This window comes from Methylobacter sp. (assembly GCF_023227905.1).
GTDB lineage: Bacteria > Pseudomonadota > Gammaproteobacteria > Methylococcales > Methylomonadaceae > Methylobacter_A.
Genome location: NZ_JALOCF010000002.1, coordinates 115,343 through 170,786 on the forward strand (window position 1 = coordinate 115,343; position 55,444 = coordinate 170,786).

The 55,444-nt window shown below is 47.7% G+C and carries 53 protein-coding genes and 1 tRNA gene (1 of these 54 only partly in view); 21 read left to right on the forward strand and 33 right to left on the reverse strand.

Annotation, left to right across the window (positions count from 1 at the left end; translation table 11 throughout):
• The 13 genes from M0R47_RS01260 to M0R47_RS01315 all read left to right on the forward strand — a co-directional run.
• On the forward strand, positions 1–226 hold the final stretch of the coding sequence (locus M0R47_RS01260) for a hypothetical protein (protein WP_292549200.1). The gene continues 536 nt to the left of window position 1, outside the view; the window shows 226 of its 762 coding nt (coding positions 537–762); the start codon falls outside the window, past its left edge; its stop codon occupies positions 224–226.
• Between the two features lie 333 nt (positions 227–559).
• A complete protein-coding gene (locus tag M0R47_RS01265; protein ID WP_292549202.1) occupies positions 560–2,452 on the forward strand; it encodes an ATP-dependent helicase in 1,893 nt (630 codons plus the stop codon).
• Between the two features lie 225 nt (positions 2,453–2,677).
• Positions 2,678–3,511: a hypothetical protein gene (locus tag M0R47_RS01270; RefSeq protein WP_292549204.1), complete on the forward strand. Its 834-nt coding sequence runs from the start codon at positions 2,678–2,680 to the stop codon at positions 3,509–3,511.
• A 462-nt stretch (positions 3,512–3,973) separates the two neighbouring features.
• Entirely contained in the window at positions 3,974–4,249 is a 276-nt protein-coding gene (locus M0R47_RS01275) for a hypothetical protein (RefSeq protein WP_292549206.1), read from the forward strand.
• Between the two features lie 120 nt (positions 4,250–4,369).
• The gene (locus tag M0R47_RS01280) at positions 4,370–4,690 is read left to right on the forward strand and encodes a type I restriction endonuclease subunit M (RefSeq protein WP_292549208.1); all 321 of its coding nucleotides are present in this window, start codon (positions 4,370–4,372) and stop codon (positions 4,688–4,690) included.
• A gap of 125 nt (positions 4,691–4,815) precedes the next feature.
• Complete coding sequence (locus M0R47_RS01285) at positions 4,816–5,148, forward strand: hypothetical protein (protein ID WP_292549209.1); 333 nt, start codon at positions 4,816–4,818, stop codon at positions 5,146–5,148.
• 143 nt (positions 5,149–5,291) lie between these two features.
• Positions 5,292–5,786 (forward strand): DNA repair protein RadC, encoded by a 495-nt coding sequence (gene radC / locus M0R47_RS01290; RefSeq protein ID WP_292549211.1) that lies wholly within the window; start codon positions 5,292–5,294, stop codon positions 5,784–5,786.
• A gap of 199 nt (positions 5,787–5,985) precedes the next feature.
• Positions 5,986–6,858: a site-specific integrase gene (locus tag M0R47_RS01295; RefSeq protein WP_292549213.1), complete on the forward strand. Its 873-nt coding sequence runs from the start codon at positions 5,986–5,988 to the stop codon at positions 6,856–6,858.
• A 125-nt stretch (positions 6,859–6,983) separates the two neighbouring features.
• Positions 6,984–7,400 carry a hypothetical protein gene (locus M0R47_RS01300; protein WP_292549216.1) on the forward strand — a complete coding sequence of 139 codons (417 nt, stop codon included), beginning with the start codon at positions 6,984–6,986 and terminating at the stop codon, positions 7,398–7,400.
• A gap of 262 nt (positions 7,401–7,662) precedes the next feature.
• Complete coding sequence (locus tag M0R47_RS01305; protein WP_292549218.1) at positions 7,663–8,040, forward strand: hypothetical protein; 378 nt, start codon at positions 7,663–7,665, stop codon at positions 8,038–8,040.
• Entirely contained in the window at positions 8,040–8,951 is a 912-nt protein-coding gene (locus tag M0R47_RS01310; RefSeq protein WP_292549322.1) for a tyrosine-type recombinase/integrase, read from the forward strand. Before M0R47_RS01305 ends, M0R47_RS01310 begins: the two co-directional genes overlap by 1 nt.
• A 295-nt stretch (positions 8,952–9,246) precedes the next feature.
• Positions 9,247–9,507, forward strand: coding sequence for a hypothetical protein (locus M0R47_RS21835; RefSeq protein ID WP_366513153.1), 261 nt, complete (start codon positions 9,247–9,249; stop codon positions 9,505–9,507).
• Between the two features lie 493 nt (positions 9,508–10,000).
• A complete protein-coding gene (locus M0R47_RS01315; RefSeq protein WP_292549220.1) occupies positions 10,001–10,657 on the forward strand; it encodes a hemolysin III family protein in 657 nt (218 codons plus the stop codon).
• Between the two features lie 248 nt (positions 10,658–10,905).
• On the opposite strand, the gene M0R47_RS01320 is transcribed toward M0R47_RS01315, so the two are convergent.
• The 15 genes from M0R47_RS01320 to M0R47_RS01390 form a co-directional block, all read right to left on the reverse strand.
• Complete coding sequence (locus tag M0R47_RS01320) at positions 10,906–12,045, reverse strand: sensor histidine kinase (RefSeq protein WP_292549223.1); 1,140 nt, start codon at positions 12,043–12,045, stop codon at positions 10,906–10,908.
• A 295-nt stretch (positions 12,046–12,340) separates the two neighbouring features.
• On the reverse strand, positions 12,341–12,634 hold the full coding sequence (locus M0R47_RS01325) for a hypothetical protein (RefSeq protein WP_292549224.1): 294 nt from the start codon (positions 12,632–12,634) through the stop codon (positions 12,341–12,343).
• Positions 12,598–12,786: a transposase gene (locus M0R47_RS21840; RefSeq protein ID WP_366513154.1), complete on the reverse strand. Its 189-nt coding sequence runs from the start codon at positions 12,784–12,786 to the stop codon at positions 12,598–12,600. The genes M0R47_RS01325 and M0R47_RS21840 overlap by 37 nt, the downstream gene beginning before the upstream one ends.
• Before the next feature lie 289 nt (positions 12,787–13,075).
• Positions 13,076–13,567, reverse strand: a complete 492-nt coding sequence (locus tag M0R47_RS01335) for a macro domain-containing protein (protein ID WP_292549226.1) — start codon at positions 13,565–13,567, stop codon at positions 13,076–13,078.
• A gap of 606 nt (positions 13,568–14,173) precedes the next feature.
• A complete protein-coding gene (locus M0R47_RS01340) occupies positions 14,174–15,475 on the reverse strand; it encodes a hypothetical protein (RefSeq protein ID WP_292549229.1) in 1,302 nt (433 codons plus the stop codon).
• A gap of 169 nt (positions 15,476–15,644) precedes the next feature.
• Positions 15,645–17,045, reverse strand: coding sequence for a zonular occludens toxin domain-containing protein (locus tag M0R47_RS01345; protein ID WP_292549230.1), 1,401 nt, complete (start codon positions 17,043–17,045; stop codon positions 15,645–15,647).
• A 54-nt stretch (positions 17,046–17,099) separates the two neighbouring features.
• Positions 17,100–17,360: a helix-turn-helix transcriptional regulator gene (locus M0R47_RS01350; RefSeq protein ID WP_292549233.1), complete on the reverse strand. Its 261-nt coding sequence runs from the start codon at positions 17,358–17,360 to the stop codon at positions 17,100–17,102.
• A 19-nt stretch (positions 17,361–17,379) separates the two neighbouring features.
• Complete coding sequence (locus M0R47_RS01355; protein ID WP_292549236.1) at positions 17,380–17,709, reverse strand: DUF5455 family protein; 330 nt, start codon at positions 17,707–17,709, stop codon at positions 17,380–17,382.
• On the reverse strand, positions 17,709–19,355 hold the full coding sequence (locus M0R47_RS01360) for a hypothetical protein (protein WP_292549238.1): 1,647 nt from the start codon (positions 19,353–19,355) through the stop codon (positions 17,709–17,711). The genes M0R47_RS01355 and M0R47_RS01360 overlap by 1 nt, the downstream gene beginning before the upstream one ends.
• A 42-nt stretch (positions 19,356–19,397) precedes the next feature.
• Positions 19,398–19,625, reverse strand: coding sequence for a major coat protein (locus M0R47_RS01365; RefSeq protein WP_292549241.1), 228 nt, complete (start codon positions 19,623–19,625; stop codon positions 19,398–19,400).
• 244 nt (positions 19,626–19,869) lie between these two features.
• The gene (locus M0R47_RS01370) at positions 19,870–20,211 is read right to left on the reverse strand and encodes a hypothetical protein (protein WP_292549243.1); all 342 of its coding nucleotides are present in this window, start codon (positions 20,209–20,211) and stop codon (positions 19,870–19,872) included.
• A 798-nt stretch (positions 20,212–21,009) separates the two neighbouring features.
• On the reverse strand, positions 21,010–21,273 hold the full coding sequence (locus tag M0R47_RS01375) for a hypothetical protein (RefSeq protein WP_292549245.1): 264 nt from the start codon (positions 21,271–21,273) through the stop codon (positions 21,010–21,012).
• Positions 21,274–21,446: 173 nt separating this feature from the next.
• Positions 21,447–21,629: a hypothetical protein gene (locus tag M0R47_RS01380; RefSeq protein WP_292549247.1), complete on the reverse strand. Its 183-nt coding sequence runs from the start codon at positions 21,627–21,629 to the stop codon at positions 21,447–21,449.
• Positions 21,622–22,101, reverse strand: coding sequence for a hypothetical protein (locus tag M0R47_RS01385; RefSeq protein ID WP_292549250.1), 480 nt, complete (start codon positions 22,099–22,101; stop codon positions 21,622–21,624). Before M0R47_RS01385 ends, M0R47_RS01380 begins: the two co-directional genes overlap by 8 nt.
• Positions 22,102–22,103: 2 nt before the next feature.
• Positions 22,104–22,313: a hypothetical protein gene (locus M0R47_RS01390; protein WP_292549253.1), complete on the reverse strand. Its 210-nt coding sequence runs from the start codon at positions 22,311–22,313 to the stop codon at positions 22,104–22,106.
• A 98-nt stretch (positions 22,314–22,411) separates the two neighbouring features.
• On the opposite strand from M0R47_RS01390, the gene M0R47_RS01395 reads away from it, so the two are divergent.
• The 3 genes from M0R47_RS01395 to M0R47_RS01405 all read left to right on the forward strand — a co-directional run bounded on the left by M0R47_RS01395 (position 22,412) and on the right by M0R47_RS01405 (position 24,296).
• The gene (locus tag M0R47_RS01395) at positions 22,412–22,678 is read left to right on the forward strand and encodes a DNA-binding protein (protein WP_292549256.1); all 267 of its coding nucleotides are present in this window, start codon (positions 22,412–22,414) and stop codon (positions 22,676–22,678) included.
• 126 nt (positions 22,679–22,804) lie between these two features.
• Positions 22,805–23,188, forward strand: a complete 384-nt coding sequence (locus M0R47_RS01400; protein ID WP_292549259.1) for a hypothetical protein — start codon at positions 22,805–22,807, stop codon at positions 23,186–23,188.
• A gap of 118 nt (positions 23,189–23,306) precedes the next feature.
• Positions 23,307–24,296, forward strand: coding sequence for a tyrosine-type recombinase/integrase (locus M0R47_RS01405; RefSeq protein WP_292549261.1), 990 nt, complete (start codon positions 23,307–23,309; stop codon positions 24,294–24,296).
• A 101-nt stretch (positions 24,297–24,397) separates the two neighbouring features.
• Here M0R47_RS01405 and M0R47_RS01410 read toward each other — a convergent pair.
• The 12 genes from M0R47_RS01410 to M0R47_RS01465 form a co-directional block, all read right to left on the reverse strand.
• Positions 24,398–24,473, reverse strand: a tRNA-Thr gene (locus M0R47_RS01410).
• 142 nt (positions 24,474–24,615) lie between these two features.
• On the reverse strand, positions 24,616–25,659 hold the full coding sequence (gene glk, locus M0R47_RS01415) for a glucokinase (protein WP_292549265.1): 1,044 nt from the start codon (positions 25,657–25,659) through the stop codon (positions 24,616–24,618).
• Positions 25,660–25,676: 17 nt separating this feature from the next.
• A complete protein-coding gene (locus tag M0R47_RS01420; protein WP_292549268.1) occupies positions 25,677–26,138 on the reverse strand; it encodes a DUF411 domain-containing protein in 462 nt (153 codons plus the stop codon).
• Positions 26,139–26,176: 38 nt separating this feature from the next.
• The gene (hemE, locus tag M0R47_RS01425) at positions 26,177–27,244 is read right to left on the reverse strand and encodes a uroporphyrinogen decarboxylase (RefSeq protein ID WP_292549270.1); all 1,068 of its coding nucleotides are present in this window, start codon (positions 27,242–27,244) and stop codon (positions 26,177–26,179) included.
• Positions 27,245–27,323: 79 nt separating this feature from the next.
• Positions 27,324–29,123 carry an AAA family ATPase gene (locus M0R47_RS01430; protein ID WP_292549273.1) on the reverse strand — a complete coding sequence of 600 codons (1,800 nt, stop codon included), beginning with the start codon at positions 29,121–29,123 and terminating at the stop codon, positions 27,324–27,326.
• A gap of 64 nt (positions 29,124–29,187) precedes the next feature.
• Positions 29,188–30,267, reverse strand: a complete 1,080-nt coding sequence (gene aroB / locus M0R47_RS01435; protein ID WP_292549275.1) for a 3-dehydroquinate synthase — start codon at positions 30,265–30,267, stop codon at positions 29,188–29,190.
• Between the two features lie 147 nt (positions 30,268–30,414).
• Entirely contained in the window at positions 30,415–30,939 is a 525-nt protein-coding gene (gene aroK / locus M0R47_RS01440; protein ID WP_292549278.1) for a shikimate kinase AroK, read from the reverse strand.
• Positions 30,940–31,012: 73 nt separating this feature from the next.
• On the reverse strand, positions 31,013–33,367 hold the full coding sequence (gene pilQ, locus M0R47_RS01445) for a type IV pilus secretin family protein (protein ID WP_292549280.1): 2,355 nt from the start codon (positions 33,365–33,367) through the stop codon (positions 31,013–31,015).
• 15 nt (positions 33,368–33,382) lie between these two features.
• Entirely contained in the window at positions 33,383–33,898 is a 516-nt protein-coding gene (locus M0R47_RS01450; RefSeq protein ID WP_292549328.1) for a pilus assembly protein PilP, read from the reverse strand.
• Positions 33,899–34,023: 125 nt separating this feature from the next.
• Positions 34,024–34,647: a type 4a pilus biogenesis protein PilO gene (locus M0R47_RS01455; RefSeq protein ID WP_292549283.1), complete on the reverse strand. Its 624-nt coding sequence runs from the start codon at positions 34,645–34,647 to the stop codon at positions 34,024–34,026.
• On the reverse strand, positions 34,647–35,219 hold the full coding sequence (locus M0R47_RS01460; RefSeq protein ID WP_292549287.1) for a PilN domain-containing protein: 573 nt from the start codon (positions 35,217–35,219) through the stop codon (positions 34,647–34,649). Before M0R47_RS01460 ends, M0R47_RS01455 begins: the two co-directional genes overlap by 1 nt.
• The gene (locus M0R47_RS01465) at positions 35,219–36,280 is read right to left on the reverse strand and encodes a pilus assembly protein PilM (RefSeq protein WP_292549290.1); all 1,062 of its coding nucleotides are present in this window, start codon (positions 36,278–36,280) and stop codon (positions 35,219–35,221) included. The genes M0R47_RS01460 and M0R47_RS01465 overlap by 1 nt, the downstream gene beginning before the upstream one ends.
• Positions 36,281–36,564: 284 nt before the next feature.
• Between M0R47_RS01465 and M0R47_RS01470 the strand changes: the two genes are divergently transcribed.
• Positions 36,565–38,919, forward strand: coding sequence for a penicillin-binding protein 1A (locus M0R47_RS01470; RefSeq protein ID WP_292549293.1), 2,355 nt, complete (start codon positions 36,565–36,567; stop codon positions 38,917–38,919).
• A gap of 44 nt (positions 38,920–38,963) precedes the next feature.
• Here the strand turns inward: M0R47_RS01470 and secA are convergent, their stop codons facing one another.
• Positions 38,964–41,696: a preprotein translocase subunit SecA gene (gene secA, locus M0R47_RS01475; protein ID WP_292549296.1), complete on the reverse strand. Its 2,733-nt coding sequence runs from the start codon at positions 41,694–41,696 to the stop codon at positions 38,964–38,966.
• 131 nt (positions 41,697–41,827) lie between these two features.
• Between secA and hypF the strand changes: the two genes are divergently transcribed.
• From hypF to hypE, 4 genes are read left to right on the forward strand one after another with little or no spacing between them, the layout of a single operon-like run.
• Complete coding sequence (gene hypF / locus M0R47_RS01480) at positions 41,828–44,101, forward strand: carbamoyltransferase HypF (RefSeq protein ID WP_292549299.1); 2,274 nt, start codon at positions 41,828–41,830, stop codon at positions 44,099–44,101.
• Positions 44,102–44,104: 3 nt separating this feature from the next.
• On the forward strand, positions 44,105–44,350 hold the full coding sequence (locus M0R47_RS01485; protein WP_292549301.1) for a HypC/HybG/HupF family hydrogenase formation chaperone: 246 nt from the start codon (positions 44,105–44,107) through the stop codon (positions 44,348–44,350).
• Positions 44,347–45,450, forward strand: a complete 1,104-nt coding sequence (gene hypD / locus M0R47_RS01490; protein WP_292549303.1) for a hydrogenase formation protein HypD — start codon at positions 44,347–44,349, stop codon at positions 45,448–45,450. Before M0R47_RS01485 ends, hypD begins: the two co-directional genes overlap by 4 nt.
• Positions 45,443–46,489, forward strand: coding sequence for a hydrogenase expression/formation protein HypE (gene hypE, locus M0R47_RS01495; protein ID WP_292549305.1), 1,047 nt, complete (start codon positions 45,443–45,445; stop codon positions 46,487–46,489). The genes hypD and hypE overlap by 8 nt, the downstream gene beginning before the upstream one ends.
• Positions 46,490–46,726: 237 nt before the next feature.
• Here hypE and M0R47_RS01500 read toward each other — a convergent pair whose 3' ends face one another.
• The 5 genes from M0R47_RS01500 to M0R47_RS01520 all read right to left on the reverse strand — a co-directional run.
• Positions 46,727–48,841, reverse strand: a complete 2,115-nt coding sequence (locus M0R47_RS01500; RefSeq protein ID WP_292549308.1) for an HlyD family efflux transporter periplasmic adaptor subunit — start codon at positions 48,839–48,841, stop codon at positions 46,727–46,729.
• Positions 48,826–50,154 carry an HlyD family efflux transporter periplasmic adaptor subunit gene (locus M0R47_RS01505; protein WP_292549310.1) on the reverse strand — a complete coding sequence of 443 codons (1,329 nt, stop codon included), beginning with the start codon at positions 50,152–50,154 and terminating at the stop codon, positions 48,826–48,828. The genes M0R47_RS01500 and M0R47_RS01505 overlap by 16 nt, the downstream gene beginning before the upstream one ends.
• Positions 50,155–50,162: 8 nt before the next feature.
• A complete protein-coding gene (locus tag M0R47_RS01510; RefSeq protein WP_292549313.1) occupies positions 50,163–50,954 on the reverse strand; it encodes an efflux RND transporter periplasmic adaptor subunit in 792 nt (263 codons plus the stop codon).
• Between the two features lie 132 nt (positions 50,955–51,086).
• A complete protein-coding gene (locus tag M0R47_RS01515; RefSeq protein ID WP_292549315.1) occupies positions 51,087–52,640 on the reverse strand; it encodes a TolC family protein in 1,554 nt (517 codons plus the stop codon).
• Between the two features lie 188 nt (positions 52,641–52,828).
• Positions 52,829–55,444 (reverse strand): Ig-like domain-containing protein (locus tag M0R47_RS01520; RefSeq protein ID WP_292549317.1); only part of this gene is annotated, 2,616 nt, incomplete at its 5' end.

Consider the following 55,444-nt stretch of genomic DNA (forward strand, 5'->3'; position numbering starts at 1 on the left):
AAAGTTAGTAGCAAAGGCTGTACGAGATTTACTCAGCGGTGAAAGAGAGGAGGATACTCGCTGGTCAAAACATAGTGCTACCGATATTGCCGAAAAGATTGTACCTAAGCTAGCAACAATGATGGATAAATATGATGGAAACGTTACAGAAAAACGGATTCACGCAGTTTTGGATTTAATCGAAGAACACTTATTTGAGGAATTCAATTTGGAGGATGCATCGTAATACTTACTTTTAATAAATTTTCGTCGCATGCTTTATTAAGCGTATGTTGAGAACATAAAAACCAATAGGTTCTGATTCGCCAATTGGCGAATCAGAACTGCGGTTATGCAGGGTTTGCAGGCAGAATATCTATAGTTTCTAAGAAGTAATTTTCGAATATACGCCATTTGATTAAAAGCTTAAGGTCCGATATCTGACATTGATATTCGCACCATTAACACCCTGTCAGGTTTGGCGCAGCCACACCATCAACTCAATTTCACGAAATCAAAAACTGTAAAGGCTATTTGAGTAACAACTCAATGTATCCGATAACTTACAGAGATAGATTTTATGAAATTAAAACCAACTAACGAACAAAAACAAATCATCAATCATCTATATGGTCACGCCATGGTTAAGGCTGGCCCAGGTTGTGCTAAAACATCCACATTAGCGTTACGAGTCAAACGTTTGCACGAACTAGGGTACAGTCCTAAAAGCATTGTCATCGTTACCTACAGCAAAGGATTGACCTTAGATATCAAACGAACCTTAGCAAAACAGCTCCACCCGGCAGTGGCAAAAAAAGTTACCGTGAAGACCATACATGGCTTGGCCTTACAGCTAGTTATGCAATACCACAAAAAGCAAGGTCTATCACGACCTTCAGTCTTAAAAGACCAGAGAAAAAAGCAGTTTATTAAACGCTACGCTAAGCAAAACAAACTGAAAATATCAGAACTAAACCAGGCTTTTTACCACTACGAAATTGGGAATGCCGCGAAAGTTGTAGCAACTCTAGGTGAAGAGAAAGCGGCATTGGCAAAATCAGCTTATAAAGCCTATTCCAAGTACAAACAAAAACGTAATAAGGTCGATTTCGAAGACATGATAGGACAGGCTTTGAAATTGCTGAAGTCTGCCCCGGATGCGGCTTTTTTGCTGCGTTCATATGAGCATCTGATGGTCGATGAGCTACAGGACATTAACTACCCTCAAAAGGAGTTTATATTTGAGCTGTGCCAATATATGGAAAGCACCGTGCTGGTTGGCGATACTCATCAGTCTATCTACAAATGGCGTAATGCATTACCGCGCTATTGGGATGACTTGGTAAAAGCCCTAGCGCCCAAGCAATTTACGCTAACACGGTCTTTTCGAATCCCCATAGAGGCATTGCCTTTAGTCAATGACATAGCAACCAGGATCAATAAGGATGCAGCCGTACTTACCAGTAAATTTGAGGGTGAAATACCCGTATTAGTAGACCTTTTAGATCAAGAAGCACAACACAGATGGCTAGCAAAAGAGATCAAGGCCTTGCGAGGTAAAGAGGTCGACATCACCAAAATCGCGATTTTGGCCAGAACCCGTAAAGAATTGAGTCAAACTGCCATTGCCTTACGGGCCCGCGGTTTAAATATTACCGAACGATACCAGCCTACTAAAATCAATCAGCATAGAGCTCATTTGTTGGCGTTAATACAGTTAGTTTGTCTAGAACAACGTCGGGCAGCTAAAGGGTCTAAACGTTTAACCCAGAAAGAGCATGAACTGGTAAAAAACCATATCGAAAACCTATGGTTAGGCAAAAAGTTAAAAGCGATATTGCAAGAACGATTGGCCGTTAAGCCTAAAGCGCTTCTGAGCGTTAAATCTGATTGTAAGAAGCACTATAAGCGGATAAATGTGTTGTCTAATGCTTTAAAACGGGCAGCTAAATTATCTAATGTAGAAAGCTCCGTCCAATGTTTGATAGACGCTACAAAGGCAGTGTTGAAGGACCGTCATGAGTATCACCACAAACTATTACAGAGAGACCTGGTTGACATCAAGATAAAAGCCCGTGATTGCGCAAGTTTGGAGGATATCGATGCTGAATGGTTCGAATTATCTAAAAAAGATGAAAGACAGGGTGTGCAGATGATGACGGTCCACAGCGCTAAGGGGCAAGAATGGGACTACCTATTTCTAATAAACGTGGTTAATGGGGTCTACCCACGATACCAGTCTAAACCTACAGCCCAAAAGGAGGAAAAACGGGTGTTCTATGTGGCAGTGACTAGGCACCATAAAAAGCTCTACCTTCTACAGACACCTGTACCTATAAAAATGATCCCTAAAAAATCAAAAGTTAACTCTGGATTTATTGAATCTAGAATCTTGGATGAACCATCATCCTTTATTGATAAGGATAAACAGGGTTTGGTCTACAAGGTTATTAAAGCTAAAACTACTCATTAATGCTGACTTATTACCATGGCATTAATGTTAGATAGCAAGCTGTGCGATGCCTTTACAAGAAGTGCACAATTTGCAAGTGATTATTGGGGGTGGTTTTATGGGGGTAGAGTTAAAAATACTCGTAAAACGGCTGCTTTTTGTGTGGGGAATGTGTGCTTATGAAGCATAATTTCAACAATATATATTATATAAGCAACTATTCAAATAATTTAAAAGGAGCCAAATATGAACACTACTAAATTAAGCCTAAATCTTTTTCAAAGCTGCCTAGAAGACAAAGGTTTTGAAGTAAAGTTCTTTTATGATCGAGTCAAACTCTATGTTGATAGCGCCAATAAAAAATCGAAAATTGAGCAAATAGATTCTACTGGGCCATGGCATGTAATTATTCCAAGAACACTACTTCATTACGACACCATGAGTCTATTGTTGGATGCACATCAACCCGATTTAAGCTATCTTGAAAAACTTGACCATGCACTAACAGGAGATTATCTAATTAATTATATTGAATTCGCTATGGATATTGTTTCTAGCAACAAAGAGCAAATATTAAAATTAAGAAAGTTGATAGACCAATTACTGGTTTTTGAGCGAAAAAGAAGTGCCTATCAATTTTATTTTAATCATGAGGAAAATACCCATTACTTTGGATCAAGATATAAGCATAAAAATAACTTAGTTATTTATAGTAACAAAGAGTCGAAGCTTGATAAAACAAAACGTTGTGTACATATTGAATTGAGGTTTAGCGGATCGAGGATAATAAAAGGTCTGGGAATATATACTATCCAAGATTTAATTAATTTCTCTCATGAAAATATATGGGATCAAAATCTTGATCTTAAAGATCTTAACTACAATGCATTAGGCCGTATGTTGCCCGAAGCCAAGACTGGTTTAGCAGATAGTTCCTATTGGAGACTTGGACAAAAGATGGCCAATCAATACCGTAGTGTTCAAGAACTTCTGATGATGGAACCACATTGTGCTAAAGCACTGGTGCCAATCAAAGATCGTCGGATGTTCGAGTCGAGGTTGATCAGTGCATTGAAATAAATAATCTACTATCTAATTGGAATGAATGAAATAGTGTATTCCGATAAATAGAGAAAAATTACAACCGTAACCTCCTTTCAACAAGCTCTCAATTGACAATTGTCAATTGAGAGCATCACTGATAACCATCACTTGATTTTACCCTGCCATTTATCATTCTCGGTAACCCTTCAAAATCAGCCGCCTGTTCAAACCTGAACAATTCGGGACCTCGTTGACAGTTTTTACGCATGATTGATCTCCAGCATAAATATTTATAAGCTCTTGATTTTTAATGTATTATATGATACAATATTATTGTATGAAATTGTGATTTCAATTTGATACACGTCCCTTTCATCGTCCCCAATATCCCTACGCGCGTCCCCTTAGACCATCGGGTTTGAAAATCCGGTGCGCTTTCGCGTGCGCGTAGGTTTGGTGCGCCTGGAAGAATTCAACCCTTTTTTATCGGAGATTTTTATGAAGCCATCCACGATTGAAACCCTCGTCCCAGCTATTGAGGTTCTGGCCGACATTGTGACAAAAACCAGCGAGAATTATCAGCAGTTACTGCATCAGCCACAAGCTTATCCATTCTGCCGGGAGGCCGGACGTAGTTTGCGCTGTTTGTCGGATCGTTATGCCCAAGTGTTACTGGCGGCTTTCGACTATACGCCGGATGCGTACGCGGAAGACGACGACTTTGACGACACGAGCGACTCGCTTTCGGAGGAAGACATCGGCTCGGATGAATAAAGGCATTTTATAGCCGCTTATTCTAAGAGCTAGATAACGACGCGTGGCGGCTTGAACTTTATCCAATGCTTCCGCCGCGCGTTTTGTCTCGATAATTATCGATTACAGGAGAGCCTTAACATGGGCACTAAATCAAACTCAACGACACGCTTTGAGCTCGGACAACTCTATGTCACGCCAAATGCACAGGCCGCGCTGGAACGTTACCAGATCAATCCTCTACTCTTGCTCGGTCGGCATATGACCGGCGATTGGGGTGATGTCTGCTCCGAGGATGCCAAGGCTAATGAGGAAGCCCTCCAGTTGGGAGGGCGGCTCTTTTCCGTCTATGTCCTGCCTTCACCGCAGGGAATGCTCGAGGCTTTGGCACCGATCAAGGTCTGGATCATCACGGAAGCCGATCGTAGCGCAACGACCCTGTTGTTGCCCGAAGACTATTGATCGAGCTAACGGTTTAGGCAGCTGTGGGTGCTTCGATCACCCGCACGACTTTTATAAACCTTATTCAGCCAGCAAATTAACAGATGACTGGCTGCTTTGTTATTAATGCCATTTGGAGAAACACCATGACCACAAAAACTGAAACCCCAGCAGCAACTAAAGCCCCTACCGAAACCAAAACCGATGCCAAAGCCGCACCGGAGAAGACAGCAAAAACACCTGATGCTACGGCTGAACAGACCGCTGACTCTGCTTCACCCAGCACGGCAACCACCGACGCGGGCACACGTTCTCTCCCTAACGCGCTATCGCCGGACATTATAGAGCTGCTTACGGAGTTGCGCGATACGGTGAAGGGCTTAAATCCGCGCAAGCATACCCCCAAGACTTTACGTCGTGCGTTGGCGAATGTCAGCGACATTCTGGCCGACATCGACAAACTCTATCAGCAAGATTGATACCTCCTTATTACCTTAACGGTAACCAACCGCTGTCTGTCGCCCCGCTGTTAGGCTGACGGACATCCCATGAAACCAGACGTGACATTGTGATGGGCTCTCCTGCCCAGACTTTGCCACGTCTATTGATCAGGAAAACACCCATGACCCGTCCTTTTAAGATTCACGAAACCCCCGGCCACTTTCAGGTTCTGCGTCCCGTTACCTCGGAAGAAATCCTGGCGATGGCCCGAGCGTTGATTAAGCACCAGTTTGCGCGCGGCAAAGCCCTGACCAATCCCATCGATACACGCAGCTATTTGATGCTGGAATTGGCGACCTTAGAACACGAGGTGTTCTACTGTGTGTTCCTGGATAACCAGCACCGGGTTTTAAAAGCCGAATGCTGTTTTCAAGGCACGATTGATGGCGCCAACGTCTATCCGCGTGAAGTGGTCAAACGGGCGTTACAACTCAATGCCAGCGCGTTGATTTTGGCCCATAACCATCCCTCGGGCGTTGCCGAGCCCAGTGAAGCAGATCGTTCGATCACCCAGCGCCTGATCGAGGCGTTAAAGCTGGTCGATATTCGGGTGTTGGATCATTTCATCATCGGCGGAGCCGATTATTTTTCGTTTGCCGAGCAGGGGCTGTTATGAACACACGCAGTATCGGCAATCAAGGTCCCATATCCGACACGTTAATACACATTAACGTGTCTGGCCCCGTGTCAAATAACGGCGAGGCTCCGCTATGAACGCAATCACGTGTCTATCGATGTCATGTGTCGCGAGCGATGCTGATCGCTTAGCGTTGATAGTGTACCTTGATCATTTGGCGCCATCAGGACGTCGTTCAATGCGTTCATTATTGCAACGCGTGGGAGCCTGTTTCGGCTGGCAAGGTGACTGCGCTGAGTGGCCGTGGCTGTCGTTGCGTTATGCCGCATTGATGCAATTGCGAGCGACGTTATCGGCAGCCGATTTGTCGGTGAATACCGTCAATACCACGTTAGCGGCGGTGCGTGGTGTGTTGAAAGCCGGTTTTCAATTGGGCGCGTATTCTGCCGATGAGTGGCAACGCATTCAAGCGGTGCCGAATGTCCGTGGACGACGTGTCACCAAAGGCCGGCAGTTGACGCCACGCGAAGTGGAAAGATTACTGGCCGCTTGCCGCGCCGACGACAACCCACTTCGTGCCCTGCGTGATGAAGTGATTTTAACGGTGCTGCTGTATGCCGGCTTACGGCGCACGGAATTAGTTCGCCTCAACGTGGACGATTTCAATCCGCGTTCGGGGCTGTTGCAAATCCAGTTTGGCAAAGGCAACAAACAACGCGCCGTCAGTTTGCCGAATCCCGCCAAGCAAAAACTGAAAGCCTGGTTGAAGCAACGTGGTGCGATGGCGGGACCGTTGTTTGTGCATGTAGATGAACTGCCGTCCAAACAACGTCAAAAGCAAAACTGTAAAAAGCCAATGTCGGCAATACCTTCTGCGCTGAGCGCCCATCAAGTGTATGCGTTGTTAAGAAGGCGTTGCCGACAAGCCAACGTGGCATTGTGTTCGCCGCATGATTTACGCCGCACGTTTGTCAGCCGCTTATTGGAACTCGGTGTCGATTTAAACACAGCACGACAATTAGCCGGTCATGAGCACGTGCAAACGACGACGCTGTACGACCGACGTTCGGACAAGAATCAGCGGCAGGCGATGGCGAATTTCAGGTTTTGAATGACAAGTTTCACGTCAGTTCCTAAGTTTCCAGCCGCAGCACTAGGGCCACATTTTTCTATTAAACCTATTTAAACCACTGACCGTGGAATAAACCCCATTCGATAAAATCGAGGAGATTAAGTATGCCTGTAATTATTGAACACATTGATGCGATTGCCCGTCAAAAACAACGAGGCGTTTTATATATCGACTTTCGTCCGACGGCGGATGATGAAGAGCTCTTTAGCTACGACTATGAAGACGACGAACGCCGGCAAGCGCTTTTGGACTGGTTGGATCAACAAAGCATTGCCTGGTGTCGTTGTGCCGAGGTGGCTTCGGAAGACGGTTTTGAAGACTATGCCGGCCAGATTTATATCGATCTGGCGCTGGATGAATCCGATCCTAAGTATTGCCTGTTGCGCGACCATTTGGAATGTCCCGATGGCTCGATGCGCGATAGCAACATGACGTTTTATCACTTGCCGTTAGAAGCTGCTATGCAAAATGCCCACCATGATGAACCAGGGTTTTGGGAACGCTGGGCGAAGGATTTCTAGCAAATCCTTTGGTTGAGGCAGGCACGTTATGCAAAAAATTAAAACGCAAAAATGTGTCCGTCAACATGACTAATCGACAGCAATTTTTAACCGAAACACAACGTGAAAAACGCGATGGAGTGAATAAAAAATAGCACGGCAAAATTGAAAAGTTTTTTGCTGAAAAATTTTACTCAGCAAAAAACACCGCAAAAAACACGGAAAAAAGCGCGTTTTTGAAAACTGTAAATGCGCTGCACCTCAACAACACAAGGTGCAATTCATGTCAGCAAAAAAATCTGAAACCTCACATTCCATTATTCCCAGAATCATCCGTTTTCGTGATGCGCCATTCTATCTGGGGATGGACAAGAATCGTTTTAACGCCGAAGTCAGACCTTCGCTGACCGAAATCAAAATCGGCACGCAAGGTATTGCCTTCGATCGCATTGAATTAGATGCCTGGGCCGATGACTACATTCTTCGGATCGGCAAACTCAGCAAACAAAAACAGGAGCAAAAACCATGGCAAAGAAAATCCCCGGCCTCGTCAAAAGGGGCGATTGTTGGCACATCGACAAAGTCATCAAAGGCAGACGCATTTGCCAAAGCACTGGCACAAGCGACCTCGAAGAAGCGCAAACCTTCCTTGCTCGATTGATGGAGGAAAACCGTCAGGCAACCGTTTATGGTGTTCGGCCCAAACGCACTTTTCGGGAAGCCGCGACTAAGTATTTATTGGAAGCGCAGAAGGCCAGCTTGAAAGACGCAGCGCTGCATTTGAAGATTCTTGATGCCTATATTGGCGACTTGGCTTTGGAGTCAGTTCACATGGGCACCTTGCAACCGTTTATCCAAACGCGCAGGCAAGAGGGCGTCAAAAACCGAACCATCAATTATGGCTTACAGACGGTCAGGCATATATTGAATTTGGCGGCAATGGAATGGATTGATGAATATGGTTTGACGTGGCTAGCATCACCACCGAAAATCAAATTACTCCAGCAATTGGATGCCAGAAAACCGTTCCCGCTGTCATGGGAACAGCAGGACAGGTTATTCAATGAATTACCGGATCATTTGCTGAGGATGGCGCTGTTTAAAGTGAACACTGGTTGCCGAGAGCAAGAAGTCTGTTCCTTGCGGTGGGATTGGGAAGAATATATTCCCGAACTGGAGGCGAGTATTTTTGTGATCCCTGCGCTGAAGGTCAAAAACCGATTGCCCAGAGTGGTGGTGCTGAACAGCATAGCAAGAACGGTTATCGAACAATCACGAGGCCAGCATCCTGAGTATGTCTTTACCTATAAAGGTCATGCTGTGCAGACGATGAATAACTCGGCTTGGCAGAAAGCAAGAAAACGCATCGAACTTCCAGTACGGATTCATGATTTGAAGCATACTTTCGGGCGGCGCTTGCGGGCAGCGAATGTTTCATTTGAAGATCGGCAGGATTTGTTAGGACATAAATCCTCACGTATTACAGACCATTACTCGTCAGCTGAAGTAGGGAATTTGATTGCAGCAGCTGAAAAGGTCTGCGTGAATGAGTTACTTAAAGCCACGAAATGATTTAGAGCGCGCATAAAAAAGGGAATCAAGACGTTGTATCCGTTGATTCCCTTTATTTTACATGGGGCTGGCGATGGGGATCGAACCCGCGACCGGCTGATTAAGGGCAAAATCGTTAACTATGGGACGGACATTTCATTAAACCGTGTTGATGCGGACATGTTTAAAACCTTGGCAAGTCATGAACCGGTAGAAGCGAGGTTGCTGCCTTATCGTGAACCATTCATGATGACGGATTATACATAGGCGCCAATTTCTCCCCTCATTTTAAACCTCGAACTTCTACCTGATAATAGTGTGTCAGCTATTTGGCTGGAGGTTAATACAGTCCATCGCCACTCGGAGATCGTCTGAAAAAACGCTCAACGTGGTTAGCCGTGAGGCAATAATGAAGACAACGCAGGACGATGCAGAGGCGATGGCCGAGCCTCTGCTCTGTGAAGCGGAATTAATAGCTATCAGGCTCTCCTCCATAATCAGTGAATCGCGGAGTATTGCGATTATGAACTTAGAGGTCGCTAGTATGACAGCTTTAGCGGCTGGGCTGGCTCTTTAGGTGTATCGGCTCGCATTTGAAAATGGTCGGGGGCTCACAATATCTACAACTGAACTCGCGTTGCATCGTCTTGGGCTCAATTTAAATGTAACCAGAAAAGTGTTCATGGATCTCTGAAATAACAACTCGATAGTCAAATATCGACCCTAAGACGACGATCAGGATTTGACAATGAATGACTGCTTATTGGCCTTGAGCTGCCTTTCAGCTCTAAAAATTTTAAGTCTTAAAGAAATAGCCTTCGAGCGTTTTCTGCATGCGACGCCCGTTTTTTTTTTGTATTTAATCGCCCACCCCGACCAGTTCACACTATCAACAGCGCTTTGTCAGCGCATAAATGACCAGCGGAAAAGCGGATTCCGCTGAGTTCTAACTCAGCCTATGAGCTTGAACTTCTCAGCCTTGATGAAATCAAATTTTTCTGTTAAACCAAACTATCCACATAGCTGTTCAATGTCGGTCATCTTTAACGTTAACCCGTAGGAGAGCCCGTATGCGTAAACTATTTTCAGCGCCCCAGCGTGAACAATCCCGACTGGAAGAAATCGCCAATAGTTTTAGTCATGGTCTAGGTCTGATTGGAGCCCTGGTGGGCACACCGTCTCTGATCACGCAGGCGGCACGCCATGAAAATTCAGCATTTATTATCGGCGCGAGCCTTTTCTCTGCGACCATGGTGCTACTTTATTTTCTTTCCACGCTCTACCATGCTTTTCCAACAGGGAAGACCAAGCGCGTGCTTCGGACGATCGAGCAAGCGGCGATCTTCATCTTTATAGCTAGTACTTATACGCCGTTTACCTTAGGGGTTCTTCAGGGGACCTGGGGCTGGACACTGCTCGGCCTTATTTGGGGGCTTGCTACGGTCGGCGTCGCGCTGCTGGTGTTCGGTAAAATGTCGCGTCTGATGATTCCTACTAGCCTTTATTTGCTCATGGGGTGGCTCATCGTGATCGCGCTCGATCCCTTATTTGCCAGGATGCCACAATTCGGCGTGCACTTGCTGATTGCAGGAGGCGTGGCCTACACCGTAGGTGTGGCTTTCCTGGCAGTCGATTCTCACCTCCGGTTTGGGCATTTAATTTGGCACTTGTGCGTTATCGCGGGTACGACCTGCCACTACTTTGCAGTACTTTGGTACGCTGTCTAGTCCTGCCGTTGTCAATTGTCTTCTTCCTGGGCCGGCAGGCAAACCCGGCCTGCAGCTCCGCTTGCCAGTTCGCCGGCTGGGCCGCGAATTGTCTCGCCATTGGCTTCATCACTTATCTCGCCCACCACGAAATCAGAACACCTTGGACGGTGCGAGCGGGCAGTAGTGAACTCCCAGAAACGAACACCATGGCCCCGGTCTGCTGCAGCCGATGGTTCGGCCGCCGACGCTGTCCGCAAAGGAACGATTCAAGGGCTTGAGCCCTCACTGCGGCGTGGTAGGCGCACCGTGAACACAGTTTCTGCCTCGCCGGAACGGACGGCGACCTCGCCCCCATGCGCCCGAGCGATTTCGCGCACGATATACAGCCCGAGCCCCAGGCCCTCGTCGTCGCCATTGCGGCTGTCGCTTCGGTCCAGGCCTCGCTCGAGCGGAAGAAAAATCCGTTCCAAGACAGATCGCTCGATCGCCGGTCCACTGTTCGTGACCTCGCAAAGAACGTCCGCCTCCCCGCCGGTCAAGACGACGCGGATCGCCCCGTCCGCAGCCCCATACTTGATCCCATTCGATACGAGATTGCGGAGTAGTTGCTGCAGGCGCGGGCCGTCCCAGAAGCCTCTTGTGTCGCCGGACACCTCCAGCTCAATCAGGCGGCCCGGGTGGCTCCCGCGCAACTGGTCCACCTCGTTCTCGAACAGTGCCGACAGATCCGTATCGGCTAGGGTCATCTTGATCCCCAGACCCAACTGGGCTCGGTTGAAATCAACGAGATCGTCCAGCAGGGCTTTTATGGAAGCGCCACTGCGGATCAGGCGGGATGCCGCTTCCGAGATGTTCGCCCCGGCATTCATGGCTGCCAGATAGGTGGCCGTCATCAGGATCGTGTTGAGCGGGCTGCGCATGTCGTGCCCCAGTATCCCCAAGAACATGTTGCGCGCCTGCTCGACCTGGGTGCTAAAAAAACCCACCGATTCGGCAATCGCCTGGTCGATGGCCTCGTTGAAGCGGACGACGTCTTCCAGCTTCGTCTCAACGGCCGGGTGTGCGTCCATCCACAGGCGGAGGACGCTGGCGCGCAGCGCACGGTACTCGGCAACGAGCTGATTGATGTTGAAGCCGCTTTGCGCCCGCAGCACGGCGTGCGTTTGTGCCGCCGTCTCCGGGGCTTTCGACAGTTGCGGGCCTTTCCCCTTGGACTTGTCGGCCTGAGCTTGCTTGGTCTGGGTAGTCTGCAAGTCTTTGGCCACGGCCTCCAGAATTTGTCGGGCGTGGTCACGCAGAGCCAATGACGTCATGCTCACCGCTGCCGGGAGTTGGGTGGCGGCAAACATCTCCCATTCCGCCAGGATGGTTTCCATGTCCGTTAAGATAAATTCGGCCAAACGCATCTTTGCACCCCACTCGTGGACAAGGTTATATGACTCAACATGTCAGCCTCAGGACGAGAATGGGGTTGGAAAAAAGGGGGAGGTTAATTTTTTTCCACCGCATTCCGCTTTCCTCGGTCGACCCATAGGGGCAATTTTAGCACGTCGCCCTGGCATAGGCTTCATTCTGCAATTGGCTTGAGCCCAGCGCAGTCCTTATTCAGATGCATGCGTATCGATTCAATATCGCGAGTCGCCAGCGGCTGATTAATAAGTCGCGATAAGTTAGCTTACGTGCTTCCGGGGTGGCAGCCAGTCAGCGATATTTCTCCGACTCGGACAACCAGTCAATCACACTTTCACCCACATGAGCACGAAAGCTGGACCACGGGTATTGCCCTGGATTGTCCACCATTCCAGCACGCACCGGGTTGAGTTCGATATAACGCATGCATGTCAACAGATAACACTCGCTATCCACCAAGTTGGATTTGATGCGCCCTTCGAACAAGGTGCCTGAGCGCCGGTACGTTGGATTGATATAGCGCACATAACGGCGGCCAACCGATTGCATCAAGCCGGAAATCCCGCCCGGCGTTTCTTTTCGCACAATACCAACAGATGAACGTGATTGGTCATCAGCACAAATGCGAAAAGCCTGCCGCCGTGCTTCGCCAACGCTTCACGCAGGGTATCCCAGATAGATGTTGTAATCGTCTTCGTGAAAAAAGATGGCTTGGCGATTATTACCGCTCTGCACAATGTGCTGCGCTATGTTCGGCAAACTAAGACGGGGAATACGAGCCATTGCGTTTTGGGGTAGTGAAGATGAATTAAATCTGCTTAATGCTGGCACCAATAATGTAACTTGACCCCTTTTCCCTCGATGATCTACACCCATACCGCGCCGAGCCGGACGATTAAAGAAGCGAAAAGCCCGTTGGATTTTTGAGTCAAACCCCGTGATTGGCGGCAATGAAACGGTTTGCAGACACTGATTAATGCGTGCTCTGCGGCAGGTATTGGCCGAACTAAGTCATTGCCGAAAGGATCAGTTCGACAACTCTTCCGCCTTTTGGCCAGGGTGATAGCTAATATAGACATAAACAGGAATATCCGTATCTTTTAAGCTGTTCTCTATCAACGGCCATACGTCATCCCAGTCCAAATCGCCCGATCCTGTGGCCAGTTTCGGCAGAGCAATCGAGGTCATTTTCTCTTTTAAGATAAGTTTAGCCAAGGCATCCAAAGCATGCTTAATATTATTGAGAGTGGCCTTGTGCACATGATAATCATGGCTATCAATCACATCCTGAATAATCAAGTTCACAATATGACTATTATTGGTTCCGGTCCAGAGCCAGGCTTCGCCCGGTCGTGTTTTGTGTTGATGGCACCAGCGGTTGAAATCTTTGCACATATCGGGATATTGATTGCGCAGAGCTAACGCAAGTCCTTTATCCATCGGATCGTTGATTTCGACTCCCTGCACGATAGCGCAGGCTGTACTTAATAAAATATCCCCTTCGACTTGATAGAACATAAGGTTCTCCTTTAACGGTTTTTAATGCCTATTAAGCTCGACGAATGTGAATGCATCTAATGTTAGGTTGTAAAAAGCGTCCAGAATTTACCACTGTCAGCTTCGGCTATCTCAGTTAAATACATCAGTAGGTATTTAATAACAATAAGATAGTAAAAACTAATAATATATTTTGACGCTCTTTTCTGGAAAAACTGGGCAAATTTTCCACGCTTTTTACTAGGTCATGGCTAGGTAAACGAAGATTTCGGCAGTTTCCGGCAAGACTTCATCTTGCACACTGACGCAGGCCTTTCAAGAATTCGACGAGGATTTTTGATTGCAGCGGCGGAAAAGGTCTGCGTGAATGAGTCACGCAAAAGTCACGCAAGCGTTTAGACCAGGCATAAAAAGCGAATCAAAAAACATTATATGTCATTGATTTTATTGGACTTATTTGGAGCCAATGACGGGAGTCGAACCCGTGACCTACTGATTACGAAACCTTTTTAATACCAGAACTTTGAAGCACTATACAATAATAAACTAATAAAAACATCATCATAAAAAACTACAACCGTACTTCATAGAGCTACATAGTTCTATAAAATGGACAGTTTATGGACATCAAAAGGGCACAGGAAACGCCTCATCAAAATCAATCCAAGGCGTGTAAGGAACATCAGAATCAACCGGATGCTTCATTAACCCCTTAAACAAATCATGGTAAATGTCAGCAACCCCCTTCCCTTTATTCAAATACAATTCTAACAAATTTTCCCATAAACCCGACTTTTGCAAACAATCAAACGCCTTTTTAAGACTAAACGCATTACGACGAAAAATTGAAGTTAAATGACCAAAGCAAATTTTTATAGCTCGCTCGGTTGGCTTACCTTGAGCATCCGGGTTCAAATACAAGCGCTTGTAATCAATATCCTTTTTAATTTCATGATAAAAAACAACATCATCCCTGAAAAATTGCCACGCCGGATTTATATAAGTTCGAGTATCGTCTAAGCGAAAATTATTTAATGCATAACGCCAAAGGCCCGTCAAATGATCCTGAAGATCAAGCAAACAAAACGCTTCAAAACCAGAACCATTAGAAAATTGACTAATGACAGAATGATGAAAACGAGCCTCAAGCCTGGTCACTTGCAGCGAATCATCATAAAAACCTGACTTTTCCCAAACAGGTACCCAAAGCTCTTCTTCATTCTTATCAGCAATCGCTTTAGTTTTGTTATAAGCCGCAAACTGCAAACTTGATTGCTGACCAAACGTAAACGATTGGCCCCGGCCATAAACAACGGCAACATCATTAAACTCATAATCAAGCCCCTGAATACCGGAATGCCGGATGATTCGCCTTGCTCTAGTGGTAATTCGTGAATCCAGGTCCGGTGGTAACTCCCAACCCTGCACATCCATGCACAAATGCAACGCAACACCAGAATATCCAAAGCCTTCCTGAAAAATAAACGATGCAAAATGATCCATATCACACTGAATATCTTGAAGAGAACGAGACAATAAGAAAGACGGGGACGCTTGAATCTTTAAATGTGAACCCTGAAAAGCCGCCTCAGTAAAACTTGAAGAAACCAGCATAACCAAGCCTAAATTTGGATTACGTAACGTGTATCGATAACCGCTCTTACCACCAGAACCAACAGTCCACACAAAGCCGCCAACCTCAACCTGACAACCATAACCAGCTTGATAAGCAGTTTCAATACTAGAAAGCACAATAGGACTCATCATGCCATCGTATAACTGCCTAACCGTATCTAAACCGTTATGAACAATGCAATCTTTCGAAAAATCGAACATTTCACCGGAATGATCAATAAAAATTTTACCCGTCAATGAAGGCTCATATGTTGCCTTATCAAAACGCTGACAATTCTTAACCACTTTAGCCATTTCCAAACCCTTTTAAAAATTCGTATGGGCTTCAATGTTCCACATTGTACCGCTACGAATTATTTACTTTAATTTATTAAGACGTGCTACAGAGCCGTCCCAACGTAGAAATTAATCAAAAAAAGCCGCGCGTTGCCTTCGAAACTCGACAACGCGCGGCTTTTTATACTCAATTTATAACTCCTTCCTTATCTTGCCCTGGACTAGCAAAACCAACTGAAGATAATTGCTGAGCCGTATCTACAGGATCAGGAGAATCAGGCAGCTTCCAGGCGGTAACAATATAGGATTTACCCTTGTAAACCATATCGGCACCGTAGGGCTTATGGATCAACACAACACCCAACGCATGAAGATGATCGATCGGGTAACGTTCGACCAAAACATAGTTATCATAAAAATCAATATCACCTAAAAACCCCTTATCCACCGAAAACGCAGAAACAGATAATCGAGGGCGGTAACGATTAATTAAATAATCAATAAAACTTTCAGTTTCCAACGCTACCGGCTTAACGTTACCCAACGGCGGCTGTACGGGAGGCGATGCAGAAGATTGAACCGCATGGGAAGGCGAAGAAGCATCCATTTGCTGTTGAAGCGTAGCAGGCTGTTGAACAGGAACCGGCACTGATACAGCAACAGGAGCATGACCGACAACAGAAGGCGCGGAACTATCACGTAAACCATATCGCCATATTAAAAAACCAACTAACGCCAAAGAAAGCAAAATAACCTTAATCTTAGGGGCTAAACTGGAATTATGATTTTTTCGAATAGCCATAAACTCTTTATCACCTTTAAAATTAATCCTAACCTTTAGCGCATCCAATTGATCAGCTAAGCGCTTAACATGCACATAACCGGTTAAATAAGACGCTGGCAAATAAGTATAAGTGGCCCTCATATCAACCAAACCCGAACCAACAAACTCTAAGCCGTCCCTAAAACGCTGATTAGTATCATAACCGTCATAGAACTCCTTACCGGTAAACGTCCATGTTTCAATAGGAGGCTGAGCTGTAGAAAGACCGTAAAACACATGGTAACGATGAATACGAGGCATAAAAGAATTAAAGCCAACCAGCTCAAGCAAAGGAGCAATATAAGGGATTTTCTGTCTATCCAATCTTGACGCCTGAACTAAGTAATCGCATAACGTAGATTGAACCTGGCTATCAATCATTGCGAAATCCTGAGCCAAAAGAATCAAATCCCAATGAAGCTTCCTAGACAAAAAAAGCCAATTCAGCAACTTAAGGCGGGTTTTATCATTCCAGGAACGGGAGTTTAACCAGGTGCCAAGCTCATCAAGAACTAAAAGGCCATTCATATCCTCGGCCTTATAACTCAAATCATAAGCAGGCGGCAGCATTTCAAAATCTTCTAACCTTGGATGATCGGGAAGCCGATAACAGAGCGCGCCGTTATCCATTGGTAAGAAATTTTCTAAATATAAATCAAGATTAGTGGCAACGGGCCGACCACGTAAAAGATACTCTTTAATCTTGCCAACAGCGGCCAAAGATTTACCTTCGCCGCGCACACCCTGAATAATCCAACCCGGCATAAATAAACCATTAGTAATATTTGATAATTAGAAACAATAGTTATCTAAAATTCATCAAAAAGAAAAGGAAGAAGTTATTGAAAACATACCCCCATAAACCATCATATTAGATGCAGTAATACGAAGATTTAAAGGCTTATTCAAGATACCCAATTTTTTATAAATAGCATTAACGTGAATCCGAACAGTTTTAAGACTGATATCTAACGCTCTAGCAATTTCCTTATCTACTAATCCCTGAACAATAAATTTTGCAACCTCAGCTTGCCTAGGCGAAAGAGGCCCTAATTTAATAAGTTGAACTTCAATAAGCATAAATAGAAACCGAAATAAATTAATTTGAAATAGCCGCACGAAACCGCCAGTTTAATAAATTGAAAAACTGACGAGTAATAAACCGCAACATAAAACACGAGAATATAGCAAAAATACAAACATTAGTATTAGGCGGCATCACCCAACCCCAAACCCCATTTACTATTTCAGGGACAGTTTGAGAAATGCCATTCACTATAACCGAATACGTATTAACGTAGGCATAAACAGCCGAAACCAAAATAGAAATAAACGCTAACGTAATAGCTATTTTAAAAGATGCACGAAGCGCAATCTTGCCAAATACATCAACAAGAAAATTCATCAAAATACCGAACAAAACAGACATTAGATTGAACTCCTAAAAATAATAAAAAAACAAACAAACCCAGTAATAACCGCAAAAACCCAATTCAAAACTGCCCTGAGCGGCTGTAAAGGAACACACGGAGCAAAATCAAAATGTTTTTGACCTAAAAACGGAACATTAAAGGTTCTATGTATTTCATAATAACAAGATGTTTCCGGCAATTTTGGCAAATACTGGGAAATATCAAACATGAAAGGATTTGCCATTGGCAAAAAATCAAAATATTTCCAAGTATCTGGGTACAACGTCGGGGGCGTGGGCGGCAATTCTGAAACCGTAGGATCAACCGGGGTTTCAGGATCAGGCGAAGGCGTTGGTGCTGTAGTTTGATCTGTACCCGTAGGATTCGGATTCACAGCTGGATCAGGCTGAGTTGTAGGAGCAGGGTCAGTAGGTTGCTGATACTGAGTAGGAGAATCAGGCCCAAGAGACGCAACAGGAGGAATATCAGGGCTAAAACCCGGAGTAACAAATGGCGTTCCCGGATTAATGTTAGGAAAATTTAAAGCCGGTTGTGTTCCGGCTGGATCATAAACACGCTTGAAATCACCGTCAATCGCATCTAACGCAGGCTCCAACCAAGGCACTTGTCCATAATCAATAAACGGCTGTATTTCAGTTAAAGGAATAGGATTAGTTGAATGTGTTCTCAACGCTAAATCACCAATCTGATTAGACGTTAACGGAACAGAAGAACCCACGGGCGTTAAGGTGCCGGTGTTAGAATTTAAAACGAGAGCCATACCACCCAAAGCAACAGCAGCAGAAGCAAGACCGGTAGCATACGCAGAGCTAGGAGCCGACTTAATATATTCAGAAACAGCCTTACCCAGCGTAATACTGGGAATTGATGTATCAATAGCGGCATAAGCAGACGTACCCGCTTGATTAATTTTAGCTTCTAAGGGCAAAACCGCACGAATAGAAGGCAACCCATCATTAAGCGTTCCGGCGACACGCAAAACTGGCTTAGGCCCCAGACCGCCGCCCATAGTGCCCAACACTATACCTACTGATTTTTGCATACCGAAAGGATTTTGAGCATCCGTTATTTTCCAATGCTCAAAACAGGAACTAGGATAAGTGGCGACAATACCATCAGAACAGGTCTGGGATTCGCCCTCATCGGGAGCGAAAAACGAATCCCAGAGCGAATAAGGGCAGACCATAGGAGGGTAAACAGTAGAACCGTCAGTACAATTCAAACCGGCAGGCTGATCGTCGGGAAAAATACAATTTGCTTTTGTGGGATCTTCGGGAATAACACAGGTATGAGGAGGCGGATCACCACACAGCCCCGTAGACAGGCGAACTTGAGGGGCAACACAAGCGGACGCATTCATACACATGCCGTCAGGATAAGGGACGCCGTTAAAATAGCCGCCCCCAGGACAGCTTTTATAATAACCTGGTGTTTCATAAACAGGAACGGAATAAGAGGACGTTAAATTACACGTCAAACCCTCAAGCCACGACGAGCTCCCACCATAAGACCGACACGCAGTATAGGCGTTTTGATAATAAACACCAGTAACGGTATAACCGTTTGAATAAACAGCTGGATAATTATCTGCCAATGCCGGAAACGAAAAAGAAAGCAAAAATAAAAAAATGAATTTAAACATAAGATTCAAAATGTAAAAAGGAACGTCCCTGTTCCAACAACATTAAACGGCCTTGTTTGCAGCTTTTGGGAAAAGACGCAGGATGATAAAGGCAATTGTGACGGAAATTAACACCGGCCAGATCAAATCAACCAACTCCAAAGCATCAGCGTTTAAAGTGGTAAAGGCCGGCGCAATAGCCGCATTTAAAGCGGCTTGTGCAGGTGCAATTGAAAATCCAAATAAAGCTACAAAAGCAGCAATAAAGGAAAATACTTTGATTTTTTTCATAAAAAACAATCCTTAATTAAAAAATTTCAACAAAATGGGGCTTGCTAATTTCACAAACGCCCGGAGAACGAAGCTAGAGGCTATCCCGCTGCCAAAACAACTAACGAGCCAGCCAACCAACTCCACTATATCCGCTTGTGTCATATCAACAATGTCCCGGCTATGAACCCCATAAAATAGGATAAACACATAGTACAAACGATGATTGCATCAATGATTAAAGCGGTATCCATTTATAAAACTCCTAAGCAGAAGCTTTAGATGTTGCAACGACAGGCTTATAAGGTTCGACCTTTACGACCTTATCGCATGCAAATGATTGTTGTCCGGCAAAGACTTGTAAGCGGCCTTCCATTGTCACTATGACTGGACTTAATAAGCTGGGTTTATGAGGTGCAAACTGTGCAAATTCATCATAATCAATACGTATCTGAGCCTGAAACTGACCGTACGAATCATCACCCTCAGGGTAAGAATCCACACAGTTGATATAAGCAGCCTTACCCCTTGCGGAAGAATAGCGGTTAATTCCAATGCAAACTTTTCTTGCTAATAAACTGGTGTTTTCTAATAGATTGCTAGACATGATTTTTCCCTTTTTTTATTTTGGTTAGTTTAGTTTTGTCTTTTTGCTTATTTATTCAATAAACAGTTCTTTTTTCAGGCACTTGAAAAGTACACTAAGAGCGATTTTTCAAACCGGAGAAAAAACCGGCGCTTCTAATCTTGGATTCAAATACTGGTTATCCCTAGCTAGCTGAGCATTCGAAAAACCGCTTTTGATGCACTCTTTTTAATGATTTTTATCTAACATTTTAAATAAGTTGTTTGTTATTGCGCGAACCCTACGGGCCGGGCTTTCCGTTCCAATCAACTGATAAAGCTGATAACTACGACTAAGTTAAAAATGTTATTCCGCAAGCTCCATAAATTTTTAACTAAGTCTACGTAAATCACCTTTAACGGTTGATTTACACTCCAATCCCTTTCGCTATTGCGCTATGTCGTCTTTTAAGTCTTAACCAGTTTCGTACAGCGGTTTTGCCACGACTTTTATTTGAATGCTCCCTCCCTCCCTCACCCTCAGAGCATATCCCTCGACAACCTGGGCATGCTTTCCCTCTACGTCGGCTGGTCAATCGCGGACGGACTCTAAAACATGGGTTCATGCCGTCAAGGGTAAAGGCTACGCCCGCGGAAAAAGCACCCGCGCCCTGGACTGCATGAAGCCTCATGTTTTGTACGAGTCCTGCGACCGACCGACCGACTCCGAGGGGCATACCCAGAACGCCGAGGCAATAAAACGCCCCGGCAGAGTTAGAAAAAATAAAGAAATCATAAAAGTCATTGAATAATCCGAAGCCCGAAATCTGTTAATACGCCTTTATTGCTGATCGGCTAAATCGGAATCAGCGTGTAAATCTTCGACTACTTTCAATTTGCCTTCGATATACATGGTTAAAAGTATCTGAGTGAGCTTATAAGGCGTAAGGCCCCCACGTTCTTGAGCTTCAAGCTCTAGTTTTAAATATAAATCCGGCCTTAATGCGGTTCTGAATACACGATCAGATACTTTTTTATTTGATGATGATTTAGGCGGAAGAAATACCATCCCATTACCTAATGAACCAGTTGCTTTTTCAATCATTGTTTGCCCCCTTAGTGGCTACCTTGCAAATACCTAAGCCGGACTCGTCAAAAGTCGCAAAAGCATCAAACACTGCGCCAGAAGTTAGAAAAAATGCGAACCATGCGCCAAGAATAAAAGGGGTTACGCCATTGGAAACAAAAGCCCATAACAGACGGATTAAAAGACGACGTTTAGCGAAGCGCATTGATAAGCCCCCGAGTGCCTTCATTAGTAAATAAAACCTTACATTCGGCAGGATGATCGGCGCAGAGTTTCATAGCTTCGTCATAACCAGTAATGTAAGCGCCGTAGATAATGACAACGCAAAAAAAAGCAATACCGCAACCCAAAAGAAAACATTCAAATCTATTCATGATTGCCACCCTGCTTTTGTTGGTTATATTCATCGTTAAATGAATACTCGGACTCATGAACAAAAACAGATCGATTAGTAATGCCACCCTGCCCTAATGAATCGGATACCAAAGCGCGAACTTGATTACCACCAGCAATAGATACTTTATATTCAGGATGTTGTAACGATGTAAGATCAACACCACATTGGGACCATAAATCAGTTACTTTTTCTTTAGAACATTTAAGGTATTTAATCAAATCATCTGAATCAGAAAGATCAGAAAGTAATAACAATATCCCTTGTAGTTTTGACCTTACTCTCTCCCAATCTCTCAAAAAACAATCACGCCAATGACAATATTCCCCAACAGATGGACTAATTACCAATCTTATTTCTTCCCACCGGCTTACTTGTGCCTTTTCATATTGTTCAACAATAAAATCAACAGTTGAAATAACTTTCTCACGAGATAATGAAATTGTAGTCATGGCTAATCTCCGAATGATTCATCAGATAACAGCTCTTGATTAAATAGAGCTAAGTTAATAAGTGTATATTTACCAATTCTTTTAACAGGCAAATAACCCTTCTTTATCCAGCCAATAACCACTCCTTCTTCCATGCCGGAATGTTCAGCGAACTTAGAAACAGTGCAAACCATAATTGATGAACACTGCAAACTTTGCTGTTGACCTTCCATGTTTGACCCCTTATAGTGCTGTAATGTGCTTTATTGAAAAGATGTGCAATTATTGCACGATTAAGGCAATAATGCAATAGTTGCACAATAAATATTTTATGGATATACGAGACAGAATTAATAAATTAATAGATTTCAAAGATATAACGCCTACCGAACTAGTAGAAAAAACAGGAATAGATAGAATGAAGTGGGCGAATCTAAAAAGATCAAGAGTAAGAGCGCAGCAAGAACATATTGAAGCGATAGTTAACCTATGGCCAGAGTATGCCTATTGGATAACAACAGGTTTAACATTGCCCGAAGCCGGACAAATCAGCCCAGAAATAGAGGAAGCAAGAAAAAATCTGTCAACGGGTACTTAACCGCAAGGCGGGCATTGACACAATGGGGGACGGTTAAACCTAAACCGGATTAAAGCCGAAAGCAAAAGCAAAGCAACTGATGTAAGCCGTTACTTATACAATGTAAGCATTACTTAGAGAAGATCAATGGGTATTCAAGACCGAGATTACATGAAAAAAAGTGCAAGATTACGCGAAGCAGAAAGCAAAAAATCAAAATACCGCCCAGAAATAAAAAAAGCTTACGAAGCGTTCTGCAGAAAATCCACCTTTATAACAATACTCTATGTATTAGTAGGCTTAACAGCATTCTTCCTTGTGTTTAATTTATTACCAAACAAACACTCAATTAAATCAGGAAAAATATTAACGCCATCAAATACACTTGATAATTTAAAAAACCCCGAAACAAACCACCTCATACAGCATCAAAAGCCCACCAAACAGATCCAGCAACAAATAAATCCAAAAAATAAATCACGAATTTGCAAGATCTTGAAAAACGGCGAAGAGGAATGTAGATTTTTATAGAAATATCTTGTTCGTATGTACATACAAACATTCATCATTTGTTTGTGTCAAAAAACACAAACATTACCAATTCTAGATACCTCGACACTACGGGCCTAAGCACATCGGCCAATCAGATATGATTAAAAAGAACGATTCAGGAAAATGGGACGTTGACATTAGACCAAACGGCACAAACGGAAAGCGTTACAGAAAAACCAACATAGCAACCAAAGCCGAAGCCCTACGTTGGGAAGCCTGGATAAAAGCCAACAAAACAAAATCTAAAGACTGGGAACCAACAACAGACACTGATAAACGCAAACTATCAGACTTAATTGAACTATGGTATTCAGCACACGGCCAGAATCTAAAAGACGGAAAAAACCGGCTTTTAATGGTCAACAACCTATGCACACGACTTGGCAACCCACGCGCTGAAAATCTTAAAAGCTCAGACTTTACCAACTACAGAAACGAACGATTAAAAACCGGAGTCAGCGCCAACACGATCAACCATGAACACGTTTACCTTTCAGCTATTTTTAACGAGCTAACCCGAATCGGCGAATGGAAGAAAGAAAACCCCATAGCAAAAATCAGAAAACTAAAACTTGATGAACAAGAACTAACCTTTTTAACATCCAGCCAGATCAATGAACTATTAGAAGAGCTTAAAAAAAGCAAAGAAAGCGATTGTTACCACATCGCCCGAATATGCCTTGCAACCGGCGCAAGATGGAGCGAAGCGGAAAATTTGCTTAATACCGACATAAAGCCCAACTCAATCACCTACCGAGCCACCAAGAACGGAAAAAATAGAACGGTTCCAATTTCAACCGACTTTTTTAAATCCCTACCCATCAGAGAAGGCAAAGTTTTTAAATATGCCTATTCAACACTAAAACGTCGAATCAAAAACCTATCCTTTACCCTGCCCCCTGGACAAATGAGCCACGTATTACGCCATACATTTGCAAGTCACTTTATCCAAAATGGAGGAAACATTTTAGTTCTGCAAAAAATTCTAGGGCATGGAAGTTTATTGATGACTATGCGTTATGCTCACTTAGCACCCGAACACTTAGAAGAAGCAATTAAATTCAATCCAATTGATTCGCAAGCTTAACCTTTTTTCCTTAACATATTTAGAAGAACATGAAGAAATGGACACTTTATGGACACTTCAAAAAATAATTAACATTGAAATACCATAACATATTGATTTTATGGAGCCAATGACGGGAGTCGAACCCGTGACCTACTGATTACGAATCAGTTGCTCTACCAACTGAGCTACATCGGCTTTAGTGCCATCGTACCTTAGAGTACCACTGTCAGACCATTTAAAACTTTGCTATCGACTGATAGTTAGCCAGTACACTTATAGCCCTCCGACTACATCTTAACATGTAATTTTACTGTAACAGATATACCCCCCTCCGATGTCATAGCATTAGCTTAGCCGTTCTTTTTGCGTAGTTTAACGCGCCCAATAAGGCGACCTCAGGGTTGGTGCATACTTTAACCGATATTTTTTCCAACACGGCCCGGCACCGTCCTTTTGCCAGAAAGCCGTGCATAAATTCATCCTGTTGCAGCATGGGCAAGATTTTTGCGCCGATGCCTCCGGCCAGATAAACCCCGCCATAAGGCAGGCACTTTAACGCCAGATTTCCTGATTCTGCACCATATAGCCTGCAAAACAATTTTAACGCTTCAACGCATAACACATCGCTTCCGGCAACACCCGCTTCGCCTATGACTGCGGCTGGGTCTTGCTCTGCCATGTGTCGCTCGGTTTCCGGATTTGTTGGTGCGTAGTTGATGTGTTTGAGGAATTGATAAATGTTGACAAGCCCTTCACCCGATATCAGCCGCTCGCAACTAATGTGCCCAGGGTATTTTTCCAGCACGTACCTGAGCAGTTCTATTTCCCGCTCAGTAGTCGGTGCAAAATCAGCATGTCCACCTTCAGTGGCAATAATATGATATTCAGCGCCATCCCAAGACATTATTGCCTCTCCCAAGCCGGTTCCGGCGGCAATCACGGCAATGTTGCCTGGCTGTCGTTGTGCGTCGGGATTTAGTTCGACAAAATTGTGCTCAGGCAAGTCCAACAAGCCCCATGCCGTAGCTTCCAGGTCATTCAACAACCAGACATTTTGAGTCTTGGCCTGCTCGCCGATTTCCTTGCTGCTGAGCGCCCACGGCAAGTTGGTTGTTTTGCAGCTGCCGTTGGCAATAACGCCGGACGCTCCGAGGCAAACGGCTGTTATCTGTAAGCGTTCTGCGTCAGTCAAAAATGATGTTAATAATTCAGTAAACGTTTGATAATTACTGCTTGAAAATTGTTCTTTTTTTAAACACTTAACATCATTTTCTTCGGTTTCAAACAACGCCAGGATGGTTTTTGTGCCACCTACGTCGCCAGCCAGACAAATCCGCCTGGAGCGGGTTTGCGCGCGACGCGCCGGAAGAGGGGCGGGCATGGATAGCCCGTCATGAATCATCTCGTGCCTTCATAGTTGTTGAACACCTTGGTGTGGTTTTCATGATCGAAACTCACCACTTTATAAGGTTCTTTTTTGTTGCCCATTTCCATGCCGGGGCTACCGTTGACCATACCGGGAACTGTAATACCGACAACTTTAGGCTTGGTTTTTAATAAGGTTTTAATGTCATTTGCAGGCACATGACCTTCAACGACATAGCCGTCGACGATGGCGGTGTGACAGGACGCCATTTCTCTGGTAACGCCATGTTTATCCTTTATGGCCTGTACGTTTTCGGTAACGATATCTTCCACATTGAAATTATTGTCTTTCAAATGCTCCACCCATTTGCCGCAGCAGGTACAGGTTGGGCTTCTGTGGACGACGATATCGATTGGTTTGTCCGGGCCTTTTGCACTAACGCCCACATTGACAACGAGCAATCCGGTTGCCAAAAAAGTTTTCAGTATTTTCATGGTCGAAACCCCTTTGTTGATTAGATTATTTTCAATGCTTATGCCTGATGATAAGCCCGGCTGTATTCATGCACGGCATCAACCATCGCTTTAACATGCTCAGGGTTCATATCGGGCAAAATGCCGTGCCCCAGGTTGAACACATGGCCTGAACCCGAACCGTATTTATGCAACATGGTTTTCACTTTTTCGGTAATGACTTCAGGATTTGCATAAAGCGCAACCGGATCCATATTACCCTGCAAGGCAACCTGATGACCCACTCTGGCGCGCGCTTGTTGTATATCGGTCTGCCAATCCAGGCCCAAGGCATCATAGCCGGAATCGGCCATGGCTTCCAGCCAGAGCCCGCCGCCTTTAGTGAACAGGATGGTGGGAATCTGCTGTCCGTTTACGTTTGTGTTAAGCAATGACCGGACTTGCTTGGCGTAGTATAAGGAAAACTCGATATAATCTTCGGTCGCCAACATGCCGCCCCAGGTATCGAACAACATGGCCGCCTGAGCGCCCGCTTCAATCTGGGCATTCAAATAGGCCGCGACCGACTGCGCCAGTTTATCCAGCATGACATGCATCAACTTGGGCTGCTCGTACATCATGCTTTTAACTTTTTGAAAGCTCTTGCTGCTGCCGCCTTCAACCATATAGGTCGCCAGCGTCCAGGGGCTGCCGGAAAAACCGATTAACGGCACGCTGCCTTGCAGGTTTTTTCTTATTAGCCGGACCGCATCAACTACGTAACGCAAGTCTGTTTCCGGATCCGGGATCGGCAGTTTATTGACGTCCGCCGCCGTTCTGACCGGATGGGTGAATTTAGGCCCCTCGCCTTCGGTAAAATGAAGCCCCAGTCCCATCGCATCAGGCACGGTCAAAATATCCGAAAACAGGATCGCCGCATCAAAGCCAAAGCGCCGCAGCGGCTGCAGGGTGACTTCACAGGCCAGTTCAGGATTGGTGCACAGATTCATAAAACTGCCGGCCTGCTCCCTGACTTTGCGATATTCCGGCAAATAACGCCCCGCTTGGCGCATCATCCAGATCGGTGTGTACTCCACAGGTTGTTTTAACAGCGCTTTAATAAAAGTATCGTTTTTTAATGCGGTCATGAATTTAATTGTTCCGGTTTAAAATTAGGGTGTTTTTAGCCCATGGGCAACATATAAGCCTGTTGATACAAGCTATGTGTTATCGACCTGCTTTCCTTACCAAGGCTTTGTGGAATTCAAAGGGCAAGGATTCTTTTGCTTTGTTTGCTGATGCGGCATCAGGATATGAGCCATATTCCAAAATAAACTTCTCTTTGCCTTTCGCTAGCGTCCTGATGACTCTAATATCCGGCCCCAATGCCGGGTATTTTTTGAGTATGTCATCCGCCGATGACTGCTTCGATAACACCATAAGCTGCAACGTGAAATTATCTGCTGACGGTGGCAATGATGCTTCGACAGCCGGGGATGACGGAAGCGTCGCTATCGGTAGGGAAGCGAGGCGGCCCGGCTCCGTTTGCTGAAGCGTTGCCGTTTCTATGGTTCGCTCTTCAGGGATTGCTGTAACTTTTACGGGATTTTGCGGTACCTGGTTGGGTGTAAACGGCTCTACACTATTAAGGGGAGCTTTCAATTCCGCTTGTTTTAATTTTTCCTGCGAAGCCCAAAGCCGGCCAGCCGTTTTCTGCTGCGCACCGTCAGATTGCTTCTTGTCCGGCTTCAGGTCTACTTCAACTGTAGCTGCCGGCACGGGTTGACCTTTAACTTCCAAATTCTGAGCGGCAGGCGGCTCAACACTATTAACCGTTTTAGTTAACTCCGGCTGCTTGGGTTTATCCTGCCCACCCCCAAGCGGCATAGGATCTGTCGGCGACTGTACGGATGCCGGGGCAATTGCTGTGGGATGAGCCGCATCACTTGCTAACCGCTTATCAGCAGCCATGCTGGCTGCCTCAGGCTTTGCCGCGGGAGTGACAGCCTGTCGACCCTCCCTGTTTACATTGACTTCGACCGAAGGCTCTAACGCACCTTTCGCGCCATTTGCCGGCTGCTGAGCAGGCGGCAGCGGGAGCACTATCTGAGATTCCGGCTGTGGCGGGGCCACTTCAGTACTGTTCGCTTTCTGCTCGACAGTAGCAGGCGCCATTGCTTCTTTAGCATTGTCTTTTGACGACGGCATGTCCACGACGGCTCCCGGCAGCCTCGCGGCATTTCCTCCATCCATGGAAGTCAGATCAGGAGGTGGAGCACCAGCAGTAGGCGCTTTAGGCGATGCAGGAGCAATGGCCGATGACATTAGCCACTGAGCGCCTACCGCTATAGCAATTGCCGTAGCAACAGCAAGCACAAGTAGCCATTTCAATTTTCCACCTTGCTTAGCACCGGAAGATAGACCGGATATCTCGGCGATAATCCTTCCCGGAATTCCGTGCGTCTCACGGTAGATATGCGTCACCATGTTGTCGTCGATGGCTTTAAACGACACGTTTGCATAAGGCTTCGTTGACAAGTGCTGTAAAAAATCGCCGCATTGCTTTTCCGACAAGGAAGGAATTTCAACGATATGACAATCATCGATCGCTCGATCCGATACCCGCTTCACTTGCAATTCATCATGCGTTAAAGCAAAAACCACCCTTAAAGCGGGACTTGCCGCTGCGTATTGGATGATTGCCGCGGTCAGGCCGGGAACCAATGCACCGGCATTATCAATAATTAATACAACTTGTTTATATTGACTTGCAGACCGCCCCGCAGCCGTTGATGACGACTGAACAGACTGAGCTCTAAACAGCTGCTCCTGAACCGCCTCAAAACTTACGGTGGCATTACCTTGTATAAGACAGTACCGCCATGATTCAGTCTTGCGCTCTTGCAGAATTTTAAGCAGCGTCGTTTTACCGATACCTTCCGGACCGCAGACAACAAGGGCCTGGGTCAGATTTGAAAGCAGATGAATTAATAAATCAAGCTTCTGTGTTCGTTCCTTTGTTATCAATGACTGAGCGGGCCTATTTATCTGATCAGCCGACTGCTGTTTCACATGATAAGTAAAAGTATCATCATCTACCATAGGTTTTAAGTGTCATCTCCAGTAAGTGTTGGTCTACGTTTACAGGCAATGTTGCCCTGCCGATTTTTTCTAACAGAATCAGTCTGATTTGGCCGTCTACATTCTTTTTGTCCACCGCCATTAATTCCAGATATCGGTCTGCGTCAATTTGTTCCGGTGGAAGTACGGGCAGTCTGGCTTTTTTAAATAGCGCAATAATTTTTGCGACATCTTCCTCACTTAGCCAGCCTTTTCTTTTGGAAAGATCGGCGGCCTGACAGGTACCGATCGCAACGGCTTCGCCATGCAGATATTTACCGTAACCGGCGCCGGTTTCTATGGCATGCCCAAAAGTATGGCCCAAGTTTAACGTCGCCCTGACTCCGGTTTCGGTTTCATCCTCGGCGACAATTTCGGCTTTATTGATGCACGACTGTTCAATGGCATAAGCCAATGCTTGCTTATCTCTGGCCAGTAACGCATCGACATTGCTTTCCAGCCATTCAAAGAATTCAGCATCCCTGATCAGGCCGTATTTAATCACTTCGGCCAGACCTGCAGATAATTGACGGTCATCCAATGTATCCAAAACATCGGCATCGGCAATAACGCATTGCGGCTGATAAAAAGCGCCGATCATGTTTTTGCCTAACGGATGGTTAACTCCGGTTTTGCCTCCTACCGAAGAATCGACTTGTGCCAGCAATGTGGTGGGTATCTGCAAAAAAGAAATGCCTCGTTGATAACAGGCGGCAGCGAAACCGCCCATATCACCAATAACACCGCCGCCTAAAGCAATGAGGGTGGCATTACGGCTAAACTTGCTGGCCAGCAGTTTATCAAAAATCTGAGTTACAAAATCTAAAGTCTTGAATTGCTCACCATCGGGCAAAATCACTGTTTCGACAGTATAGCCCTGCAAATTATTTAGAACTGCGTTTAAATACAGGGGAGCAATGGTTTCATTGGTAACCACAACAACCTGCTTGGACTTTATATGCCTTATAAAAAGCTCAGACTGGCTCAACAAACCGGAGCCGATATAGATCGGGTAACTGCGGTCACCCAATTCAACCAGTAATTGTTTCATGTTTATTAACGTTTGTAGATTGGGTTAGCGTGACGTAACCTGATATTTACCGCTTTGTGTCGGATTGCACTATTCTAACCCGACCTATACGATTTCATTAACGCGAGAGGTAGAGCAATACAGGGACAATTGCCGATATTTTGTTTATTAACGATTAGCGGAGTTGTATTCTTCTAAAATGTGACTGACAACTTCTTTGCTCTGCATGATACCTGTATCAATTTTAAAGTCCGCGCACGACAAATACAGCGGCTCGCGCTGTGCGAACAAACTTTCTATCCGATCCCTGGGATTATCGGTCTTCAGCAGGGGACGTTGCGTGTCTCGGCGCGTCCGTTCCAGGATTCTTTCTACCGAGCATTGCAGATAGACTATAAAGCCATTTTCTTTCAATAACCTGCGATTCTCTTCACGCAAAACCGCGCCGCCACCGGTAGCCAGTACAATCCCCTCCATTTGCGTCAATTGCTGAATCATTTTCTGCTCCCTATCCCTAAAGCCTTCTTCTCCCTCAAACTCGAATATGGTTGGAATATCTACGCCGGTTCTTTCTTCAATTGCTTTGTCGCTGTCATAGAAAGGCAGTTTTAGCGCCCTAGCTAACTGCCGTCCTATCGTAGTTTTTCCTGCACCCATGAGGCCAACTAAATATATATTCTCTGATCGCGCCATGACCTGCCTTCCTGCGGGTTAAACCATTAAAAAAGGGGGCATTATGCCCCCTTTTCGCTCCAAGTAGAAGCAATCAATCACTAGCTATATTATCTTTCATGATTTTTGGGGTAACAAAAATCAGCAATTCTTTCTTCGTTTTATTTTCCGTTGAATTGGTAAATAAAAACCCGATACCCGGTATATCGGCAAAAAACGGGATCTTATTTTTGCCTATTGATTCGGTGCCTTCATAAACCCCTCCCAAAACTACGGTCTCACCATCCTCAACAAGTACCGAGGTTTTAATCTCCCTTTTATCGATACCAGGATTGCCTGATACCGGGTTACTGGTATCATTCGCATTGTCCTTCGTAATCAATAGATTCATGATAACCGATCCGCTGGGAGTAATCTGCGGCGTTGCATTTAACTTAAGGACTGCATCAATATAAGTCGTTGTTGCCGGTGTATTTGCGCTCCCTTGCGTTGTAACCGGAATTTGCACACCTTGCATCATCACTGCCATGCAGCGGTCCATAGTCATCACTCTTGGATTGGATACTATTTCCCCTCTTCCTTCAATTTGTAATGCCTGAAGCTCAAGATTCAACACATAATCCGCGCCTCTGGCGAGCGTCATACCTAGAGCGCCCGGCGGGGTTGCGGACAATGCTGTCACTCCCAAATCAACCAGCGAATCATTTACTGTTAGCTCCTGGCCTGCCGTGGTCATATCACTTCTAGTCCCGCTGCCGCCAATTGCAAAGGCCTTATTAGAGCTAAGAAATCCTGCTTTTGCCGCCCCAAACTTGACACCTAAATTTTCAGTAAAACTGTCATCGGCAATAACAACGCGCGCTTCAATCATTACCTGCCGGACAGGAACGTCAAGCTTACGTATCAGTTTCTTTATATCCTCCAGCCGCTTTGCCGTTTCCCGCACAATCAAAGTATTGGTTCTGGCATCGACAACGGCCGATCCACGAAGCGAAAGCAAGCCGAACTTGTCATTATTTACCTCTGAGCCTTTTGCTCCCACCCCTTGGCTTGCTTGCCCATCCGTCAAAGAACCTCCAGTGGAGGCCGATGATATGCTTCCGGTTGAAGTCGATGAGCCGGCAGCAGCTCCAGTCACTCCGCAAGCACCAAAAGTGCCGGTATCTTGGCCGTTTAATAAATTTCTAAAGTTTTCGGCCTTGGCATAATTGATTTTGATATATTCAGTCACCAACGGATCTAATTGCTCAACAACTTTTTCTGTTTCCTGTTGTTTTTTCTTGTAGTCTTTGATTTTGTCCAACGGTGAAATCAGTGTGACATTGCCGGTCTCATACTTGCCCAGGTCCTTGGTCATCATGATAAAGTCCAATGCTTCATCCCAAGGCACATCATCCAGCTTTAGAGTAATCGTGCCAGTTACATCGTCACCTGCCACTACATTCTGTCCGGTAAACTCAGCCAGGATTGCAATAACGCTACGTATTTCAATTTCCTGAAAATTTAAAGACAACCTGTCGCCAGTATATTTGGTACGCGCTCTGTCCAGCGCATCTTTCTCTTCATTGCTTAACGGACGAAACTCAACAGTCAACATCCCGTCCGCTTGAAAAACGGAATAGTCATAAAGCTCATTTTGCATGGCCACGGTAATTGTGGTTTGCTGGCCGGATGAGACCGTATCAATAAACTTAACAGGCGTTGCAAACTCGGAAACATCCAAGCGTTTAGCCAGGCTGTAAGGCAGCCGGGTATTTAAAAAGCTTATGACAACTTTCCCGTTTAGTTTTTTGGAATTGACAATGGTATTAGGGTTAGCCAAAGAAATCAGTATTCGCCCTTCACCTTTGTCGCCACGTTTAAAGTCGAATCCGCTAATATCTTGCGCGGGTATTAAGGCTGCAACCACCGAATTAACTGACTTCGTTGGAGCAGAGGTTGCAGGGATAGTTGGAGTTGCCGCTGACTTTCCGGCAACTGGCTTTGCAGCAGACGTTACCGCCTTTGCATGGCTCAGGGTCAACAGCACCTTATTGCCAACCAGCTTGGTTTCAAATGGTATTGACTCCATCAGGTTAACAACGACACGAACTCTGCCGGCGGCTTCAACCACATAAACACTGCTCGCCGCTCCTTGATTTACCGGGTACATTTTTTTTGGCAGCGCGCTTTTTACACCCGAAAAGTCCAAGGCAATCCGCGCGGGGTTATCCGTCTTAAATACTTGCGGGGTAATAGCCGGCCCCGTCATTGTCATTTCAATTTGCAGCTTGTCATCTGGCTGCGTCGCGAAGTCTATGCCCGATAACGCCAGCTCGCCGGCTCTAACAGATGCAGCTTGAAAGATAAATAAAAATAATCCCAACCCAATGTGCGTCCATAATAGTCGCCACGCTTTATCTTGTGCCCTGAGTGTGTTTACTACGGCATTGCCTTTTTTATTATTCATTTTTTATCCTTAGAATCACTCTGTCAATGCTATTGAAGCGGGTTGTTCATGCCACGTTCCCGGCTTATCAGGGACTATTTCCATCAATTCAATTTTGTCGCTGACTATCCGTATAATTTTTCCGTAATTTTTGCCCATATAGTTTCCAACCTTGACGCGATAAACTGTGCCGTCGCTCGCCTTTATCAAGCCCCACAAGCTCGACTTCATATCTACAGTACCAACCATTCTCAAGCCATCCAAAGGAAATGCTTCCAACTCCTCTTTACGCCGGGTGGTATCGGGCTTTATACCGCTGCCCGCTGAAACATCAGCGCCCTCAGCCTGTTCCGGCTGTTCCAGCGGCTTAAACGGATCACGCAGGCCTTCCGGTTTAAACATAAACGGCTCAATCACCTTGATTTCAGGCAAGGGTTTAATGGGTTCCTTAGGCCTGGCTTTAACTTCCGAGATGTAGCGGTTTAAATCTGAGAAATCATCATTGCCGCACCCGGTCAGGAACACTGCAAAAACCAGGCAGCTAATCTGCATCGCTGTTTGGGGGGCGCGCGTTCTCAAGGCCGGGGAAAACACTTTCTTGGCATGCCACCAAGAACAGGGAAGGTAGAGTGACTCAGGGAGCAACCACCGAGATGACAATAACTTGTTGTATTCCATTACTTTTTCCCTCTTTTTGTTTTAACCGCTGTCGTTTCTTCTTTAACCCCTTCGTTATAAGTCTTTACAGTGGCATTCATTCTCATTTTCCTTTCTTTAGCATCCTTACTTTCCGGGATAATATTTACGTCATGTACGGTAACAATTCGAGGCAATGAGGCTAAACCACTGACAAACAAACCCAGCTCCTCATATTTGCCAATCACCTCAATATTGATTGGCAGCTCAAAGTAGAAGTCTTTACGTATTGGAGCGCCGGGTTTGAATAACCTGAACTCCAAACCGCTGGCCAGCCCTGTCTGAGAAATATCAATTAATAAGCTTGCAACTTCTTCTTTTGTAGGCATCTGGCGAATCATATCCTCCAGTTGCGTCTCAATTTGCGCCAATTGCTGCTGATAGTCAGGAAGATTGATCGATTTTTTTTGTTTGGTCTCAAATGATTGCTTCAATTCCAGCTCTTTCTTCTCAGAAGCATCAAGCGCCGCCAACTGATCAAGCGTGTCGTAGTAAACACCCGCGCCAAAAACCAGGCCGCAAATTGCTACGATCGTTGCCACTTTAATAGGCAATGGCCAAGTCCCTGCCTCATTAGGATCCCAATTAATTTCTGAAAGATTCATTATTTTCCTCCAGCCGCAACTTGCGCATTTTGATTACCTTGCTTGGCATGCAAAGTAAAATCACTTAACTGCTCAGGGCTAACTTTGGTTGTCGACTGAATCACGTCAAGCGTTGGGACTTTTAACCAAGCTGAGGCCTCAATCGCCCTCATGAAAGCTGAAACGCGCGCATTGGATTGGGATTTGCCGTGAAAAGTCAGCTCTGCACCCTTCTGATTGAAGGTAGCCAGGAATACCCCGTCAGGTGTAACCCTGGGAAGCTCATCAAACAAATGCACAATCTCAGGACGACTTTCCTGCAACTTCTGGATCAATTCTATTTTGGTAAGCAACTTACTTTTCTGCTCCTCAATCGATTTAATTTGTTCAATTTTCTTATCCAGCAGCGTTATTTCGTCCTGCATTATTTTATTTCTTTGTTCCTGATATGCTTTAAGTCCTTCTATATACATATGAACCCCGGCAAAAATAACCGCTGTAACCAAAACAGACACGCCAATAGCATTGATAAAGTCCTGTTTTTTCTGCGCCCGTAGCTCTTCACGCCAAGGTAATAAATTGATTTTTGCCATTAGTCAAAGCTCCTCAATGCCAACCCGCATGCAATCATCATTGCGGAAGCATCATTGCTCAATGACTGAGGCTTCACTCTGCTGGATAAAGCCATGTTGATAAATGGGTTCGCTATAACAGTAGGCACCCCTACACCTTGTTGAACCAATTTGTCGATACCGGGTATTGATGCGCATCCACCCGCCAGAATAAGGCAATCGATGCGCCTGTTCGCGCTCGATGAAGCAAAAAACTGTATCGACCGCTGAATTTGCTGGACCATCGCCCGTTTAAACGGCTCAAGCACATCAACGGCATAATTGTCCGGAAGGCCGCCCAGCTTCTTTGCCAAGCCGGCCTCCTCATACGTCAATCCGTAGCGACGCTGAATTTCTTCGGTCAACTGTTTACCGCCAAAGCCTTGTTCTCTTGTATATACGGTACGGGAATTATAAAGAACATTTAAGGAGGTCATGGTTGCCCCAATGTCCACAATGGCGACCGTTTGACCTTCTATCGCATCCGGCAATTGGTCAATCAGCAAGGTGAAAGCATTTTCCATTGCAAAAGCTTCTACATCGACAATTTTGGCCTTTAAGCCCGCCTTCGCCAGCACTTCCACACGATCCTCAATAATTTCTTTTCTCGATGCCGCGAGCAGCACATTGACCATTTCAGGGTTATTTTCATTTTCGCCCTGCACCTCAAAATCGAAATTGACCTCGTCAAGCGAATAAGGCACATACTGGTCAGCTTCAACCATAATCTGTTCTTCCATTTCATCATCGCTCAGTGAAGCAGACATGGGTATAACCTTGGTCATCACTGAAGAGCCTGCAACAGCGACAGATGCTTGCTTTAACTTTGAACCGGATTGTTTTAAAGCTGTTTTTATGGCATCAGCTATCACTTCAATGTTGGCTATATTTTTGTCAATAACAGCATCTTGCGGCAAAGGTGCTACGGCATAGCTCTCAACCCGGTAACGAGCGCCAACCTTGCTCAATTCGAGTAACTTTATAGCTGCCGTACTGATGTCAATACCAAGCACCGCACTCTGTTTCTGACTAAACCAACTCATGAATTAACCCTTGAAAAACTTGATGAATAATGCGATCGATCAATTACCGAGGAGCAAAAATCCGCCTTTGCAGTCGTCAGCTATAATTTACAATCCAAAACTTATTTACTCGCAAAAGTATAGTAGCCTTTTTTATTTTGATGCTTAAAATGTTCAATTTATTTGCTCAGCCAATTGTTTTTATCTTCAGCAGAAAAGTTTCAGTCGACATTTAACAAAAACGTATCTTTATATTCTTTTAAAGCTTAGGCTTTTATTTATTGCGCAGCTTCCCAGGATCACTTGTGGCAAAAAAAACATTAAGCGGACAAATCCTAAAATGGTTTGCTATTTTTTTTATGACCATAACTTTGGGCTCGGCAATTTCGGGCTATTTTTTATACAACAAGCTCTCCGCCGACCTGCCTGATGTTAAGGCCCTGCATAATGTCCAGTACCAGACGCCTTTAAGTATTTACAGCAGAGATAATCAGCTGATTGCTCAATTTGGCGAAAAGAAACGCACACCGGTTAATATAGAAGATGTCCCGCAACAACTCATTAATGCGTTCATTGCCGCAGAAGATGACAGTTATTATGAGCATCCCGGCGTCGACTTTAAAGGTCTGCTTCGGGCAGGACTGCAACTTGCCTTAACCGGCAAGAAAAAACAGGGCGGCAGCACTATCACCATGCAGGTAACCCGCAACTTCCTGCTTAGTAGCGAAAAGACTTACACCCGTAAGTTAAAAGAAATAATGCTGGCGTTAAAAATAGAGCACGAGTACCCGAAAAATAAAATACTGGAACTCTACTTAAACCAGATTTTCATGGGCCACAGGGCCTATGGCATTGCCGCCGCCGCTCAAGTCTATTACGGCAAATCCTTAACCGAGCTGAGCCTGGCCGAACACGCCATGATTGCCGGCTTACCTAAAGCGCCGTCTATATATAATCCCATTACTAATGAGCTACGGGCGATTGAAAGGCGCAACTATGTCTTGCACCGCATGCTTGAACTTAACCATATTACTCAACAGGAATATGAGAATGCATCCCGGCAACCCTCTACCGCAAAGCTGCAATCGGTCACACCTGAGATTTCAGCGCTTTATTTAGCCGAAATGGTGAGGCAAAAAATTTTCGAGCTCTACGGCGAGCAAGCCTACACATCCGGATTTAAGGTCTACACAACAATAAACGGTGCGCTGCAAACTACCGCAAATGAGGCGCTTGCCAGTGCCTTGCATGCCTATGATCAACGCCACGGCTATCGCCACTTACGCATTAACAAAGCCAGTGAAGCTTCCGCTCCTGCTCACGCTCCTCGTCCACGTTCTGTAGACGAACTCCCGGTCATCGGCGATACGCTGCCTGCCACGGTTCTACAGTTAAAAAATAATCTCGCAACGGCCAGCCTTCAAGACCGCACTGTCATAGAAATACCGTGGGAAAACATTAAATGGGCCGGCAGCCCTATCGGAACCCTATTAAAAACCGGCGATATTATCCGCGTTCGTCAACTGCCTAATAATACTTGGGCTTTAACGCAAGTACCCGAGGCAGAGGGGGCATTAGTTTCACTAAACCCTGCTAATGGCGCCATTTTAGCGTTAACCGGCGGCTTCGATTTTTACCGCAACAAATACAATCGCGCGACCCAATCAAAAAGACAGCCGGGGTCAGGCTTTAAGCCCATCATTTACACTACGGCTCTGGAACAAGGTTACACCTCCGCCAGCCTGATTAATGATGCGCCCATCGTCATCGACAATCCGGGCCAGGAAAATGAGTGGCGGCCGGAGAATTACAGCAAGAAATTCTACGGCCCGACCAGCATCAGAGCGGCTATCACTCATTCAAGAAACATTATTTCCATTCGCTTATTGAAGGAAATGGGTATTGAAAAAGCGGTCGAGACGGCATTGCGCTTTGGTTTTATTGAAGATCAAATACCCAAGACCCTCTCTTTGGCATTGGGTAGCGGTTATGCATCTCCACTGCAAATGGCACGGGTTTACGCCACATTTGCCAACGGCGGCTTCCTGGTCAAACCTTATTTTATTGAACGCATTGAATCCAACGAAGGCGAAATTATTTACCAAGCCAAGCCTAAAACAGCCTGTCCTGCCTGCGACAGTAGCCAGGAATTAAACCGCAACTACGCCCCGAGGATTATTACGCCGCAAATTTGTTTCCTGATGAATTCGCTATTAAGAGATGTCGTTCAACATGGCACGGCAACAGGCGCAAAAGTATTGGGCAGACAAGATCTTGCTGGAAAAACAGGAACCACCAACGAACAGAGAGATGCCTGGTTCAATGGCTATACGCAAACCAATGTTGCGACCGCATGGATCGGATTTGATGACTTTTCGCCCCTGGGAAATCTTGAAACCGGCGGCGTAGCTGCGTTGCCGATGTGGGTAGAGTTTATGCGAATAGCCTTAAAAGACACCCCGGAAACCCCGCTTGAAATGCCGGAAGGTATCGTCAAAGCGTTCATAAGACCTGAAACCGGCTTGTTAGCAGCCGCCGCAGATAAAGGAGGGATATGGGAGTACTTTCAATCGGAACATGTACCAACCAGTTTTGCACCTGGTGGCTCTATAGCCGGCTCTAATCAGCCCGATGAAAAATTGACTGAAGACCTGTTTTGATAGGATATGCGGAGCGGGTTTAGAACCCGCTCCTACCCATCAAATCAGCTTAATTGACCGTGACACTGCTTAAACTTCTTGCCTGAACCGCAAGGACACGGATCATTGCGACCCACTTTACTGCCCTCTCTGACAAATGGCTGTTCCGCAGTAGCAGCCGCTTCTTCCTGCTCAGGGGCAGCAGCCTGTAACGACTCTTCATAAGCATCCAAAGCCGGGGCCTGTGCATGCTCAAAATGCATTTCCCTGGGCGCTTGCATTTGCTCATCAAGCGCATGAACGTCTTCTTCCTTTCTAACCTGGACTTTAAACAGAATCCCTATCACTTCATACTTGATATGTTCAAGCAGGTTAGTAAACATTTCAAACGCTTCGCGCTTGTATTCCTGTTTGGGGTCTTTTTGCGCATAACCTCTAAAATGAATACCCTGACGCAAATAATCCATCGCCGCCAGATGCTCTTTCCAGCTGTTATCCAGTACTTGCAGCATCACTGATTTTTCAAAATGCCGTAACACTTCCTTAGACATTTGCTGTTCTTTGTCTTTATGGTTTTGTTCCAGAATCTCGATAATACGTTTACGTAATGACTCTTCCTGCAACGAGTGATCTTCATCCAGCATTTTGCGCACAGGAATTTCAACGTTAAATTCCTGATGCAAATGTTCTTCCAGCCCCTTGATGTCCCACTGCTCGACCATAGTTCTGGGCGGGATATACTGAGTAATCACATTATTGACCACATCCTCGCGTATCGCAGTGATAATGTCGGATATTTCCTCAGCCGCCATCAGCTCATTGCGCTGCGCATAGACAACCTTACGTTGGTCATTGGCAACATCATCATAAGCCAAGATTTCTTTACGCACATCGAAATTGCGGCCTTCAACCTTGCGTTGAGCGCTTTCGATAGAGCGGGTTACCCAAGGATGCTCAATGGCTTCACCATTGCCCATACCCAATTTCTGCATCAAGCCCGCTACACGATCCGACGCAAAAATACGCATCAGATCGTCTTGCAGCGACAGATAGAAACGGGTTGATCCGGGATCGCCCTGACGACCCGAACGGCCTCTTAACTGGTTGTCGATACGACGCGATTCATGACGCTCGGAACCGATGACATGCAAGCCGCCGGTGGCAATAACCTGCTCATGTCTGTCCAGCCAAACGCCACGAACACGATCCTTTTCGGCTTCGCCGGCATCTTCGCCCAGCGCCGCCAGTTCCGCTTCCAGATTACCGCCGAGCACAATATCGGTACCCCGTCCAGCCATGTTGGTCGCGATAGTAACCGCTCCCGGCATACCGGCCTGTTCAATGATATGGGCTTCGCGCTCGTGTTGTTTGGCGTTAAGCACTTCGTGTTTAATGCCCTGTTTTTGCAACAATGCGGACAGCCGCTCGGAGTTTTCAATCGACGTGGTTCCCACCAACACCGGTTGCCCACGACTCACGCATTCTTTAATATCGTCAGCAACAGCGACGTATTTCTCGTCGGCGGTCAGGAACACGACATCCCCTAAGTCCCTTCGAACCATAGGGCGATGTGTAGGAATGACTACAACTTCAAGGCCGTAAATCTTGTTCAATTCGAACGCTTCGGTATCCGCAGTACCGGTCATACCGGACAGTTTTTCGTACAAGCGGAAATAATTCTGGAATGTAATCGAGGCCAGTGTCTGGTTTTCATTTTGAATGGCGACATTCTCTTTCGCTTCAATCGCCTGATGCAAGCCTTCCGACCAGCGGCGTCCCGGCATCACGCGTCCGGTAAACTCATCGACGATAATCACTTCATTATTGGCGACGATATAATCGACGTCTTTTTTGAATAAAACGTGACCCCGCAATGAAGCGCTCAGGTAATGCATCAGGCGGATGTTGGTCGCGTCATACAGACTGCTACCTTCTTCCATCAAGCCATGTTCGACCATTAAATGCTCAACATGTTCGTGGCCCGCTTCAGTCAGGTATAACTGGCGTACTTTTTCATCGACTGTGTAATCGCCCGGTTCGCCTTCTTTTTCCTGTTTGCTCAGGAACGGGATGATCTTATTAACTTTGACATAGATCTCGGTGCTTTCTTCGGTAGGCCCGGAGATAATCAGCGGCGTTCTCGCTTCATCGATAAGGATCGAATCCACCTCATCGACAATAGCAAAGCTTAAATCCCGCTGGACTTTTTGCTCCAGGCTAAAAGCCATATTGTCGCGCAGGTAATCAAAGCCGAATTCGTTGTTGGTGCCGTAAGTAATGTCTGACGCATAGGCCTTGCGCCGTTCGTCGCTGTCCATCTGGCTGATAATCACGCCGGTAGTCAGGCCTAAAAAGCCGTAAAGCCGACCCATCCATTCGGAGTCGCGCTTGGCCAGATAGTCATTCACCGTCACAACATGCACGCCGCGTCCCGGCAAAGCATTCAAATAGGCCGCCAAGGTCGCCATCAGGGTCTTGCCCTCACCGGTTTTCATTTCGGCAATTTTGCCGTCATGGAGGATCATGCCGCCGATCAATTGCACATCGAAATGGCGCATACCGAAGACTCTAGTCGACGCTTCCCTGACTGTCGCAAACGCTTCTGGAAGCAGATTGTCCAGTTTTTCACCTTGCGCCAAGCGATCACGAAATTCCTGTGTTTTTGCTTTTAACGCATCATCAGATAATTTTTCGTATTCAGAAGCGAGCGTATTGATCTTTTTAACCAATGCTCTTTTCTTCTTTATCAGCCTGTCATTACGGCTACCTATAACAAATCTAACCAACTTACCCAGCATGTTTTTTTCCGGTATGAATTTAGTAAATGATTGAATAAAAGCATGAGATTATATACCGTCTACTATTTAAGTGACAGTTAAAAACACCGTTTATCCCCTTGACAAAAGGCTTCAATATTAACAAAGCGCATTTGAAAATCAATATCAAAGGTTTCGTTCAGGGACTTGGCTTTCGCCCGTTCATTGTTCGCCTTGCCCGGCAACATCGGCAAAAAGGTTGGGTTGCCAATACCGGCAGCGGTATAACTATTGACATTGAAGGCCTGTCCGAGCACCAGCAAGACTTTCTTGACAACCTACATAATCAATTGCCGCCCTTTGCAAAAATCGACTCTTTATCCATAGCCACGCTGCCGCTGGCAGGCTTTGACGATTTCCAAATTAAAGCCAGCAAGACTGACGACAAACAATCCGCTTTTGTGCTGCCGGACATCGCCGTGTGCCCTGATTGCGTCCGCGATATTTTCGACCCCGCCAGCCGCTATTATCGCTACCCGTTCACCAGCTGTTGCCATTGCGGGCCGCGCTACAGCCTTATGACCCGACAACCGTACGACCGCAGCCGAACCGGAATGGCGGCATTCAAATCCTGTCCCGCCTGCTTTAAGGACTACCAAGCCATCGACAACCGGCGCTTCCACGCCCAAACCATCGCCTGCCCAAACTGCGGCCCCAACCTAAGTTTGCTTGATGAGTCAAGAAACCTGCTAGCCGAAAAGCACGATGCATTACGCGAAGCAATCGGGCAGTTGCAGAACGGCAAAATCGTCGCCATTAAAGGCATAGGCGGCTATCAATTGCTGGTTGATGCAAGCAATCAGCAAGCCGTCGAACGCCTCAGGCTGCGTAAACATCGCCCGCAAAAACCCTTTGCCTTGATGGTGGCCGATTTGGGGACGGCACAGCAGCTTTGCAAGATTAACGCGCTTGAACAACAAACCCTGAGTTCTGCCGCCGCGCCTATTGTGCTATTAAATCGTTGGGATACGGCATGTGGGGGCGACTTCAGTCGCCCATTCGCCCTTACATCTGCGGTTGCCCCCGGCAGCAACCTGCTCGGCGTCATGCTGCCTTATTCGCCTCTGCACCACTTGTTACTGAGCAAAGACAGCGCCGAGCAACCGCTGCATGTGTTGGTCGCAACCAGCGGCAACCGCCATAACGAACCCATCTGCATCGATGAACAGCAGGCATTGACACGGCTTGCAGGCATTGCCGATTATTTCCTGACCCATGATCGCCCTATCCTGCGCCCGCTTGACGATTCCGTGGTCCGGCTCATCAACGGTAAAATCACCGTCTTGCGCAGGGCCCGAGGCTACGCCCCCCTGCCGATCGCGTTAAAGACAGCCATGCCCGACACGCTGGCATTGGGCGGCCAGCTAAAAAACACAGTCGCGATCAGCCATGAAAACCATATTATCGTAAGCCAGCATCTTGGCGATCTTGATGTGGAAGCGACCCAACAACAATTCCAGGCCACGCTGACGGACTTGCAGGACTTCTACCAAATCACTCCGACACGCATCATGCACGATCTGCACGGCGGCTATGCCAGCAGCCGGTTCGCCGCCAATCTGCCCCAGTCAACCCTGCCGGTACAGCATCATTACGCCCATGCCTTGTCCTGCATGGCCGAGCACGGGCTGGAACCGCCCGTACTCGGCATCTGCTGGGATGGTTCGGGCCTTGGCACCGACAACACCCTGTGGGGCGGCGAATTCCTGATTATTCACAAGCAGGGCTTTGAACGCTACGCCCATTTTGCCCCGTTTTCATTGCCCGGCGGGCATAAAGCCATACAGGAACCCAGGCGCGCGGCATTGGGCCTGCTCTACGAAACCTTTGGCACCAGCGTATTCGAGCGCCAAGACCTGCCCTTTTCCGCGCAGGAATTAAATTTATTGCAATCGGCGTTAAGCCGTGAACTCAACTGTCCGCGTACCACCAGCGCAGGGCGCTTATTCGATGCCATCGCCAGCTTGCTGGGACTATGCCATATCAATGGCTACGAAGGCCAGGCGGCCATGGCTCTGGAACAAAGCGCCGCATCAACCGCATCCGAGCTACACTATGACTTCCGCATCCAGGCCAAAACGCCCATTATCGTCGACTGGAAAATCACCCTGGAACAGCTCTTGGAAGACATGCAACATAACCCGGCTGAGCTAATCGCCGCCAAGTTTCACAACACCTTGGCCGAAATCATACAGGCCATAGCCCTAATGGCCGGGCAAAAAACAATTGTCCTGAGCGGCGGCTGTTTTCAAAATGCCTGCCTTACGGAAAACGCGGCCAAGCGATTAACGCATTCGGGCTTTAAGGTATACTGCCATGAAAACATACCCCCTAACGACGGCGGACTGGCTCTCGGCCAGCTGTATGCCGCAAAATATATTGGATAACCTATGTGTCTAGCCGTACCCGGACAAATTATCAGCCTGTCTGACGACACCGACTCCCTGGCGCGCACCGGGCGCGTTAACTTCTCCGGTATCATCAAAGATATCAGCCTGGCCTACGTGCCGGAAGCCAAAATCAACGATTATGTCATCGTTCATGCCGGTTTCGCGCTGTCTGTTCTGGATGAAGCCGAGGCTCTGGCCAGTCTTGAAGCGTTCAATGATTTGGCGGATTTAGAGTCTAAGCTATGACAAGCATGAACTACCTGGATGAGTTTCGTGACCCGGCAACTGCAAAAAAAATAGCGACCGCGATAAAAACCGTCACTACGCAACCGTGGAATATCATGGAAGTATGCGGCGGGCAGACCCATAGCATTATCAAATATGGTATCGATCAGCTACTACCTGAGCAAATCAACCTGATCCACGGCCCCGGCTGCCCGGTTTGCGTCACGCCGCTGGCTTATATCGATAAGGCGTTGGCGATTGCCGCGCAGCCCAATGTGATTTTCTGCTCTTTCGGCGACATGTTGCGCGTCCCCGGCTCGCATCATGATTTGCTCAGCCTGAAAGCGCAGGGCGCCGATATTCGCATCGTCTATTCGCCGATGGATGCGCTGAATATTGCCAAGCTTAATCCCGGCAAGCAGGTGGTGTTTTTCGGCGTCGGCTTTGAAACCACCGCACCGACCACGGCCTTGGCCGCCTATCAGGCCAGACAGCAACGGCTGGACAACTTCTCATTGCTGATTTGCCACGTCCGCGTGCCTCCGGTGATGCAGGCGCTGCTCGACTCGCCCGACAACCAGGTGCAAGGCTTTCTGGGCGCAGGCCATGTCTGTTCGATCATGGGTTACCACGAATATCTGCCGCTATCGGCTCACTATAAAATTCCTATCGTGATCACCGGCTTTGAGCCGGTCGATATCCTGCACGGCCTGTACCTGTGCATCAAGCAGTTGGAAGAAAACCGTTACCAGGTTGAAAACGAATACAGCCGCGTGGTCAAAGAGCAAGGCAATCAGCCCGCGCAACAGCTGCTAAGCCAGGTGTTCGACGTCGTCGACAGAAGCTGGCGTGGCCTTGGCGAAATTGCCTTAAGCGGTCTGGCACTCAAGGCCGAATACGACAACTGGAACGCCGAACAACGTTTTGCGGTCACCGCGATTAACACCCAAGAACCTGCTGCCTGCCGCAGCGGCGAAGTGCTGCAAGGCTTGATCAAGCCCGCCCAATGCGCCGAATTCGGCACAACTTGCACGCCCGAACACCCGCTGGGCGCCACCATGGTTTCGTCCGAAGGCGCGTGCGCCGCTTATTACCGCTATCGTCGCCATCAACATGCCTGAGATAAAACTGAACTGTCCCCTGCCCCTGCAATACGAACAAATCGTCATGGCCCATGGCGGCGGCGGCCGCCTGATGCAGCAATTGCTGGACAGCCTGATCCAGCCGGTATTCAGCAATCCCCTGCTGAACCAGAAACACGATAGCGCTATATTAAACGTCAACGGCTCCAGGCTGGCCTTTACCACCGACTCTTACGTCGTCAAGCCGCTGTTTTTTTCCGGGGGCGATATCGGCAAGATGGCGGTATGCGGGACCTTGAACGATCTGGCCATGAGCGGCGCAAAGCCGTTATACCTGAGCTGCGCGCTAATTATTGAAGAAGGTTTTCCGATCAAGGACTTGCAACGCATCGTCGAATCCATGCAGCAGGCCGCGCAACAAGCCGGAGTATTGATCGTGACCGGCGACACCAAAGTGGTCGATCACGGCAGCGGCGACGGGGTTTATATCAACACCGCCGGCATCGGTCTGATCGGCGAAAACGTCAACGTGTTGCCCGCCAACATTCAAGTGGGCGACAGCATCATCATCAACAGCGACATAGCGCGGCACGGCATTGCGGTTATGCTGGAGCGCGAAGGCATGAACTTCGACAGCAGCATAACCAGCGACTGCGCCGACCTGTCCGGCCTGGTTCAGGATTTGCTTCAAACCGGCATTGAAATACACTGCATGCGCGATTTAACGCGCGGCGGCCTGGCCAGTTGCCTGATCGAGCTGGCCGCCACCTCGCACCATGCCATTGAAATCAGCGAAGCGGCGTTACCGGTACATCAAGACGTTAACAGCGCCTGTGAAATTTTGGGCTTCGATCCGCTGTATATCGCCAACGAAGGCTGTTTTGCGCTATTTGTTCCAAAAGCGCAGACAGAGCAAGCCCTGAGCGCGTTGCACCGGCATCCGCTGGGCCAGCAGGCCTGTCGGATCGGCGAGGTTAAAGCGGCGCATCCTCGAGGCGCAGTCACGCTGCAAACGGCAATGGGCATCAGCCGGGTTCTGGATTTATTAAGCGGCGAGCAGTTGCCGAGGATTTGTTAATGCATAAACATCACTATTAAGCGGACAGCCCGTCTATTCAATCAATACCCTGCAAAACAGACCAATTAATTCACCACGAAGACTGCATGGATGCAGGAGGTAGAGCACCAACAGTAGGCGCTTTAGGCGACGCAGGAGCAGTTGCCGAGAGCACGAAGTTTTTACCTGGCTTTTCTTCGTATCCTTCGTGTCTTCGTGGTGAGAAGCTTTAAATCAATGCTTTGGGCAAATACCAATCTAAAACCCGGACTCTCTAATAAACACCGCAGCAACTTGGCGCCATAACGATGAAGCAATGCTTTCGGGTTTGCCTGCAATCAGCACATTGCCTTTGATGGCCCGATTGATCGATTCGCCGTTTTCCATAGGCTGTAGCCAGACTCGGTAAACCGATGTCTCGGGAACCAATACATCTTGCTTGTTGCCCCGAATGGCAATGCTTCCGTTGTAACGGGAGGTAAAAATGGGCGGCAGCTGCAATGCGGCGGCGCTATCGATGCGCACAATCCGGCACTTTATGCCCGGCCAGTCCAATTGCTCGGGGTAAAAATCGGCTATAGCACCGGGCTGAACCTGTCCCAGATGATCTTCCGCCAAAAAAGCCTCTATCTGGTAAGCATCGAACTGCCCCACCGTTAACAGCGGTTCGTCCTTGGCTATCCATTCTCCGACATTCAACTGATCGTTAACGTCGATAATTTCACCGTCAAAAGGCGCCTGAATGGTCAGGCGCTTCTGTTCTGCCATAAGACTATCATATTCGCTGACCGCACTTTCCAGCTCGGTCAATGCCACCAGATGCCGATTGCTCAGGTTTTTTTCCTGCCCGTGAAAAGACACCTCCCACTTTAACGACTCGATCTTTATTCTGCTTTGTTCAAGTTTTGCTTCAAGGTCAGAAGAATTGAACTGAATCAGCGGCTGTCCCGCCTTAACGGTTTCGCCTTTAGCGACCAGAATCCGGTCCAACTTGCCTGGCAACGGCATAAAAAGCTCGGTATGGGCGGCTATTTTCAGCAATCCGGGCGCTTCAATGCGGCTCTTCCACGGAATAAACAAAATGCCGATGACGATCAGCACGGCGGACAAGGTCGTCAGCGTATTGCGATTCCATTCCATGTGTTGGCGATGGTCAATCCAGTGCTTAAGTTCTTTGACGATAGGGAGCATGATAAACCAGCCAACTTCGACCATCATTAACAACAGGCCGAGTAATTTAAAGAAAAAGTGGTACACCAGTAAGGCGATGCCCAGAAACAGGAAAAAACGGTAAATCCAGGTACTCCAGGCATAAATCAACAGTAACCGCTGAGTATGCGGCGGGAAGCGCTCCGGCACCTCATCGGCAAAACCGAACAATATCCGCCGCAGCTGCCAACGCCCCAGCGCGAATGCCCTGTTTTGCAGGTTCTCAATCCCCCAATAATCGGACAACAGGAAATAACCGTCAAAGCGCATCAATGGGTTTAGATTGACGAACAGGGTCATGATCCAGGTGGTTGTCGCCATCAAAAATACGCTGCTGCGCAACGGGCCGTCGGGCAAGAAATGCCACAACGTGGTGCACAATACGGCCAGCCCCAATTCGGCGGCAATACCGCCAAAACCGATCGCCAGCCGTTGCCGCCGTGAGGTCAATTTCCAGGCCTCGCTGGCATCGGTATATAACACCGGCATCATCACCAGAAAAGCCACGCCCATCGCGGAAACCCGGCAACCGTAACGATGGGCGGTATAGGCATGACCCAATTCATGCAGGGTTTTAGTCAAAGTCAGCGCTGCGGCGTAATAAACAAAGCCTTCCGCCGAAAAAAAATGCAGGAACGTCCGGCTGAACATGTCCCAGCGATCAACCAGCAAATACAAATTGACCATGACCAGCGCCATCAATACATACAGCACCCTCGGCTGATAGAGCCAGCGCAGCGCCGGATAAGTGCGGGCCAGGAAACGATCTGGGCGGAACAGCGGAATTTTAAAAAACAGGTAATGGTGTATCAGCCAGGTAAACCAGTGATAATGCGCGGCCTTGGCTTGCAGGACCAGCCGTTGCATAGCCTCTTTTCCTCTGACCTGAAGCAAGTTATGGGCGGCTAGAAACTGCAATAGATGCTGAATGTCGTCAACGCTGACGGCAAACAAGCCGTGCTTTGATAATTGCTCGCTGATGGCCTCGGGCGAGTTCAGGTTCCAATGCGCCAGAATCTCGCTTTCAAGTTGCCCGATACGATAGAAATGCTGATTGACCGGATCGTAAAGCGTCCAGGTGGGGGAGCCGTCAAATGCGCAAGGCCCCGGAAACAGATCCAGTTCTTCACGCAGCGGCGGCAGGTTAATTACATTCCCATCCATTGTCTCAAGGCCGCCAGAGGTCTTCTTAACACATAGTAAACAAACGGAACCCGCGAGCCAAAAACCTTAGCAGTCCCTTTCAGGCCGATTCTCGGCAACATCTCCCCTTGCTTGAACCGGGCTTTCAATCGATAAGCCAAAGCCTCATCCGGCGTAACTTCGGCTTGATAAGCCGCAAAATAAAGATCCGCCGAAATCGGCGCGGCCGGATCGATATTCAAGAAAAACTGCACCTTGGCGCCCGGTTCCAGATTGATCGCATCGGCAACAGGCAACTGCACTTCCAGCTCGACATCGGCAGGGTCGGCGACCATCAGGATGCGTTCGCCGACGGTGACCGGTTTGCCTATCCAGTCGTTGATATCGGAGAACACCGCTATGCCGGCGTGGGGCGCTTTAATGTCGATGCGCGCCAGCCAATCCTCCATGCTGCGCACTTCGGCTTCCTGCTGTTCGGTTCGGCTTTTAAGAATGTTGACCTGCGCCTTGCTGTCCATATCGAACATCGCCTGCTGCGCGGTTTTGCGGTATTCGGCTTCGGCAACCGCCAACGCCTTGCGGGTGACGGTCAGCTTGTTTTTAATGGTCTCTTCTTCAAGACTTAACAATGGCTGGTCTTTGGCCACCTGCTCATTGGGCTGAACGTAAAACCGGTCGACAACGCCGTCAATAGCGGCCCTAAGGATGGTCGGATGGGCAGGAATGACGCTGGCCGGAGCCAGCGCCGTTTGCCGTACCGGAATCCATACCAGACAAAACAGCACGGCCAGACCGGTCATCAGGCGCTTTTTGGTCAGCCAATCCTGCTTCCAGAACGGCGGCCTGGGCGCCAAAGCCGCCCAGGCATGGCCGAAAGTGTCCGCCACATGCTCCAGCAAATAAAGTTCGCCATCCGTCCAGCCGGACTCTCGCGCCAGCAACAGCCCGGCTTGCGGCGTAGCGCCATAGGCCGACACCGGCAGCCACAAGGCATGGGCGGGCAACCATTGCGGCCACTGCCCGGCAATGTAGTCCTCAAAGTCTTCTGCGGTTAAAGGGCGAATCGTCCCTGACGTGTCTGCGGACAACTGCTTGAAAACCTGTTTCAACCAGTTTATATAGGGGGCATTCGTATCGATCACCGACAAACCGGAGACCGCAACCACCTCTGAATTGTCTATTCGCCATAATGCCGCCTGACGGAATTCAATCAGGCTACGGCTGTCGTTAACCAGCGTATAGGCCAGCGCTTCGGCAGTATCGGCATTACGAAAAGATTTTTCCAGTTGCAGCAGCGTCGACAGCACCGTCAATTGGCGCTGGGACTCGGTCATGGCATTAGTCATTGCTTGACAGTCGGCCGTGTTGGTTCAGTAACGGTTGCAGAACTTCCGTCCGAGGCAGTCGCCGCTGCGAAAACAGCCCGGCCGCTCATCCCGGCCAGGAGATCATCGGTTTTGGCGGTGATGACGCCGGTAATTTTAATGGATTGGCTGACAGCATCGATACGCGCTCCGACCATCTTGACCTTGGCCGGATACTCTCGCTGCGTCTCTTCAAGGAAAACCTTAAACTCAGAACCCGATTTCAACCACTTCAACCAATGGGAGGGCACCAGTACAGTCACTTCAAGCTGGCTGTCATCCAGGACATCCAGAATCGGATCGCCGGCTTTGACATATTGGTAGCGCTGCACCATGCGCTCGGCCACTCGTCCCGAAAAAGGCGCGGTAATCGTACATTTTTGCAACACGGCCCCCATCAAGGCAATATCGGCTTTAGCCTTGGCAACTTCGGCAGCCGCCATTTCAAGCTCCAGCGGACTCATCGAATTGAGCTTGGTTAAACGGGTATTAACCTCATAGGTTTTTTCGGCGGCCTGCACCACGGCCTGCGCCTTTTTCAATTGCGCCTGCTGTTCGGCGCAATTGAAAGCAACCAGCAAGTCCCCTTGCTTGAATCGTTCGCCCTCCTGGACATTGAGCTGAACAATTTTCGCCGCCATTTCACTGGACAGGATCGACGAATGCTGTGCATTGAGTTGAGCGCGAATTTCAGCCGGTTCCGAGGCATAAGTTGTGCTAAACGCGCTAAAGCCTGCGGTACAGATGAGCAATCTTAAAAAAGTATGCATGATAAGTCTTGGTTATTTGCTGAGGTTTATACATGGCAAGCCATGTAGGTCGGGTTAGCGTAGCGTAACCCGACATTTGCCGCTTCGATGCATTGGATTACGCTAACCCACCCCCCGACTGTTAGGCTAATTTTACCTGGCTACACTTGAATCAACAGCCGACAGCTGCTCTGTAGCCTGTTTCGCTGCCGAAGGGAATCGCCCGGCCTGCCAGTTTTTGTCTACCGCTTCAATGGAATTGGCCAACGTCTTGATATCGTAATTCTCAATAAAGGCCGGCAACGGATCGAGGCCCAGTGACACATAAACCCTGCCCAGCGAACTTTGTATGCTGGCATAAGCTTCCAGCAGTTGCAGGCGCGACATCAAGGCATTGGTCGTCGCACGGATGCGTTCCAACTCGGTTTTCGCTTCATTTTCGGCATCGTTGCTGATATGCGTTGAAATTTTCTGGGTGATACCATCCAATTCCTGAGTGCGCTTATACTGCTGCTCCGCTACCAGGAACTGCTGGTAGGACAAATGAACTTGTGTCAATACCGCCATATAAACCGACAACCGGCGCGTATCGCCGAGCTTTTCCTGGGCGTCTATCTGGCTAAAACGTGCCGGAGCCGAGACCAACTCCATCAGGTTCTGGCTGATTAAGCCGCTCAATTCCAGCCAGTTGTTATTTAACAGGTAGGAGTTGCTGTCGAAGTTATAGCCGGTTCTGAATTCGATGCCGGGAAGCAGGCGCACCATAGCTTTATGGGCCTCTTCCGTGGTAATGCGGTTGTTGTAAATCTCCTCGCGCAATTCAGGGCGTAATTGCAAGGCCATTTCTTCCATCTTGTCGATAGCCAATGAAAATTCCGGCGCTTGCAGCGCGCTGTTTTCAGGCAATTTCAACTGAAATTTCTGGCTGGGCGATACGCCCAATAAAGAGGCCAGTTCGGTTTTGGCAAGACGGAGAGTTTCCGACAATTCTTCCAGTTTGCGGATGATTTCCAACAGATCTTTTTGATATTGCAATATGGCCAGCGGCGCGGCCAACCGTTCGCTTTCAATATTCTGCGCGTCTTTCAATGCCTGTCTGGCGCCGCCCAGGATTTTTTCAATCTCCCCTTCCAATTGCTGGGTTCCTGCCATGCGCCAGAATGCGGTGCGCACATCCTGCATCAATAACTGTGCAGTTTTGCGCCGGCTTTCTTCGGCAACCAAAACCCGGTTGGCGTCCTGCTTGGCCTGAAAATAGCTGACGCCAAAATCCAGCACGTTCCAGCTGAAAGTAAAGTCGTAAACCTTCCGCGACCGGTCTTGAGAGGTCGATGACTGCAATTGCTGAGCGCCAGTAACCGCGTTACGGCTGTTAGAAGCGTTGTAATTATCGCGTCCCCGATAACCCGCCGAAGCGATCAGATCCGGCAATAAGCTGAATTTTGCCAAATCGGACTGTCCGTCAGCGACGGCATGCTCCATCATCTTGACGCGGTGATTAAGATTATATTTTAACGCTCTGGCCATAGCGTCATACACGGTGAGGGGCGCAACAATAGGTTCCTGTTTTGCAAAAATAACCTGTTTATCGGCATTAAGCGATGCCTGTTGTTCGGTTTGAGTAATCGGTTCCGGCATAATGGCGCAACCGGCTAACAAGGCAACACCGGTAAGACCGGCGATAAATCGGGGGGCTGGATGATTCATGATATATTTTTATTATTAGTGTATTGAAAAAAATTACAGGCGGCTCTGCCCGCCTTGATTTACTACCATCATATCCGCAAACCGTATAGGCAAAATGTACCCGGCAATGGATATGTAAAGTTTACGTTGGAAGGACATCGCATGTCCCCCCTCACCGTCTGCGCCAGTTCCCAAGCTTCAACCTGGGATCAAGCGGCATCCTGATCGTTGTTAACCAGACTTGCCAAACTGTCCAGTAACTTCTGGCGCTGGAACTCAAAGCCTTTACTGCCTGCCATCTGCAACTGCCGAGTCAAACCGGGCTTGCCGGCCTGGGCCAGCCCTTTATCGATCTGCTCCAATTGACTTTGCCGGTTTTGCCCTCTTCCCTGTCCCTGTCCCTGTCCCTGTCCCTGCGAATTATCTCTATCGCCATCATCGGACTGCTGATCTTGATCTTGCCCCTGACTTTGTTGATGAAAGCTATTCTTCTGCGGCTGCACCTTGACCAGGACAACCACCTGTTTGCCCTGACTGTCCCTTATGGTGACTTTTACGGTTATCGGGTGCGTTATAACGGCGCCTTCTTTTACCGTGACAGCTCCCGTACTAGGATTGACGCTGATAAACGACGGCAGGCTTTGCCCGCTAGCCTGCACGCCAGTAATAGTTATCAGTCCAGACGTGTTCAGCCCGGCAAAAACACTGGACGGCAGGTTAATGGTGCCGCCGGAGCTTCCGTTTCCATGTGAATCGACGCTCAGCTTCATATCCACAACGATGGTCTGGTTAGGACCGGAGCTGGAATTACTGTTGTCATTACCCCAGCTATTATTGCCAGAGGTGTTGCTGTTGTCCCAATTATGCGTATTACCCGCATTGTTGTTCTGACCGGCATGGGTACTATTGCCCATGCCGGTATTATTGCCCGTACCAGTGTTGTTACCTGTATTAGTATTGGTGTTATTGCCAGTACCGGCATCTGAACTGGGCTTGCTATCCGCATTGCCGGTTTGTTGAGTGAGATTGATGGGCGCTAAAGCCTCTACTTGAGCCGTTGCCGCACTGGCTACATTTTCCACAGTCCCTTGGCCATCAGTATAGGTAGCGACTACGGTAATAGTCTTGCCGACTTCCCCGTCTGTCAACACGTAGCTGTTGCCGGTTGCCCCGCTGATGTCAACACCGTCAGCTTTCCATTGATAGCTAATGGCGCCCAAACCATCAACATCTGCCAGCGTGTTGACGGCAGTCAGGATAGTTCCGACTATAGGCGTTGTTCCGCTGATGGTTACCGTGCCGGTAGACAGATCGTTAACCGGGTTCACCGTAATAGTGAAGGTCTGGGTGGCGCTGGTGTCGACACCGCCATTAGCCGTACCGCCGCTATCCCTGATCGACACGGTGACTGTCGCTGTGCCGCTGGCATTGGCCGCCGGGGTGTAGCTCAGGTTGCCGTTGCTGTCGATTGTCGGCTGCACGCTGAACAATGCGCTGTTGTTATTACTGGTAACAAAGCTCAGAGTTTGGCCGCTTTCGTCAGCAGGACCTGTGCTGAGACCGGTCGCCCAGCCCGCCACCGTTTGCGTGCCGGTATCTTCGTTGACGGCTTGGTCTGCGCCCTTGGTAAAGGCGGGAGCGTTGTTGACCGGATTCACCGTAATAGTGAAGGTCTGGGTGGCGCTGGTGTCGACACCGCCATTAGCCGTACCGCCGCTATCCCTGATCGACACGGTGACTGTCGCCGTGCCGCTGGCATTGGCCGCCGGGGTGTAGCTCAGGTTGCCGTTGCTGTCGATTGTCGGCTGCACACTAAACAACGCGTTGTTGTTATTGCTGGTGACAAAGCTCAGGGTTTGTCCGCTTTCGTCAGCCGGGCCTGTGCTGAGTCCGGTCGCCCAGCCCGCCACCGTTTGCGCGCCGGCATCTTCGTTGACGGTCTGGTCTGCGTCCTTGGTAAAGGCGGGCGCATCATTGACCGGGCTCACGGTGATGATAAAGGTCTGGGTGGCGCTGGTATCGACACCGCCATTAGCCGCGCCGCCGCTATCCCTGATCGACACGGTGACTGTGGCCGTGCCGTTGGCATTGGCCGCCGGGGTGTAGCTCAGGTTGCCGTTGCTGTCGATTGTCGGCTGCACACTAAACAACGCGTTGTTGTTATTGCTGGTGACAAAGCTCAGGGTTTGTCCGCTTTCGTCAGCCGGACCTGTGCTGAGGCCGGTCGTCCAACCCGCCACCGTTTGCGCGCCGGCATCTTCGTTGACGGTCTGGTCTGCGCCTTTGGTAAAGGCGGGCGCATCATTGACCGCCGTAATGCTGGTGCCGATTGTGTTAAGGCTGCCGGAAATGGCCGTAGTGCCGCCATTGGCCGAGCTGTCGGCAGTGACACGGGTTTCGGTACCGCCGGTGGTGGTACTGAAAGCGGCCGCATAGGTATTATCCAAAGCACGGATTGACAAAGTCGGCGGGGTGCCATTGAAATTAGCCGCAGGGACGAAGCGCACTTGGGTGCTGCTTGCCAGAGCCAACGCAGTAGCGCCGTCCGCGACCGTGCCGATAGCTTTCCAGTTGGCTCCGCCGTCGCTGCTGTATTGCCAGACGCCTTCCGTGACGGCATTGGCTGTATTGCCCACTACCAAAATACCGGGGCTGGTCGCGCCGCTATCCGTATCCTGGAAACTGTAGCCGGTTAAAGCGCTGATAGCGGTGCCGGCCGGGCTGGCCGCGTCTTCATTAATCGCAGCCAACGTCAGGTTGCCGGCACCGGTGGGCGCATTATTAATTAAAGTCAGCGTTATATCGTTGCCGTCGCCGCCCGCATA

Bases quoted from the DNA above. Each gene is read 5' to 3' on its own strand.
- M0R47_RS01265 (WP_292549202.1), top strand. From the start codon at position 560: ATGAAATTAAAACCAACTAACGAACAAAAACAAATCATCAATCATCTA.
- M0R47_RS01270 (WP_292549204.1), top strand. From the start codon at position 2,678: ATGAACACTACTAAATTAAGCCTAAATCTTTTTCAAAGCTGCCTAGAA.
- M0R47_RS01275 (WP_292549206.1), top strand. From the start codon at position 3,974: ATGAAGCCATCCACGATTGAAACCCTCGTCCCAGCTATTGAGGTTCTG.
- M0R47_RS01280 (WP_292549208.1), top strand. From the start codon at position 4,370: ATGGGCACTAAATCAAACTCAACGACACGCTTTGAGCTCGGACAACTC.
- M0R47_RS01285 (WP_292549209.1), top strand. From the start codon at position 4,816: ATGACCACAAAAACTGAAACCCCAGCAGCAACTAAAGCCCCTACCGAA.
- radC (WP_292549211.1), top strand. From the start codon at position 5,292: ATGACCCGTCCTTTTAAGATTCACGAAACCCCCGGCCACTTTCAGGTT.
- M0R47_RS01295 (WP_292549213.1), top strand. From the start codon at position 5,986: ATGCGTTCATTATTGCAACGCGTGGGAGCCTGTTTCGGCTGGCAAGGT.
- M0R47_RS01300 (WP_292549216.1), top strand. From the start codon at position 6,984: ATGCCTGTAATTATTGAACACATTGATGCGATTGCCCGTCAAAAACAA.
- M0R47_RS01305 (WP_292549218.1), top strand. From the start codon at position 7,663: ATGTCAGCAAAAAAATCTGAAACCTCACATTCCATTATTCCCAGAATC.
- M0R47_RS01310 (WP_292549322.1), top strand. From the start codon at position 8,040: ATGGAGGAAAACCGTCAGGCAACCGTTTATGGTGTTCGGCCCAAACGC.
- M0R47_RS01315 (WP_292549220.1), top strand. From the start codon at position 10,001: ATGCGTAAACTATTTTCAGCGCCCCAGCGTGAACAATCCCGACTGGAA.
- M0R47_RS01320 (WP_292549223.1), bottom strand. From the start codon at position 12,045: ATGCGTTTGGCCGAATTTATCTTAACGGACATGGAAACCATCCTGGCG.
- M0R47_RS01335 (WP_292549226.1), bottom strand. From the start codon at position 13,567: ATGTTCTATCAAGTCGAAGGGGATATTTTATTAAGTACAGCCTGCGCT.
- M0R47_RS01340 (WP_292549229.1), bottom strand. From the start codon at position 15,475: ATGGCTAAAGTGGTTAAGAATTGTCAGCGTTTTGATAAGGCAACATAT.
- M0R47_RS01345 (WP_292549230.1), bottom strand. From the start codon at position 17,045: ATGCCGGGTTGGATTATTCAGGGTGTGCGCGGCGAAGGTAAATCTTTG.
- M0R47_RS01350 (WP_292549233.1), bottom strand. From the start codon at position 17,360: ATGCTTATTGAAGTTCAACTTATTAAATTAGGGCCTCTTTCGCCTAGG.
- M0R47_RS01355 (WP_292549236.1), bottom strand. From the start codon at position 17,709: ATGTCTGTTTTGTTCGGTATTTTGATGAATTTTCTTGTTGATGTATTT.
- M0R47_RS01360 (WP_292549238.1), bottom strand. From the start codon at position 19,355: ATGTTTAAATTCATTTTTTTATTTTTGCTTTCTTTTTCGTTTCCGGCA.
- M0R47_RS01365 (WP_292549241.1), bottom strand. From the start codon at position 19,625: ATGAAAAAAATCAAAGTATTTTCCTTTATTGCTGCTTTTGTAGCTTTA.
- M0R47_RS01370 (WP_292549243.1), bottom strand. From the start codon at position 20,211: ATGTCTAGCAATCTATTAGAAAACACCAGTTTATTAGCAAGAAAAGTT.
- M0R47_RS01375 (WP_292549245.1), bottom strand. From the start codon at position 21,273: ATGATTGAAAAAGCAACTGGTTCATTAGGTAATGGGATGGTATTTCTT.
- M0R47_RS01380 (WP_292549247.1), bottom strand. From the start codon at position 21,629: ATGAATAGATTTGAATGTTTTCTTTTGGGTTGCGGTATTGCTTTTTTT.
- M0R47_RS01385 (WP_292549250.1), bottom strand. From the start codon at position 22,101: ATGACTACAATTTCATTATCTCGTGAGAAAGTTATTTCAACTGTTGAT.
- M0R47_RS01390 (WP_292549253.1), bottom strand. From the start codon at position 22,313: ATGGAAGGTCAACAGCAAAGTTTGCAGTGTTCATCAATTATGGTTTGC.
- M0R47_RS01395 (WP_292549256.1), top strand. From the start codon at position 22,412: ATGGATATACGAGACAGAATTAATAAATTAATAGATTTCAAAGATATA.
- M0R47_RS01400 (WP_292549259.1), top strand. From the start codon at position 22,805: ATGGGTATTCAAGACCGAGATTACATGAAAAAAAGTGCAAGATTACGC.
- M0R47_RS01405 (WP_292549261.1), top strand. From the start codon at position 23,307: ATGATTAAAAAGAACGATTCAGGAAAATGGGACGTTGACATTAGACCA.
- glk (WP_292549265.1), bottom strand. From the start codon at position 25,659: ATGCCCGCCCCTCTTCCGGCGCGTCGCGCGCAAACCCGCTCCAGGCGG.
- M0R47_RS01420 (WP_292549268.1), bottom strand. From the start codon at position 26,138: ATGAAAATACTGAAAACTTTTTTGGCAACCGGATTGCTCGTTGTCAAT.
- hemE (WP_292549270.1), bottom strand. From the start codon at position 27,244: ATGACCGCATTAAAAAACGATACTTTTATTAAAGCGCTGTTAAAACAA.
- aroB (WP_292549275.1), bottom strand. From the start codon at position 30,267: ATGAAACAATTACTGGTTGAATTGGGTGACCGCAGTTACCCGATCTAT.
- aroK (WP_292549278.1), bottom strand. From the start codon at position 30,939: ATGGCGCGATCAGAGAATATATATTTAGTTGGCCTCATGGGTGCAGGA.
- pilQ (WP_292549280.1), bottom strand. From the start codon at position 33,367: ATGAATAATAAAAAAGGCAATGCCGTAGTAAACACACTCAGGGCACAA.
- M0R47_RS01450 (WP_292549328.1), bottom strand. From the start codon at position 33,898: ATGCAGATTAGCTGCCTGGTTTTTGCAGTGTTCCTGACCGGGTGCGGC.
- M0R47_RS01455 (WP_292549283.1), bottom strand. From the start codon at position 34,647: ATGAATCTTTCAGAAATTAATTGGGATCCTAATGAGGCAGGGACTTGG.
- M0R47_RS01460 (WP_292549287.1), bottom strand. From the start codon at position 35,219: ATGGCAAAAATCAATTTATTACCTTGGCGTGAAGAGCTACGGGCGCAG.
- M0R47_RS01465 (WP_292549290.1), bottom strand. From the start codon at position 36,280: ATGAGTTGGTTTAGTCAGAAACAGAGTGCGGTGCTTGGTATTGACATC.
- secA (WP_292549296.1), bottom strand. From the start codon at position 41,696: ATGCTGGGTAAGTTGGTTAGATTTGTTATAGGTAGCCGTAATGACAGG.
- M0R47_RS01485 (WP_292549301.1), top strand. From the start codon at position 44,105: ATGTGTCTAGCCGTACCCGGACAAATTATCAGCCTGTCTGACGACACC.
- hypD (WP_292549303.1), top strand. From the start codon at position 44,347: ATGACAAGCATGAACTACCTGGATGAGTTTCGTGACCCGGCAACTGCA.
- hypE (WP_292549305.1), top strand. From the start codon at position 45,443: ATGCCTGAGATAAAACTGAACTGTCCCCTGCCCCTGCAATACGAACAA.
- M0R47_RS01500 (WP_292549308.1), bottom strand. From the start codon at position 48,841: ATGGATGGGAATGTAATTAACCTGCCGCCGCTGCGTGAAGAACTGGAT.
- M0R47_RS01505 (WP_292549310.1), bottom strand. From the start codon at position 50,154: ATGACCGAGTCCCAGCGCCAATTGACGGTGCTGTCGACGCTGCTGCAA.
- M0R47_RS01510 (WP_292549313.1), bottom strand. From the start codon at position 50,954: ATGCATACTTTTTTAAGATTGCTCATCTGTACCGCAGGCTTTAGCGCG.
- M0R47_RS01515 (WP_292549315.1), bottom strand. From the start codon at position 52,640: ATGAATCATCCAGCCCCCCGATTTATCGCCGGTCTTACCGGTGTTGCC.